Origin of the sequence: Siphonobacter sp. BAB-5385 (genome assembly GCF_002261125.1) — a bacterium.
GTDB lineage: Bacteria > Bacteroidota > Bacteroidia > Cytophagales > Spirosomataceae > Siphonobacter.
In genome coordinates this window covers 57,672-113,243 of sequence record NZ_NMPS01000089.1, presented here as the reverse complement: position 1 = coordinate 113,243, position 55,572 = coordinate 57,672, and the positions used below count along the sequence as shown (strand labels likewise).

The window sequence follows — 55,572 nt, the reverse complement described above, 5'->3', positions numbered from 1 at the left end:
ATGGGTCCTGGGTTCGAATCCCAGCGGAATCACGAAAGGCACACGCAAGTGTGCCTTTTTTGTTTGATTTCTGTCGATGGAGTATAAACGCTACCTGTGGTCTTATTTCAATAAAAAAGAGAACGCTCCTCATGAGCGTTCTCTTTTTTATTGAAATAGTCTTTCCCGGTCAAACAATCACCGTTTTAAAACCGGGGGAATGCGTACTTACTTTTAGCAGGAGTAAATACAGACAGGCCGGATAAATATGATGGAACAGCCGTTCAATAGATTGACTGAGGTGCCATTCCAGGTCATTCGGCGTAGTAAGGTAAATCACAAAATAACCTGAAAGCAGTAAACCTACAACCAGCATTGGCAGGGACTTCACAAAGGCGATTTTCTTTACGAGCAGCAACGTCAGTAAAACCAGTACTACTGAATAATACGTAAAACCGGTTCTAAAGAAATAGGTAATGATCAACCCGTAGCGATCCGGATTGACAATTAAATCAAGCAGATCGGTACCTCGACCCGCGTGAATCAGGTCATTGGCGGGAGCGTATACCACCTTAAAGTGGACCAGGATAAGAAACGGGAGCAACGCACCCGCCGCGTAGTGCAGGATCGTTCTGAAGTTTCGGAAATGAAAGCAAAGCACCGCAAACGAAAACGTTAGGAAAAACAGAGCTCCTTCATTTTTTACCCAGGTTGTACTACCGGCGATGAAGCCAGTAGAAAAAACAGTCGCCGGTCGATGCCCTGTTGGGTTTCCTTGTACATCACAAACGCGATGAGAATGAAAAAGGCCAGCAGGGTATCGGAATACTGCGAGCGGGCAATCTCGATGAATTTAGTATCCAGGGCAAACACACAAAGAGCGACAACCGCCGGAAACACATAGTTGAAGCGGGTCAGTCCGAGAAACACCGTTACCGGAATGGCAAAGTAGACCAGATGAGCCAAAATCATCGGAGCCAGCGGCGTTGCCGTCTCCACACCTCTCCACATATACGCTACCAGCGATGGCAGCATCAGCGGGTAATCCGGATGCGTTTTGACTAACTTGTTGGTGAATAAATTAGTCCAGTATTCGGGATAGAAAAGGTATTTGGCATGAAGGTTCCAGATGGCCCACGCGTCCCAATCGCCCCATCGATAGATTTGCTTGTTGAACGGTAGCGTGGCCGCCAACAGCCCGACGAGCAGAAGAAGCACCCGGCCCGGCCGTTCAAATGTCGGTAACGACCAGGAGCGATCGTGGTGGCGGACTGCGTATAAGGCCAGGGCTATTCCAGGAACAACGACGAGTCCGGCTAATACGAGCGGGTAAGGAATGGAAGCGACTAAACTCAGGTAATAGGAATAACCGACCAGGGCAAGCAGTAAGGCAAAGGCAAAGGAATAGCTTAAACCTCCCCGGGATCGGTCTCCTTTATGCAAAAAAGAGCTGACCTCAATAAAAGCAATGACGGTGGCAGCAATACAGGCAAAGATTAACATATTAACGTTTCAGGTGTACTACACGATAGGTTAACTCTTGATTGCCCCCACTGACGATACGTTCGTAGTTATCCAGAGCGAGGGGAGGAAGTCCGGGTTCTTCAAGGATGAGCATGGTATCCCTTTCGGCCAGCTCGACTACCATAGGGGCTAACACCAGCGTTGATTTAAAATAAAGCATGTCAACCCGGTCGGGAGCAACATTCGCTTTCATACCAAGCTAGCACCGGGGGGTAACTTTTTTTTGACGTCAGCGAGTAGCTCTTCGAGATGATCCGGTTCGGTATAAGCTCCCGGCGATGCCAGGTCGCGATACTTGTTAATGGTAAGCCAGATGATGGATACCAGTAAAACGGTACTGGCCAGATAAAGAAACCTCATGGAAAGATGTAATGCAGCGTACGCTGGGTTCGTTGAACGAATAGGTCTTGAAAGCAAAGAAAGCTGAATTCACGTATAAAAATCGGCCGCTTATAAATTATTGGCTGAATATTCTTTTTCCGAGAAACTACTGATACCAGATTATCGTTTGAAAAGATAGATTTGTGCGTACTCTTTCAAACGATCTTTATGGCTACTTCTCCCGATAAAATCAAAGACGCTTACATGATGCATCTGCTCGAAGAGGGGCAGCAACCGGCGTCGATCTATGCCTTTGCCAAGAAGCTGAAGGTAAAAGAAACCGAGTTCTACGAATACTATAATTCATTTGAACAGATTGAAAGCGGCGTTTGGGTAGGCTTTTTTGAGCAGACGCTCGTCCGCCTGAAAAGTGACGAGGTTTTTCACACGTATTCTGTTCGGGAAAAGTTGCTGGCGTTTTACTACACCTGGATCGAAGTACTGACCAGCAACCGCAGCTTTGTACTTCGCAGCCTGAAAGATTTCCGTATGCAGCGATCCCTGCGTACGCCCGCGGCTCTGGAAGAATTTAAATATCAGTTTGAAAAATTCATCAAAGACCTGATGGCTGAAGGGCGGGAGAGCCAGGAAGTGAAGTCCCGGCAGCTGGTCGAAACTAAATATCCTACTGCATTTTGGTACCAAACGATGTGGCTACTCGATTTCTGGAGTAAAGACACGTCGAAAGGTTTTGAGAAAACGGATACTGCCATCGAGAAGGCCGTCAACACGGCATTTGATCTGATTGGCGTATCGGCTCTGGATTCCGTACTGGATCTGGCCAAGTTTCTTTATCAAAATCGTTAACCAGGCCCACGTTTTATGAAATCCCAACAATCGATTCCAACCTCCAAAGTAGCCCGTGCGACGCAATTCGTAAAAACAGGAGTCAAAATTGGAGGAAATTACCTGAAGCATAATGTAAAGAAGCTGGTGAACCCGGATCTGAGTCGGGATGAGCTACACGAGGATAACGCCGTTGACATTTACGAGTCCCTGAGCCAGTTAAAGGGCTCGGCTTTGAAAGTGGCCCAAATGCTGTCCATGGATCGGAATCTGTTGCCCCGGCAGTATTCCGAACGCTTTCAACTGTCGCAGTACTCGGCTCCTCCGTTATCGGCTCCGCTGGTGGTGAAAACCTTCCAAAAGTTTTTCGGTAAATCGCCTTCGGCCTTGTACGACACTTTTAATGTGGAAGCGACTGCTGCGGCTTCCATTGGTCAGGTACACCGGGCGACGAAAGACGGGAAGAACCTAGCGGTAAAGGTGCAGTATCCCGGTGTGGCAGATAGTATCAGTTCCGATCTGAAGATGGTAAAGCCCATGGCGAAAACCCTTTTCGGATTGAATGAAAAGGATGTGGACCGCTACACGGCGGAGGTAGAGCTGCGTTTGCTGGAAGAAACCGATTACGAACTGGAGCTACGCCGGGGGGGTGAAATTACTCAGGCCTGTGCTCACATTGAGGGCCTGGTATTTCCGACCTACTATCCGGAACTTTCAGCTCGTCGGATTCTGACGATGGACTGGCTGGAGGGCAAACACCTCAGCGATTTTCTGGCAACCAACCCCAGTCAGGAGGTACGCAACCGGATTGGACAGACGCTATGGGATTTTTACGACTACCAGATTCACACGCTTCGGCAGGTACACGCCGATCCGCATCCGGGTAATTTTCTGCTGCGGCCGGACGGCACGACGGGCGTAATCGATTTCGGCTGTATCAAAGACATTCCGACCTTTTATTACGACAACTATTTCGCCCTGATCAACCCCGATACGGTGGCGGATCGCGAGCGGACGGAACAAATTTTCTATAATCTGGAATTCCTGTATCCGTCCGATTCAGACCACGAAAAGCAGTTATTCTCGGGTCTGTTCATCCAAATGATTCACCTGCTGGGACGACCCTTCAAGGAGGAAACCTTTGATTTTGGCAACGATGCGTATTTCCAGGAGGTGTATGCCTTTGCCGATCAGTTACAGCGAATCGAAGAGATCCGAAAGTCTAAAGTAGCCCGGGGGAGTCAGCATGGTTTGTACGTGAATCGTACCTACTTTGGTCTGTATTCGATTCTGAACGAATTAAAAGCCGTCGTAACGACCAATCGCCCGGACTGGTTACGGCCTGGCCAGGGTTAAACAAACGCTTTGATACGAAAAGGCCCGAGGGATTCGAATGCCTCGGGCCTTTTCCTTATTTAACGAACGCGAAAGGAATGCGTACCCGAACGTCGTCCCACATCAGATGAAGATCGGCACCGGCTTCGGTTTCCTCGAAGCGAAAGGTAAGGGCTTCGTAAACCTGATCGTTTTTCTGAGCGGGAACGTCCACGCGTAAGTAATCGTTTTCGGCTTTATAGTTGAAAGCACCCCACTGACCCAGTTCCGAATTAAGAACAATCGTCCAGGAGTCCGGGTTCGGAATCGTGAAAAGGGTATAGGTACCCGGTCGAACCGATCGTCCGGCCAATTTCACCTCTTTTGTAATGGTTAGTTCCGTAGCTTCGTTCGCTCCGGTCCGCCAGATTTTTCCATAGGGTTCCAGTTTCCCAAAAATTTCCCGTCCCTTTCGCATGGGTTGTCCGTACGTAAGCTTGAGGTAACAGGTTTCGGTTTTATATTGGGCTAAAGCCAGCGGACTGGGCCGTAGCTGCGGCTGGATAATTTCAGCGGCGGTACTCTTGGCGGTGGAATCCGTTTGGGCCTGTACGGAGAGAGCCATTAAACAGCCCATGCCAACGAAATGAAATAATTTCATAGTTTAAGTAAGCGTACGTCGTTTTATTGTCGGAACTTTCGGCAAAAATAAACGATGGAAAGGGCCAGTGTGAGATACGCTGCTGCCAAATTTATTAAACCAGTAAGGTAGATCGCTGAGAATCAATCGGCTGATACCTACGAAGATTGGAATCCTTTGAAACCCCATTTTGACGATATTTTTATGGATCTGGCCGTGAACTTGGCCAAGCGGTCCCACTGCATTAAAGCTCAGGTCGGAGCGGTCCTTACCAAAGACACGCGAATTATTTCCATCGGTTACAATGGACCGCCAGCGGGTACGCACAATTGTGATGAAGAATTTCCGGAAGTGGGTTGTCCCCGTGATTCGAAAGGCAGCTGTTCATTAGCCCTGCACGCCGAGCAAAACGCCATTCTGTACGCGGCTAAACTCGGAGCCAGCATCGAAGGAGCAACGATCTACGTAACGCTTTCGCCCTGTATCGCCTGTGCCCGGATTATTTACTCGATGGGGATTCGCCGCGTGGTTTTCAAAGATTCGTACGCAAAGTACAAAGGCATCGGCGTGGATGAGGGAGTAGAGTTCCTGCGGAAGTTTGGGGTGCAGGTTGAAGAGTACGGTAGGCCTGTAAACAAAGAAAGATTATGAATCAAATCATAATCTTTCTTTGACGGACTTTCTTAGTGATGGATGCCACCGTCACCGTGAACGTGTCCGTGGCTCAGTTCGGTAGGCGTAGCTTCCCGAACGTCGAGGATTTTACCCGTGAAGTGAAGTTGCATTTCAGCCAGTGGGTGATTAAAGTCCATCCATACGGCATCATTGCTAACTTCCACGATACGACCATTCATTTGCTGGCCTTCATCGTTCGTCATCGGTAATACATTGCCTACCTGAATCAGTTCCTGATCGATTTCCCCGTTCACCCGGAAAACATCCAGCGGAAGATCGACAACGGCTTCCGGATCGCGTTGTCCGTATCCTTCGTCGGGTGAAATAGAGAAGTCAAAGGTATCGCCTGGCTTAAGTCCTTCCAAACTGTCTTCAAACCGTTCTGGATAGCCACTCATTCCATGTATATAGCCCATCGGTTCGTCTTCTCCAATGGCTTCTACCAATTCAAATTCCTCTTCATCGGGACCTTTGATGGATAAGTCGTACGTAAGAAGAACTACCTTGTTTTTTGTGATTTCCATGAGCGTTGTTTTTTTGCAAACGTACCGTAAATACGCCGGGTAATTAAAAAGAACCGACAAAAAGATTTTTATATCAGGCCGTTTTGAGTGAACCTTGTATCACAAATAACCATTCCAAAGAAACGCCTATAACCCCTGATTCATGAATTTTCTGGCACATACGGTACTTTCCGGATCTAATTCCGACGTGCAGGTGGGCAATTTGCTGGGTGAGTTTGTGAAGGGACGACTGGAAAACTACCATCCGCCGGGCATTACCACGGACATGCTCGTGGGCGTGCGGCTGCACCGTATTATTGATGATTTTACGGATCACCATCCCATAACCCGTCGGAGCAAAAGTCGCCTGGTCGAGGAGTACGGCTTGTTGTCGGGTATTCTGGTCGATATGTTTTATGACTATGTACTGGCCCGCGAATGGGCGACGTATTCGGCCCTCCCGCTTCCGCTCTTTGCCCAGCAGTTTTACGAAGCAGTCGAGCGACAGCGGCCCTTTCTGCCAGCCTCTATGCAGAGTACGGTTCAATCCCTGATTTCCCGCGACTGGTTCACCAACTACGCCACCTTGGAGGGTATCGAATGGTCGTTGCGGGGAATTGGCCGTCGCTTTCCTCCAGCTGCTGGTATTGAGCGAAGCATTACGCAACTGGAACGGGAATACGCGTTTTTTAAAGCCGATTTCGAAGAGTTCTGGCCCGACTTAAGTCAGCGGTGCTTCGATTATCTATCTTCCATTAATTGATTAGCAGGTATGCCTCAGACTTTTGAAGCCGTCTGGAAAGAATTAAAAAAGAACCAGTTCGCACCCTTGTACCTACTGGCGGGCGATGAACCTTACTATACGGATCAGCTTGCTTCGTACCTGGAGGAAAATGCTCTGCCAGCCTCGGCCCGGGATTTCAACCAGTTTGTGTTGTATGGAAAAGACACCAATGTAGGTACCCTGCTCAGCTACGCCAAGCGTTTCCCCATGCTTTCCGACCGCCAGCTGATTCTGGTGAAGGAAGCCCAGGATATGCAGGGCCTCGATGCGAAGGATACGGTCCGTTTTCTGGAAGATTACATTGTTAACCCACTTTCTTCTACCATTCTGGTGCTCTGTTTTAAGTCGAACGTGGATGAACGGAAGACCTGGGTAAAAGCCTGGGATAAAAAAGGTGTATACGTTCCTTCCAAGAAGCTGTATGACAATAAAGTGCCCGACTGGATTGCTTCTTATTGTCATGAAAAAGGCGTAAAGATATCCCCCAAGGCGTTACAAATGTTATCTGAATTCATTGGAAACGATTTAAAGCGAATTGCCAATGAATTGGATAAAATCATTCTGAACCTGCGAGCCGATGAATCCATTCAGGCTGAAACGGTCGAACGCTTCGTGGGCATCAGTCGGGAATTTAACAATTTTGAATTACAGAAAGCCCTATTGAACCGGGATGTGGCTCGGTCTAATCTCATTGCCTACCACTTTTCCCGTAACCCCAAAGACAATCCCATACAGCCTACGCTGATTATCCTTTATAACTTTTTTAGCAAACTTTTACTGACCCACGCAACGCCCGACAAAAGCGAACGTAATCTGGCGAGTACACTGGGTGTGAATCCATTTTTTGCGAAAGATTACGTAACGGCCAGTCGCAATTTCTCACTCGATAAAACGGTAAGCGTGATTAAATATTTGAGACAGGCCGATGCCCAGTCCAAAGGGGTAGAAGTAGGAGCAGTAAGTGAAGAAATAATTCTTAAAGACTTGATATTTAAAATCTTACACTAAACTAACTCAATTGTGCTGGATTAGCATCAAAAAGGAAGGGCTACCCAGGAATGGGTAGCTTTTTCTTTCAGCGGACAATATGACAGATTACCTTTTTTAGGTAGTGTTTAAAAAAAATAATCGTTCATTCTCAGAAGTTTAACCAATATATGGGCCTGATTCAGGGCTGAAAATAATTAATAAAACTGTGCCTAGCCGATACGTGTGTAAAAGTGCGGTTTGGTATACTCGATCCCGTTTTGGAACTATAAAAGAGCTTTTAGTACGTTGATTTAGCAGCCCATATATGGGGCGGATTTGTCTGGTCTGGGTACGGCTGGTGTAGGAAAGCCGTAAGGAACACGAAAGGTTGCTGAAGAAGAAGGGTGGGGCGTCCAGCGACTGGAGTCAACCTTGTGAAAAGAAAAAACCGGAACAGTTTTCACTGCTCCGGTTTTGTAGCGGGGACGAGAATCGAACTCGTGACCTCCGGGTTATGAATCCGACGCTCTAACCATCTGAGCTACCCCGCCGTTTTTTTGTGGTGCAAAAGTATACGTATTTCGGCCAAAATCCATACCTTGTGAAAAAAAAACTTAATTTTTTCAGGCCGTGTCGGCAACGCACTTGATACTGGACTGATTTTGAGTAAATTGACGGGATACGTCTTTGACAAAAAAATTATGACGAAGCATAAATTTGTTACCGAGTACGAGTTGCGGGCTTCTCCTAAAATGCTCTTTCCCTACGTTAGTACGGCTTCGGGTCTCCAGCAATGGTTTGCTAACAAAGTGAACGTGGGATCAAACCAGTCCATGATTTTTGAGTGGGATGGCGAAAATCACCCGGCTAAGATCGTTTCCATGCGTCAGAACAAAAGCATCAAATATGATTTCATGCCTGATGCCAATGAAGAGGAGCACAATTACATGGAGTTTCGGCTGGATCAGAGCGATCTGACGAATTCGACGTTTTTGAAGATCACCGATTACTCAGACAATACGGACGAAGAAGACTTGCGGGCACTTTGGGATGGACTCATCGATACGCTGCGGGAAGTCGTTGGGGGATGATTGTTAGGAATTGTTAAATCAGAACCAGTAAAGAAATGAATGCGTTTGTTTCGGGTTATACTTGTGTCTGATTGACGGAGTTGCCATGAGAAAATTAGATAAATTAGTATTAAAGGCTTTCTGGGGACCCTTTCTGGTCACCTTCGCGGTAACGGAGTTTATTTTCCTGACCCGCTTTATCCTCCTCTATTTTGATGAAATTGCCGGGCGTGATGTAGGCTTTGACGTGTACGGAAGACTCTTCTTTTACTTCGGTCTGATGGTCGTGCCGGTTTCCATGCCGCTGGCCGTATTGCTTTCCTCGCTGATGTGTTTCGGAAACCTGGGGGAGTTTTCCGAGCTGACCGCCGTCAAAAGTGCTGGTATTTCCGTGGGCCGGGTAATTCGGCCCATCTCCGTAGTGATTGTCTTCATTACCGGCTTCATTCTATGGTTTAATAATACGATTCAGCCCTGGGCTAACTTAAAAGGATACAGTTTGCTGTGGGATATTAAAACCACGAAAGCTACGCTGAGCTTTAAGGAGGGGGTTTTTAATAATGATCTGCCGGGGTACAGTATAAAAATATCCAAGAAGTACGCCGATGGTTCACTCAAGAACGTACTCATCTACGACCACGCGGAAAATAGTGGCAATCGCCATGTAACCGTGGCCGATTCAGCCCGGACGTATACCATTTTGGGGGGAACGTATCTGGTCTTTGAACTATTCAAAGGGGTTGATTACGTAGAGGACGTAGATAAATCTTCGGGGGATGGAAATACGAGTGACTTCGCTAAGAACTCGTTTAGCCATACCAAGAAGTTCATTAATATGCGGTCCTTCAAAATGACCCCCACTGACGAAGATCAGTTCAAGAACCACGCCATTATGAAATCTATTCGGCAGTTGTCGGATGATGGCGATTCGTTACGGCGGAATTATCAGTTAGCCGTAAAGAGTATGGTGACGATGGCATCGCAGTACTATTCCTATCATTTTCAGACGCTGGGGGAAGGGGCTAAAAAAATGCCTACGACCTGGGTAGATTCATTAATCACCGCTCGCGAGAAATTACCGGCGACGTTACAGAATAGCGATCTAACGGCTTCCGCTTTGAGTTCGGCTAAATCACGTTTGACGTCTATTGAGACGGACGACTTGCTGATGTATGACCGGCGGAAAACGATGTACAAAAATGATCTGGAATGGAATCACAAATTCACGACGGCCATTTCCTGTCTGGTGATGTTCCTCATTGGGGCACCGCTGGGAGCGATCATTAAAAAAGGGGGGTTCGGATTACCCGTATTGGTGGCGATCATCTTCTTTATCTTGATGTACGTACTCACCATTCAGGGGGATAAGTACGCCAAGGAGGGCACCATGTGGGTACCCCTGGCCGCCTGGATGTCGAATCTGGTTCTCTTAGGTTTTGGAATCTACTTCCTGACTAAAGCTTTGAACGATTCCAGACTCTTTGAAGCTGACGTATATCGTATAACTCTAAACCGTTTAAAAGAGCGATTTATGGCCTGGCGAGAAAAGACGCCCTTATTTAAGAAAAAAAGCGAAGCAATGTAAGCGTTTGCAGCATTATTTTCGTACCTTTGCGTTTCACAACTAAAATTAGCTGCAATACATGTATCTGACTGCCGACAAGAAAAAAGCAATTTTTGAATCGCAGGGGCATGCCAAGTCAGCAACCGACACTGGTTCGGCTGAATCGCAAATTGCTCTGTTTACGTATCGGATTAGCTCATTAACTGAGCACCTGAAAGTACACAAAAAAGACTACGCTACGCGTGCAGGTCTGTTGAAATTGGTAGGTAAGCGTCGTCGTCTGCTCGACTATCTACACAAAAAAGATATTACCCGTTACCGGGCAATTCTTGCTGAATTAGGTCTCCGTAAATAATCGGTTGATACGCAAGTCAGGGAATTCCGTTTAGTGGATTCCCTGACTTGTTTTATGTTTGTCCTGAAAATTTTTCTTCGACAAATTGATTACTTCTTCGCGTTTTTGTACTCTTATAGAATAGTTGAGGTAACTGAATGCAACTACGGGGAGTTTCCCCGGCTAACCTCTTGAAAGCGGTTCCTCCTCAGGATGAGCTACACAGCGGTCCCTCACTTGGTGGAGAGCGGTCTCAAAAGCGGTCAAAATGACAAACTATGAACGTTGTAACCAAAAAACTCAGTCTTCCCGATGGTCGAATCATTACCATCGAGACTGGCAAACTGGCTAAACAAGCCGATGGATCAGTAGTAGTCCGTATGGGCGACACGATGTTACTGGCCACGGCCGTAGCCGCACCGGAAGCCCGTCCGGGTACTGATTTCTTACCTCTTTCGGTAGATTACCAGGAAAAATTTGCTTCTGCGGGTAAAATCCCCGGAAGTTTCCAACGCCGGGAAGGCCGTCTTTCCGATTACGAAATTTTAATAAGCCGATTGGTAGACCGGGCCTTACGTCCGACGTTCCCCGGTGATTTTCACGCGGATGTACAAGTCAACGTGATCATGATCTCGGCTGATCCTGAAGTACAACCCGACGCATTGGCGGGTCTGGCCGCTTCTGCTGCTTTGATGGTATCCGACATTCCTTTCAATGGTCCCATCTCTGAAGTACGCGTAGCCAAAATCGATGGCCTGTATCTGATCAATCCGCCGACCTCCATGTTGAGCCGGGCTGAACTGGATCTGATCGTTGCGGGTAATAGCACGGACATTCTGATGGTAGAGGGTGAAAGCAATGAGGTGTCCGAAGATGATATGCTGACGGCATTGAAGACGGCCCATGATGCCATCAAACTTCAGTGTGCGGCTCAGAAAGAACTGGAAGCAGAAGTAGGAAAAACGGTCAAGCGAGAATACAGTCATGAAACCCATGACCTCGAATTGAAGAAGTTTTTATACGATAATTATTACGAGAAGGTTTATGCCGTAGCCGCACAGGGTAACGCCAATAAATCAATCCGTAAAGAAGGATTCAAGGCCGTTCGCAAAGAATACCTGGAGACTTTACCCGAAGATCATACCGTAGACCTGGGGCTCGTTGGCACGTATTTCCACGATATTGAAAAAGACGCGGCTCGTAACCTGGTATTAAACGAGCGTCGTCGTCTGGATGGTCGGGCTCTGGATGAAGTTCGTCCCATCTGGTGCGAAGTCGATTACTTACCCCGTGCCCACGGATCAGCCGTGTTCACGCGTGGGGAAACGCAGTCAATCACGACCGCAACCCTGGGAACGAAACTGGATGAACAGATTGTGGATCAGGCCTTAGTTTCTGGTTACAGCAAATTCCTGTTGCACTATAACTTCCCCGGTTTTTCTACGGGTGAAGTAAAACCCAACCGTGGACCCGGACGCCGGGAAGTAGGTCACGGTAACCTGGCGATGCGTGCCCTGAAAAAGGTAATGCCCGCTGACGCGGACAACCCTTACACGATTCGGGTCGTTTCTGACATTCTGGAATCCAATGGTTCGTCGTCGATGGCAACCGTTTGTGCGGGTACGCTGGCTCTGATGGATGCCGGAGTAAAAATCAAGGCTCCCGTATCCGGTATTGCCATGGGTCTGATTTCCGATCCTGAGACGGGTAAGTACGCCGTTCTTTCCGATATCCTTGGCGATGAAGATCACCTGGGGGATATGGACTTTAAAGTAACGGGAACGGAAAACGGAATCACGGCTTGCCAGATGGATATGAAAATCGACGGCCTTTCGTACGAAGTGGTTGCCGAAGCTTTGAATCAGGCCAAGCGGGGTCGTCTTCATATTCTGAACGAAATGAAGAAAGCCCTTACCGAAGTTCGTCCCGATTTCAAACCTCACGCTCCACGGGCGGTTATTCTGGAAATTCCTCAGGAGTTTATCGGTGCCGTGATTGGACCCGGTGGTAAAGTAGTACAGGAAATTCAGAAGACGACGGGTGCAACGATTGCCATCGAAGAAAAAGATAGCAAAGGCTACGTCAGCATTTTCGCCACGAACAAAGAAGCGATGGATGCGGCCGTAGGTCGGGTGAAAGGTATCGTAACGATTCCTGAAGTAGGTGAAGTGTACACCGGTAAGGTGAAAACGGTGACAGACTTCGGAGCATTCGTTGAATTCCTGCCCGGACGTGATGGTCTGCTGCACATCTCGGAAATCTCCTGGGATCGTCTGCCCGCTATGAAAGGCGTACTCGAAGTAGGCGAAGAAGTACAGGTGAAATTAATTGAAGTAGATCAGAAAACCGGAAAATTCCGTTTATCCCGGCGGGTGCTGTTGCCCAAACCGGAAGGATATGTGGAACGGCCTGAGCGACCCGAACGTCCTGAAAGAGGAGATCGTCCGGAACGTGGGGACCGGGGAAATTCCGAGAATCGCCGCCCCCGTAACTAATTTACGTTACAAAAGATAACGATTCCTGAATTTTTTTCATGTTTTCATGTTACATAATCATCAGCAACCCATAAGCAAATTCTGATGCCAGATGAGACAGCTAAAAATTTCTAAGCAGATCACTAACCGGGAAAGCCAATCGCTTGATAAGTATCTTCAAGAAATTGGTAAAGTGGATTTGCTCACCCCGGACGAGGAGGTAGAACTGGCTCGAAGAATTCGTGAAGGTGACCAATTAGCTTTAGAGCGACTGACCAAAGCAAACTTGCGTTTCGTGGTGTCGGTAGCTAAGCAATACCAGAACCAGGGACTTTCCCTGGGCGATTTGATCAACGAAGGAAACCTGGGTTTGATTAAAGCCGCTCAGCGTTTTGACGAAACGCGTGGTTTTAAATTCATTTCGTACGCCGTATGGTGGATTCGCCAGTCGATTCTGCAGGCTTTGGCCGAACAATCACGGATTGTACGTTTGCCTTTAAACCGGGTAGGTTCTCTGAACAAAATTTCCAAGACGTTCTCCGAACTCGAACAACGTTTCGAACGGGAACCTTCACCGGAAGAACTGGCCGAAGTACTGGAAATTTCAGCGGGTGAAGTGGTCGATACCCTGAAGATATCGGGTCGTCACGTATCCATGGATGCTCCTTTCGTACAGGGTGAAGAGAACTCTCTGCTTGACGTACTGGAAAATGACGGCGAAGACAAACCAGATTCTGGTTTGGTGAATGAGTCCTTACGGAAGGAAGTACAACGGGCCCTGTCAACGCTGACCCAACGTGAAGCTGACGTGATCACCCTGTACTTTGGTTTGGACGGAAATCACGCCATGACTCTGGAAGAGATTGGAGAAAAATTCAATCTGACTCGGGAACGGGTTCGCCAGATCAAGGAAAAGGCCATTCGTCGCTTACGCCATACTTCTCGTAGCAAAGCCTTAAAAACGTACTTGGGTTAATTTCCTAATGTAGTACGGATACAAAAAAAGCCTCCACTCTGGAGTTTTTTGTATCCGTTGTTATCTATCCAATCAATCCTGTTTTCCTATAACTTTGCTGGCGTATGATCTTGCAACCCTTATTGGATCTGGCCGAACTTTGTGTACGCCGTGGGATTCATCACGCCGTCATTGCTCCTGGTTCCCGCTCCGCCGCCCTTACGCTGGCTTTCGCCCGTCACCCGCATATTCAAACCAAGGTTATACCCGACGAACGGGCTGCCGGATACATTGCCCTGGGTATGGCCCAGCAACTGGGCCAGCCCGTCGCACTGATTTGTACTTCGGGTACGGCCGCTCTTAATTTTGCTCCCGCTGTTACGGAAGCTTATTTTCTTGGTGTACCTCTGTTGGTACTCACTGCCGACCGTCCCCCCGAATGGATTCACCAGCAGGATGGACAAATGATTCATCAGGATGCGGTATATGGCAAACACATCAAAGAGTCGTATTCCTTGCCCGCCGATTACGGGCATGTGGATAGTCGCTGGTTTATCGAGCGTACGGTAAATCAACTCATTAATAGTGCCCAGGAACAACCCCGGGGACCCGTACATCTGAACGTACCCATCCGGGAGCCCTTCTATCCGAAGCCCGACGAAACTTTTACCTACGGATCGCCGCGTACCATTACCCGGGTTGTTGAGCAGCGAACTCTACCGCAGGAAACCTGGGAAGAATTGATCGGGTTACTCGAAGATACCGACCGCGTACTGATTCTGGCGGGACAACAGGTAATCAGTGAATCTTTATTGGAAATTCTGGATCAGCTAAAAAATGAATTTGCCTTCCCAGTAGTAGGGGAGGTGCTATCCAATTTGTCGGGTCATTCCTTCCTCACGCACCCGGATATTTTTCTGGGTAGTACGCAACCGCAGGATGAACGGTGTCCGGAAGTACTGATTACGTTTGGAGATTCCTTCGTGTCCAAAAATCTGAAGTTATTCTTTCGGAAGTATAAGCCCCGGTACCACTATCATATCTCCTTTCGTCGGGAGCTGATTGATCCGTTTCAAACGTTGACTCAGCAACTGGCGATCGAGCCGGAAGTCTTCTTTCACACATTGTTGGAAACGCTGGACTTACGAGCCTTTCGACAGGGGGACGAAGACCGGGACACTACCTTTCTACAAAGCTGGGAAGTGGCCGAACAAAAGGCAGTTTCCGGAATTCGGCACTTTCTGCAAACCCGTGAAGCCTTCGGCGAATTTCAGGCCGTTGCTCAGGTCCTTGAACAAATTCCGGAATCGAGTCAGTTACATCTGGCCAACAGTATGTCGGTTCGGTACGCCAACTATATTGGCCTGCCCCAGCGAGTAACCGTTTTTTCCAACCGCGGGACGAGCGGAATTGACGGATGTATGAGTACGGCCGTAGGGGCAGCCCTTACTACTGATCAATTGGTTTTTCTTCTCATCGGGGATGTCGCGTTTTTCTACGACCGCAACGCCCTTTGGCATCCGCATGTGCCGAGTAACCTGCGAATCATTTTGATCAACAATTCGGGGGGAAGTATTTTCCGGATGATTGACGGACCACGTCAGCAACCCGAACTCGAAACGTATTTTGAAACGAAGCACCATACCACCGCTGAACGCACAGCACAGGATGCGGGCCTGGAGTACTATGCCATTGCCAACGAACCGGAACTGGTAAAAGCCTTACCTTCCTTTCTAAACGAGGATAAAAAAGCTAAGTTACTGGAAATCAGCAGTGACCCTGTTGCGAATCAAAAAACCTTTGACCAGTTTAAGGAGCTAATGAAAGCGATGTAAGTGGTTTAGTAATGATTTGATTATAAGTAGTTTATGAAGATACGTAAGTGATGTTTTAGTAGTCATACGGCCGTCTGAGATTTTGATAGAAAGAAACTGCCCGGGTATTGATGCGGAATACCGAATTCTCAGCGTGGACAGAAATCCATCAGGAACAGCCTTTCGCTGCCTCGATGGATTTCTTTTCCTTTAACGTGGCCCCTTTCTTCCAGTACATGCAGGCTTCCTGGTTTTTTCCGCTGGCCTGGGACGTATTCCCCAGGTAGAAGTACAGGTTTTCAACGGACGGATCCATCCGTTCTGCTTTCTTCAACGCATCCATCGCCTGAGGGAATTGCTGTTTTTTGAAATAAAACAGTCCGAGGTTCCGATACGCCCAGGCGTTATTATCGTCCAACCGGAGGGAACGATCGAGTTCTGCTTTTGCTTCATCGAGCCGATTGAGTTCAAGTAAGGCATAGGCCCGGTTGTTAACGGAGTAGGCGAGGAGCTTGCCTTCCGTAAGCTTCACAGCCCGGTCCGCCCATTCGAGTCCCTTCTTCGGATCACCTAACATCGTGGTCACCATAGATAAGTTATTAACGGTACTCGGCTCATTCGGTCTGTATTTCAGCACGTTCTCAAAATCCTGCCGGGCTTTTTCGTATTCTTTGCGTAATACGTACACCCATCCCCGAAAAGCATACGTGGTATAGTCAGAAGGACGAAGCTGCTCTGCTTTTTGGAAAGAAGCCATAGCTAAATCCTCCTGACCGGTCATGTACTGGGCGTTTCCCAGGAATGCCCAGGCTGTAGAAGAATCGGGAATGAATTTTACGGCTTCTTCCAGGTCTCGTAAGGCATTCGCATAATTGCCCTGCATGGAGAATAGGTTCCCACGGTTCTGGTACGTACTGCCTAATTTAGGGTTGATCTTCAGGGAGTTATTCAGATCATTCAGGGCTTTTTCGTAGTTACCCTGTTGAATGTATACCAAACCGCGGTTGGTTAAAGCCTCCGGAAACTCGGGTTTTTTCTGGATGGCTTCCGTATAAAACCGTCCGGCCTGGTCGTAATCCTGCCGCAGGAGCTGATCATTCCCGCGTAAAAAAAACTGGTAAGCCTCCTGATCACGTTGTTTTCCGCAGGCCGCCATCAAAAAAAGTAGGAATATTGAAAGGAGTGTTCGCATCTTCGTAGAAAGAAAGCCTTGAGTCTTTATTAATTCGTAAACTGTACGCTTATGCATTTTATCAGTGAAGTTCAACATCCGTCCTGTAAAATCAGTCTGTATTCCTGGAACAATCGCTATATCATCAAGATAGAGGCGGGGGCTCTGGAGCAGACCTACAAGATTAATGAATACGACATTTCGAGTGAGGAAGACTTAAAAGAATTGTTGACGGGTCCGTTTATCGACAAGGTAATGGCTCGTTTTGAATCCATGGCTCGGGACTGGGAAGAAGCCTTGGAAGAAATCGAAGATTAAGAGTAAAAAACCTAGACAAGCCTGTTTACAACGGATAAACGACCTCTTTTTGTATTTAGTATTATACTAACTAATGAATACTAAACGTTTTTAGTAGGATTATTCGTTGTAGACAGGCCTTTTTCTTAGGCAGTTTCGGAGCCCAGCCATACCCATTTACTGAACAATTCTACTTGCTCCGGACTTGGGTTTTCGTTGCGAACAATGACTAGTTTTTGCAGGGAATTTGACTGCAGTTCCACTTCGAAAATCCGAACGATACCCGCCCGCCGAACTTCGATGAGTACTTCTTCACCCGGCTGTTTAGTGGCTAAAAATCGTGGCAAATCCGTAACAGGTTGCCCATCGATACTGATCAGTTCGTCGAAGGCATTCAGGCCTGCCTGATAGGCGGGTGAACCTTTCAGTACGTGCTGAATGCTCGGACGGCCGGAAGCCAGATGAATACCCAGATACGCTTGCTGAGCATCCAGTTCATTTTCTACATGACAACCTACGTATTGCAGGTATCGGTCAATGTTCAGCGGAGCCGTACCCCAGATGTAGTCCTGGAAAAAAGACTCCATGCTCTGGCCTGCGACTTGTTCAATGGTCGTCTGAATTTCCTGCTCGGTAAAGCCTCGATTGGCTTCCAGGTAGTACGTTTGGTATAACGAACGCAGGACGTCATCCAGCGAACGTTCACCCGCCGTGGCGTGCAGAATCTCCAGGTTCAGTAAAGTGGTTACGGCAGCTCCTTTGGTATAATAAGAGCTCTGGCTATTGATCGAATTTTCGTTGGGTCGATAGTACTTGATCCAGGCATCCCAGCTTGCTTCCGCCAGCGACTGTATCCGTGTACCGGGCGTGTTCACCACGTAGGTAAAGTCGTTGGCTACATCGCTCAGGTATTTGTCTACGGAACTCAAGCCCGCCCGCCGAAGAATGTGATTGTCATACATACTGGTGAAGCCTTCGGCAACCCAGAGCTGGTGCGTATAGTTTTCGTTCTCGTAGTCGAAAGGCCCCAGCTCAATGGGCCGAATCCGTTTGACGTTCCAGAGATGAAAATACTCGTGAGCCACCAGTCCCAGAAAGTTCGCATACAACGATTCCTGGGCGTACGTATTCCGGTTCGTCTGAAGGGTGGTACAGTGCAGGTGTTCCAGTCCGCCGCTGCCACCGGTTGTATGGTGTACGATGAATAGATACCGCTGGCAGGGGTGCGTACCTACAACCGTCAGAGCGGCTTCGCAGATCCGTTTGTAATCGGCTTTCAGTTGTTCTTCATCCACGGGAGCGTGCGTACCCACTAAGGCAATCTCATGAGGAATGCCACAGGCCTCGAAATGAAGTACCTGATGCGTACCGATCTCGATGGGGGAGTCTACCAGCAGATCATAATTCTCGGCCCGGTACGTAAAGGATTTTCCGGGTAGGGCAGGCAGAGCTACCGACACGCGGGTCCAGTCCCGGTACGGCTCAACGACCAGATCAGCGGGCTGATGCTTGAATTCGTCGGCATACAGGAAGGTAGCGGCTCCGGTAGCGTAGCCGTGTTGATCGTCCAGAAAATTCGTCCGTACCGTTAATTCATTGGCGTACAGGGCGTACGTAAGGGTAAGGTCATGGGTATCGTCGGGCAGGGAAACCCGCCAGACATTCTTTCGTATTTTACGAACGTCGGTTTTTACTCCATTCGCGTGTGCTTCGAGGCGGTCTAGATTCTTGGCGTATTCCCGCACCAGATAGGAACCGGGTGTCCATACTGGCAACTTAATATCAATGTACCCCTGCTTCTGAATGGTTGGATGAACGAATTCCGAAACGTGCATGGCTACCTGAAAATAATGCGTAGCAGGTTCCGGCATGCGGAGGGTATACTCTATATGATTTTGACTCATGGAATCAGGCACAGAAACGAAACCGCAGAGAAAGAACACGACACAGACGAAAAGTCGTTGAATCATATCGGTTTTGTATTTCTTTGCGTTTAAACCGTGAAAATAGTCCAACTCTTTGAACACTCCGCCGTTTTATTTGTCTTTTTTTGTAGGTTTTTCATCCGTTCCGCTGAATCTCGGGTAGAATCCGCTGATTTCGGTTTGACAGTGAATGAATTAAACCGGGTTTTTCCGTATATGTTCTCGTAAGTAAAGTTCCGGATGTTAATCAATCAGCCTATTTCTATGCGTACACGTCGCTTGTCCCTGGTGGGATCGTGCCTACTATCGCTGTATTCGGGTCAGGCTTTGTGGGCCCAGAATACACTCAATTACACCACACCCGATGTACATTATCGATCTGGTATCGAGTTTGTCGAAAAGAAAAACTACGCCTCCGCCCGTCAGGAGTTTCAGCGTTTCCTCGAAACCAACAAAGGCCTGCTGACGAGCAATGACCTTAATGCCGTCAATGCGGAGTACTACATTGCCATGTCGGCCCTGTATCTGAATCAGGCCGAAGCCGAAATTCTGGCCGAGCGATTCATCAAAAACCACGGGGACCATCCGGCGGCCCGTCAGCTTTACGCTGATTTGGGCAATTTTTATTACAACAGTGGCGATTATGCGAAAGCCATTCCGTACCTGGAGAAAGCCAGTGGTACCGAAGCCGCTTTTAAACTGGGGATGGCTCAGTACTATAACCAGAACTACGAAGCGGCTCTGAAAGCCTTCGATCCGGTGAAGGTGGGGGGAAGTGAATACGCGTCGGCGGCCAGCTATTACTCCGGCGTCATTGCCTACAACAAGGGCAATTATCCGGCGGCCATTTCCGATTTTCGCCGCATTGAAAACTCCAAGGACTTTGGTAATGAAGTACCCGGCTGGATTGCCCATTCGTACTATCGGCAGGGCCAATACGATCCTCTGCTGAGCTACGCCGAGCCCATTTTACGGAAAGGTAACAAATCGGGCAAGCGACTCGACGAGTTGTCGTTACTGGTTGCCGATGTCTACTTCCAGAAAGGAAACTACGCCAAAGCAGCCGAGTACTATAAAATGCACACGAATTTCCGGGGTGGTAAATTGCCCGTTCCGGCGGCGTATCGGTATGGGTATTCCCTGTATCGCCAAAACGATTTCAACGGAGCCATCGCTGCCTTGAAACCGCTGGCCGCTTCAAAAGATACCGTGGGTCAGTATTCATCGTATTACATGGGTATCAGCTATCTGAATACGGAAAACCTGCAGTACTCGTTGGCGGCTCTGGATCAGGCCCGCAAATTGAGCTTCAATACATCCGTACAGGAAGATGCGGCCTTCAACCATGCCAAGGTACAGCTGGATCTGGGTAATGGAAATGAGTCGGTCAAGGAATTCGATCAGTTCATCAAAACGTATCCCAACAGTGCCTATCTCAACGAAAGCAAAGAACTACGGGGGGAAGGCTTACTGCTTTCCAATAACTACGCTCTGATTCTGGATTATCTGGACAAGGAGCGTAACCTGACGGTCAAACAACGCAATCAGTACCAGCAGGCGGCCTACAACCTGGGCATTAATGCCTTTAATGCGGAACGTTTTGATCAGGCCATCGTCTCGTTTGATAAATCACTGAAGTATACCGACAATCGGGATCTGTCCGTTGCCGCCCGTTTCTGGAAGGCGGAAGCCATATCCGCCCAGCAGAAGTTCGCCGAGGTGATTCCGCAGTATACCCAGCTCATTGCGAGTTCGGATAACTCGACCATTGTTCCTGATTTCCGAATCCGGAGTCGGTACGGTTTAGGTTATGCCTATTACAATACGCGGGAATACGACAAGGCCTCTACGCAGTTTAAAGCCTATACTGACGCCGTTCGGGGACTGCCCGCTGAGGATCGTCGGAACTACGAAGATGCGATGATTCGGCTGGCCGATACGTATCTGGTGGCTAAACGCTACGATGAGGCGACCCGGATTTATGATCAGGTCGTTGTGACCGGAAAGTCGGATAAAGACAATGCCTTGTACAATAAAGGGATTTCGCTTCTGTACACCGATAAATACGCGGAGGCCCGTACGACCCTCAACCAGTTACTGAATCAGTATCCCAATTCCGCTTACGTGGATGATGCGATGTTCCAGCTGGGAATGGTAGAACTCAACCAGCAGAACTACACGGGTGCCGTAAGTCAGTTCACCCGCCTGATTCAGCGTCAGCCCCAGAGTCCCATTCTGCACGCCGGCTATCTGCAACGGGCGATTGCCTACAGTAACCTGAAGAAGTACGACGAAGCCATTGCCGATTATCAGGTGATTCTAACTAAATATGCTACTTCTAAAAGTGCCGAGTCGGCTTTACTAGGCGTACAGGATGCCTTGAATTCGGTGGGTCGTCCGGAAGAGTTCAGCTCCATCATCAAGGGCTACGAGCAAAGCAATCCTTCGGATGGATCGTTGGAGAAGATCAAGTACGACGCGGCCAAGAACATGTACTTCAGCGAGAAATACGCTCAGGCCATTACCGCCATTCAGGAATTTCTGCAAAAGTATCCCAACAGTAGCTCGGCTCCCGAAGCTCTGTATTACCTGGCGGATTCGTACTATCGCACCGAAGACCGTACCAGTGCTCTGCAGTACTTCTACCGCGTTATCCGGGATAATAAGACGCAGTTTGTCGGACGGGCAGCTCAACGGGCGGCTGAGCTGGAATACCAGAACGAAAATTACCGGGGAGCCGTCAGTAACTACCAAACCCTGTTACGCAGCTCCACCAACAAAAAGGATCAGGTGGCCGCTCAGCTGGGTTTGATGGATGCGTATTACAAACTCGCCAAGTACGACTCTTCTTCCGTATACGCCAAAGACGTGATCAACGGAGGAAACGCCGTGATGGGTGCTCAGAACCGGGCTCAGCTGTTTTCGGGTAAGATTGCCCTGGCCCGGAATGATTCGAAGAAGGCCATCGAAGAATTTGAGAAAACGGCTAAACTCGCCAAGGATTCCTACGGGGCCGAAGCGATTTACAACGTAGCCCTGATTCTGTACAAGGAAAAGAAATGTAAAGAATCCCGTGATAAGATTATCAATGAGCTGAAAGAGCAGTTTACCGATCAGCAGTGGATTGACCGGGGTTTCCTGTTGCTATCGGATGTGTACGTCTGTCTGAACGAAGCATTCCAGGCCAAAGCTCTGCTCAATACGATCATCGAAGGAGCCGAGGATAAAACCATCGTGGAGGAAGCTCGCAAAAAACTGGCTGCTCTGAAATAAAACCTATCACTGAAGATCTTTGTATCGAACTATGAGTCATCACATCACAATTCGCCATTTTATCCACTCGCTGGGACTGGTGAGTTTACTGAGCGTTGCGGCGGTTGCTCAGAATAGAGGAAAAGTTACGCCAGCGGAAGGCGAAATTCAATCGGGGGAAATTGATATTGTCCGCGAGCGGAAAATCTCGTTGACGACCCAAAACCGGAACTTCGAGAAAATTCCCGCTAGTCAGGCCGCCCGTCCCAACCGTCAACCCCTGAAGTACCAGTTCACCGATCAGAAATTGATGGTGGCTCCGCAGAAGTTCAATCCCGTCGTGACGGAACTGCCCAAATCGCAGAATGATGAAGCTTTGTATAATTCCGAAGTGAAAATTGGAGCCGGGAACTACGGACGCTTCTACGCGGAGGCCAATGTGAATTCCCGGAATGACCTGCCGTATGGCATTAACATCAAGGCTCGTCATAACTCCACGGCTACTGGTCCCGTAGATGGTCGTAACTCCGGTACGAGTCAACAACTCATTCAGGTGGGGGGTAAGTACGCCACGAATAGCTTCAAACTCGACGGTAGTATTGGGTACGATCGCAATCAGTTTTACTTCTACGGTTATCATCGGACCCCGGAAACGCCCACGCGGGAAAACATCCGGCAAACGCTCAATAACTTCAACGTAGGAATCGGAATCGAAAATACGAAGAAGGACGCCGTGATTGATTATTCGATCAAGACCCGCCTACGGACGCTGAGTACCTTCACCCAGGCGAATGAATACGATTGGGGTACTAATCTGAAGGCTACCTTTCCCATCAACGCTCAGTTCTTCGCTCACCTGGCCGGTGATGCCTACGTAACCCAGCGGAATGATTCATTAACCAATAGTCGGAACTTATTCCGCATCAAACCGACATTCCAGTACCGTACCGATCGTTTTAGCGTACTGGCGGGAATCAACGTTGTACACGAAACGGACAACCTGAACGAGCTGACCAAACCCACGCATGCCTATCCCGTGCTGGAACTGGATCTGATGCCCGTCGAGGATATTCACATTTTTGCGGGTTATCAGGGAGACGTACACCGGAATACGCTGGCCAGCCTGACTGACGAAAATCAATTCCTGGCTCCTAATGTTCGACTGCTGAATACGGAGAAAGTACACGACATTTACCTGGGTACGAAGGGACTCATTGCGGGCGGTTTTAGCTACGAGGCGAAGGTGTCTTTCGGTCGCTACCGGAATCTGTATGTCTTTAATAACTCGGGTCGTGATACCTCCCGTTTCGAAGTTCTCTACGATCAGCCCCTGGACCGAGGGATGTCTAATGTCATCAATGTATCCGGGCAACTGAACTACCAGCACGAAGACTGGTGGCGGTCCTTCCTCAAGTTCGATGTATACGGGTACGAACTCAAGCAACTGGAAACGGCCTGGCACCGTCCGAACTTCACGGCTACCTGGAGCAATACGCTTACCTTTAATAAGAAGCTGATTGTAGCGACGGATTTTTACGTGATCTCGGGTCTGCAGGGACGTAATCCCGTTTCGCAGCAGGTTCGTAAACTACCGGCCATTTTTGACCTGAACCTGCGGACGACCTATTTGATCACCGATCGGATCTCGGGCTTTGTGGGTATCAATAACATTCTTGGTAAAAACTACGAACGCTATCAGTACTACAAACAGCAGGGGGTGAACTTCCTGGCGGGCGTATCATACCAGTTTTAGTGAAAGATAAACGGGTTTATTTTTTATAAATTTTAAGTCCGCTCCTTGAGCGGACTTTTTTTGTAATCCGCTGAAAATGCGTACCCTTAGCCCGGATTACTTCAATGGTTAGTGGAGTAAAAAAGGCCTTTATGAGCCCGGAAGGGAAATTATTTCAAAAATGCGGTTTGATTTTTGTGGTAGTGTAGCCTACCTTTAAACCTTGAAATGACCTGCCTGACCGCAGTCCTTTCAAAATCAGCTATTCACGGTTTCAACCTCGCATAATCGCATGGCTACTATTCCTGAACACGTCAAAAAACTGCTTTTCGAACAAGATTGCGTCGTTATCCCGGAATTCGGGGGCTTTATCGGCAATTTTGATTCTGCGACGTTTTTACCCAGTGGCTCAGTCTTACCACCGCGGAAACGGCTCGTGTTCAACGAGATGTTACAGTTTGACGATGGTTTACTGACCAATTATGTAGCTACTGTTGAAAATCGGTCTCGCGAAGAGGTCAAGGTAAAAGTGCGGGCATTCGTGGATCAGGTACGTTCGCAGATTCGCCAGCAACAGCAGTATCAATTTGATCAGCTGGGGGTGTTTACGCAGAACGTGGAAGGTAAGCTGGTGTTTGAGCCCGCTGGAAAGATCAATTTCCACGGAGAAAGCTTTGGATTAGGCGAATTTACGCCGGCGTACAAGCGAACGGCCAAAGCTGCGGTAACTTCTTCGACGGCTCCAGCGATCCTGGAACCCGAAGTAGAGGAATTACCCGCCCCGCTACCGGTAAGCACTACGCCCGTGAAACGATTAAGCCGTTGGGCGGCGGCGGCCGTTGTTGTCATGGCGGTGACGCTGGTAGGAGCCTGGATGACGGGTCAGCATAAAACGACACTGAGTAGTATGAACCCCGTATCGGCCCTTGATTTCTCCTGGTTGAATGCGAAAAAGGCGGAGAGCGTAGCGGTCGTACTGCCCAAACAGCCGGCTCAACCCATCGCAGTAGCTCAACCCGTGGTGAAGCCCCAACCCGTAGTAGCTGCTCCCGTTGCAGAAGAGGAAGTAAAAGTAGCCAAGAAAAATACCATGAAGTTCCTGGTGGTTCCATCCCGGGTGAAAACACTCGAAGGAGCAGAAGTGGCCAAAGGATACTATATCGTAGCCGGAAGCTTTGGTGGAGTGAAGTCAGCTACGGTGATGAAGAAACAACTGGAAGGCGATGGGTTCCGCGTACAGATGTTCCGTCCCCGCAAAGGTCTGGTGAAAGTAGTCGTTGGCGATCAGTTACCCACCGCGGCGGCAGCTCAGGAAAAGGCCCGTAACATTGGAAATCATTTTCATAACAATCTCTGGATTCTGAAATCGTTGGCTGACTAAGCCTCGAAAATCGATCCACGACTAAAACCAAACTCTGCCGGGTTTGGTTTTTTGTTGGTACAGGATACAGGTCTGTAACATTTTGATCAAATTCGCGTTCTTAAAAAAATAGTTGAATCGGTATGAATACAACGGCCCAAATCGAACAGGAAGAACGGAAAAATCGCTCGGTGGCTCTGGGAGTCACGACGGTCATTTACGTTCTTTTGTTTTTGCTGTTATGGTTCGTGGGGATGTGGAAATTGACGCCTCCACCCGAACCGATGGTCGGCATTGAGCTAGCGAACCTGGGCAACGGGGTACTGGGCAGTGGCGATATACAAACGCACAACAAACCCAGTCGTCTACCCAATCGGGAGGAATCAAAGCCAGCCAAGGAAGAGGTACGCGAAGAACGTACGGTACGCAAACCCGAAGTAAAGGAGGTCGTACCCGTTAAGAAACCTGTGGTAAAAGCTCCGGAAGCCCCCTTAAAGACGGCTAAAACGGAAAGTCCGGTGAAGGTGGCTCCCAAGCCCGAACCAAAAGAAACGAAGCCCGTAGAAACGAAAGTAAGTGCTCCGGCCAAACCCGCTGAAAAACCTGTCGAACAACCCAAAGTGGATACGAAGGGATTGTACGGGAAAGCGAAATCAAACGGCACGAATGGGACGAGTGACAATCCGGGGGGCAACAATAATGGCCCGGCGGGTAATAAAGGCGTAGGCGATTACGGCAGTCCAGACGGTAAAGTAGATGGCCGGGGTCTCTACGGCAAAGGAACTGGGGGCGGGGGTGGCAATGGCTCCTCCCTAAGTTTGACGGGCTGGACCTGGAGCCGTCGTCCGAGTCCGCAGGGCCTGACTTCGGATGGAAAAGTAGTCTTCCGCATCAAGATTGATGAAAACGGGAACCTGATTTCCAAATCGGTCGTGGAAAGTACGCTTAGTCCGGCCGACGTACGAAAATGCGAACGAGAAATCGAACGCCTGGACTTTGTACCGACCAACGCTTCCGGCAGTCGGGCCGCTCAGTCTTCAGGAACGATTACCTTTGTCGTGCGTTCACAATAGAAAATCAATTCATTCATAGTACTAGTAAAATGCGTGCAGTCTGTACGCATTTTTTTAACGATGACTTATCAGGAAACCCTCGCGTATCTGTATCAGCAGTTGCCCGTCTTTCACCTGGCAGGTAAGCAGGCGTATAAACCCGGTCTGCTTACGACCGAAATCTTACTGGAACATTTAGGGAACCCCCATCGGAAGTTTAAGACTATTCACGTGGCGGGGACCAATGGAAAGGGGAGTTCCTCGCACATGCTTTCGGCCATTTTGCAGGAAGCGGGTTACAAGACGGGATTGTATACTTCGCCCCATTTAAAAGATTACACCGAACGGTTCAAGATTAATGGCGTGGCCATTGACCCCGAGCGGGTCGTTGCTTTTGTGGAGGAGAACCGAATGTTTATTCAATCGGTAACACCATCCTTCTTTGAATTAAGTGTTGCTTTAGCTTTTTACGAATTTGCCCGGCAGGAAGTAGACGTTGCAGTGATTGAAGTAGGTATGGGGGGGCGACTGGATTCTACGAATGTAATCGTACCGGAGGTAGCTTTAATTACGAATATTGGCTGGGACCATGCCGACGTTCTGGGGGATACCCTGCCTAAAATTGCCGCGGAGAAAGCGGGTATTATGAAGGCAGGGGTACCCGTTGTCATTAGTGAACGACAACCCGAAATAGACGAAGTATTCCAGACTCAAGCCGATACTCTGCGGGCTCCTTTGACGTTTGCTTCGGATCGATATACCGTACAAACCGAAGAAATAAAGGAAGGAAAGAAAGTGCTTACCATCGAATCAATGAAAGCGGTTCAAATTGTAGCACTGGATCTTTTGGGAAGTTACCAGGCTAAGAATGTTCTGGGGGTACTGGAAACGACGCGTGTGCTGACTCAATCAGGGTATGTGATCACACCGGAAAATATGAAGAAAGCTTTGGGTTGCGTAGTACCCTTGACGGGTTTGAAAGGACGCTGGCAGCAGCTCTCTACACAGCCCTTAACTTATGCGGATACGGGCCATAATGAACCCGGTATTCGGGAGGTGTTTAAAACGATTGCTTCCATCAATTATGAGCATTTGTGGTTTGTACTGGGCTTTGTAGCGGATAAAGACTTGTCAAAAATTCTTCCCTTATATCCAACGCAGGCCCGATACGTATTCTGTCAGGCCTCAACGCCCCGGGCTTTGCCAGCGGAAGCATTGAAGGAACTAGCCGCTAAGCACGGTTTACGTGGAGAAACCATACCTGATGTAAATGAAGCACTGGCTTACGTTCGTACTCACGCAGAGGTTAGGGATTTAATTGTGGTGGGCGGAAGTACGTTTGTGGTGGCAGATCTCAATGAATTGTAATAAAAAAACCTACGTCGAAAGACGTAGGTTTTTTTATTTAAAACCGAATGCTATCAGTAATTAAGCACCAATTTTAGCTACCAGGTCAGCAATACGGCTGGAGTAACCAGCTTCGTTATCATACCAACCTACGATTTTCACGAGTGTACCTTGGCTAGAAGTTAATTCTGAGTCGAAGATACAAGAGTGAGAATCGCCTACGATATCGGCAGATACGATAGGATCTGTTGCATAGAACAGGTATCCTTTCATGGGGCCTTCAGCAGCAGCTTTCATCGCAGCATTGATTTCTTCAGCTGTAGCTTCTTTCTTCAATACGAGCGTAAGATCGGTTACAGAGCCGGTAGGAGTAGGTACGCGGAGTGCAGAACCATCCAGTTTACCTTTCAGGTTAGGTAACACCAGTCCAATTGCTTTGGCAGCACCTGTAGAAGTCGGGATGATCGAAAGAGCAGCGGCACGAGCACGGCGTAAATCGCTGTGAGGGGCATCCTGAAGGTTCTGATCAGCCGTATACGCGTGTACCGTAGTCATGTAACCTTTTTCGATACCAAAGGTGTCGTCGATTACTTTCGCCATCGGGGCCAAGCAGTTCGTCGTACATGAAGCGTTAGAGATGATTTTGTCATCCGCGTTCAGTGTATCGTCGTTAACACCCAATACGACCGTCTTTACGTTTCCTTTGGCAGGAGCAGAAATTACTACTTTCTTAGCTCCGGCCGTCAGGTGCTGACCAGCACCTGCTTCATCTACAAAGCGACCCGTTGATTCGATAACTACGTCAATATTGAGATCTCCCCAGGGAAGTAATTTTGGGTCACGTTCAGCGTAAGCGTGAATTTTGTTACCGTTAACGGTGAGGCTCTCTGAATCTGATTCAACGGTTCCGGCGAATTTACCGTGCACTGAATCGTATTTAAGGAGGTGAGCTAAGGTTGCGTTATCTGTTAAATCATTGATAGCAACAATTTCAACGTTTTCTTTTTCCAATAAACGACGGAAGGAGAGTCTTCCGATGCGTCCGAACCCGTTGATTGCGACACGTACTTTGGCCATGTTGAAAATAGATTATGGTTTTCGTTGCAATATTAAAGAAATTAATTGATTTGGTGGAATTTCAATATTTAGTAATACAAAAGAGCCTATTTTAGTAACAGCAGTATCTATTTTTAGTATATTCTAATTTTTAGCAATAAGATATTTAGTAATTAGCATTTTTAGTAAATGGACTGGTTTTATACTAACTAAAGTAGCGACGTTGTTTGTACGTTCTAGATTAGAATGAAGGAAGAAACGATTCTATCTGATTTGAACTAGCCGTATAATCCAATGAGGAATCTATTTAAGGAAGAATAGGTATACTATTATAAGGCAAAATAAAAAAACAGCCTCTATACACTACTACCTATAGCTTCTGAGCCTATCAAATAAATTGCTTTGGGCACAAGTTCATTTAAACCATTCTCTAGTACTCAGCAGGCATGAATTGGTCTGGTATTATATTTTTATTAATTAGAGTAGGCGAGACTCAATCCTCGTTTATTGATCGATATTACGTGTATCTTCAAGGATTATCTTACGTTGCACTGATAATCAAAATCCTTTCTTACCAAGGAAAATAATATTCTAAATTGCACTATATAACATCCATAAGAAAATCTAATATACTACTTAATACTCTAACAATCTGTTGATTAAGTATAATGATCTTTATAAAATATTCAACCATTGTATGGCCTTTTATTGTACTTTACAAAGTGACAAAATGACGTTACTTCATTTCGACCTTTCGTCTTACCTTTACGGTAAATATATATTTACACCATGAATGAATTGCAAACTACGATCGAACAAATCTGGGACGATCGTCAATTGTTAAGTACCGCTTCTGCTAAAGACGCCATTCAGCAAGTCGTAGAACAAGTTGATAAGGGTACGCTTCGAGTTGCCCAACCACTTACTAATGGAGAGTGGCAAGTTAACGAATGGGTAAAAAAGGCAATCGTCTTATATTTCCCCCTTCAATCTATGGAAGTACAGGAAGTAGGTATCTTCCAGTATCACGACAAGATGAAATTGAAAACTGGCTACGATCAATTGGGTGTACGGGTGGTACCGCCTGCCGTTGCTCGTTACGGTTCTTTCATTTCTAAAGGTGTTATCTTAATGCCTTCCTATATTAACATTGGTGCCTATGTAGATAGTGGTACGATGGTCGACACCTGGGCTACGGTTGGTAGCTGTGCCCAGATTGGAAAAGACGTGCATTTAAGCGGAGGTGTTGGCATCGGTGGCGTACTCGAACCACCCCAGGCAGCACCTGTAATAATTGAAGACGGGGCTTTCATTGGTTCCCGTTGTATTGTAGTAGAAGGTGCCCATATTGGTAAAAAAGCCGTATTAGGAGCTGGTGTAGTGATTACTGGTAGCTCGAAAATCATTGACGTTACAGGCGAATCACCGGTTGAGTACATCGGAAGAGTTCCTGAAAACTCCGTCGTGATTCCAGGTAGCTATACCAAACAATTCCCGGCGGGCGAATACCAGGTTCCGTGTGCACTCATTATTGGAAAACGTAAAGAAAGTACGGATCTGAAAACATCCCTAAATCAGGCTCTACGTGAAAACAACGTAGCGGTATAAGTATCGCGTTACATCTAATGAATGAATAGAGGAGGGTAGATGCCCTCCTTTTTTATTAAGCTACTTCTCTTACAATGGTGTTACATTTATAAATCATATTATTTACAATAATAAATTACATTGATAATCAATTAGTTGCAATCGTAAAAATACACACAAAAGTAAATTTACATTAGTTTCTACTTATTTACATTTATAAATTTACAACTGTTTATACTGTGATTTGGATAATTCACAAAAGTAAAATACCTTTGATCCAGTAATAAGTCACAATTGTTACTCTTATGACTGACAAAGAGAAGATCCTTCATCTACTGGAATCCAAAAATTTAACCGCTGCTCAATTTGCCGATACGATCGGAATTCCCCGATCTAGTATTTCTCATATTCTTTCTGAGCGTAACCGACTCAGTATGGATATTGCCCGAAAGGTTGTCAAGCAGTATCCTGAAATTACGTATGAATGGCTTTGCGATGATTCGCCGGAGCAACGAAATATACCCCAAACGCCGGCTTCCTTTATTACTGAATTTCCGGCCGCAGCAAAGCTCCCAGAATCCGCTAAACGAAATGCATTCGTAGGAAAGCCGGATCTAGCTCATTCTCGCGTGGACGACAATCATGCCTTTGATACCAAACATGTCGTCAAAATGATTGTATTTTATTCTGACCAGACCTGGCAGGAAATTATGTAGGCATATCCGGATTCTTTAACTATTCACTAATGTATGCTCATTAAAAATGAATATTCATTCAATATAGGTTCATTTATTAAAGTATACAATTCTGAGTGCCGAAGCGAGCGGACTTGAGATGTCAGCTACTTGATGAGCTTATTCGTTATTCGCTGTATTTCCTAGAAGGTCTTCGATCACGGGTTATTGGACTCCGTGTGTAGTTAACTTCATAAAGTGACGCCTCCAAAGGGGTTGAGGTATGATTGCCTCATGATGAATTCCAACGCGAGCAATAACCCACACGAGCTCATTCATTCTGTCTAAGACCCGAACGGTGGGCTCATGAGATCTTCCTAATTATCCTTTATTGATTAGGTAGTCCCGCTGGATTGATCTCATTAACGACCAGCCATACCTTGGAAGGGCCAAGAACGATCCTATGTAAAGGAAATGCAGTAGGAACTCGTAACTGGCTGATGGGTTTCAATCATTAAAACGCTAGTATTTAGTTATACCTAGTTCCAATCCATTGGGCTTAGAATCAATGGATAAAGGTATAAACAGACTTTCCAAGGCCTATCAAAAGAATACAGGGATCATTGAGGAACCTCTATGTAAATGCCTATTTATCAATGCATTACTTCTGATAAAAAATGACTGTTCCACGTGAATCGTAACTCGTTAATAGCTAATAAGTTAGCTATCGTCACGCCGTGGAACGGAGTAGGTTAAAGAAGCTGGGGGCTGGGAAAGCTGGGAAAAGGGCGGGAGGGAAGCGTATATTTGATGCATCAAGCAGGACATTTGATCAGTAAATAAAGGCTCTGCTTCCTCTTAATAAAACGCTTATTAAACATAAAGTAGGTTATTATACAACATGGATCAACTTAATTCTCTTCAACAAGTAGCTGAATTTCATCGTACTTTTCATGCTCCAGTACTAGATGATCCACAGATCCCCTCCGAACAAAGATCAAAACTTCGGTACGCCTTATTAGCGGAGGAACTCAAAGAATTTTGGGAAGCCGTAGAGGCGAATGACCTCGTGGGCGTAGCCGATGCTTTGTGTGATTTACAGTACGTGCTTTCGGGAGCGGTACTGGAATTTGGTCTGGGAGAGAAGTTTGTAGAGCTTTTCAACGAGGTACACCGCTCCAACATGAGCAAGGCCTGCTCTACTGAAGCCGAGGCTCAGGCTACCGTTGCGTTCTACCTGGCCAAAGACGGTACAGAAGCCGCCTATCATGAAGATAATGGTAAATGGCTCGTCTACCGTAAATCGGATCACAAGACGCTTAAATCCGTTAATTACTCGCCGGCTGACCTGGAATCCATTTTACAGGAAGGATAAGTCTCTTCACCTGTAGACTGGTGATGTATGTCATCACCAGTCTACAGAATACAGATCCAGCAATAAATGATTCAGCTGCGATCTTTAAGCGTAGCCGCCTGATAGTTGAATGAAATCTATTTCCGAAAGCAACCACATACCGCAGCCGGTTTAATCATTACGTTAAATAGCCGATGCATTTCGAATCCTACGTAGGAGTCGTGCGGTAAATTTCTTCAGCTCGGTACATTCATTAAAACTCAGTCTTTCTGATCGATTCCTTTTTCAACCTTTTTCTTATCGCTAGGTCAGGATTCTGAACGATACCAGCCTTTATTTTTTATACGAATAGAACTCCATGAAATAGCCCAACATACCCTTATTATCAACTAGTTACATTTGTTTCATAATTTATATTATGTTAAGTAATAAAAAAGAACATATACCCTATAGCTTCTTAGACCTCCCATATTTAAGTATGACTTATAAAAAAGCTCTGCGAGAATTTCGCAGAGCTTTTTTTATTAATAACGTACGCGTTGAAACAATTACTGCAGAGCGGCAATTTTCTCGTCGTAGTTCGTACCCTTATCCAATTGCTTCAGGATGTTGTACGTTTGCAGCAAGTTGGTTTTTAACGCTTCTTCCTGCTTCACAGCCCAGGCTTTTTCGAAGTATGGTAACGCTTGTTTGAATTTAGCTACCGTTTCTTCTTCTACAGCCTTACCTTCTTTATTATAAGAAGCCATATCCATAGCATCGACTTTGCTCTTCACCTGCACACCTTCGTTAAAGTAATACACGCCCATGTTGTAATTGGCGTCGAAGTTGTTAGGCTCAATTTGCAAAGCTTTTTCGTAACCTGCTTTCGCCTGTCCTTTTTGCTCGTCCAGCTTCTTGGTCAGTTCAGCTACTTTGCCCTGTGCTTCGGCAACTTTACCGGCATTAGCCTGATCAGAGACTGTCTTTGCCTGGGTAGCTGACGCCAGACTCTTCTGAGCATCGGTTAATTTTGTTTTCACCTCACCCAGCTGACGTTTCAATTCTTTATCCGTTGGCTTCTTCTTAAGAGCTGCCGACAAACGCGTTACTTCATCCTGATACAGTTTCACGTCAGCTTCCGCCGTTTTAACAGCTTTTGCAGCGTCACCACCTTTACGGGTTTCGGAAGCATACTTCTTGAGTTCCTCCTGCGTCGTCTGTGCGGCATTGTCGTACAGAATAGCCAGGTTCACCACGTTTTGTACGTTGTTGGGATCCTTGTCCGCCAGAGATTTCAAGTCATTGATCGCTTCATCCGTACGTCCGGAACTCAGATAGATGTTGATTTTCTCATTTTTCAAATCCTTGCTCTCCGGATTAGCAGCGATGCCCTGGTTGAGTACCTTGATGGCCTCATTGTCATTTTTCTCCGTACGGTGAATGTTTGACAGCGTGTAGAAGATCACCGGATCTTTACCGCCTAATTCAAGGTACTTTCCGAAACCTTCTTTCGCCGTTGCATTGTCACCCGTTTGCTGAGCTACGATACCCGTGAACATCGCGGCGGTACTGTCCTTCGGATCAACTTCCATCGCCGTTTTCAACAGCTTCAGAGCATCGGGGAAGTTTTTGTTCTGGTACTTGGCGTTCCCCTGGCCGATCAAACCATAGTACAACCGAACTTTCTCTTTTGCATCAGGAGCCATGACGATTGCTTTCTGAGCATCTTTCGCCGTGCTTCCCTGTTTACCTTCTTTCGTATCCAGTTCGATTGCTTTTTTGTAAGCTTCGTAAGCAGCCAGAGAAGACATCGAATCAAGACCTGCCAAATTTTTATCCGTAGACAGTGCTTCGTATACCTGACCTTTTACCAACCAGGTTTTAGGCTTGGCACCTGACTTAGGGTCCTGAACCGCTTTATCTATCTCCTCCTTTGCTTTGTCGAGCTTACCGCTTTCCATTGCCGATAATGCACTGTTCTGGCCGTAAGCGGTTGCTGATAACAGGCCTAAAAAGGCCGGAAGAATGAGTTTATTCATTGTACTACTAATTTTGGTTTAGTTGCTTTTCTGTGCGAAGTAAAGGATTTTCTCGCTTTCAAGAAAACGTACACAGGAATAGATTTGGTGTACACTTCCCGAAATGAGCAAGGGTATACCCGTATAAAAAAACCTTGGAGACTAATCCCCAAGGTTCAAAAAATCATGCCTCCATCGTTTCTTCAGGCGGCGTTGTGGGCTGTTCCCCCTCCTGCTCTACCCCTTCGATGAGTTCTTCATTTTCGATTTTGGTAATCGACGAAATCTCATCTCCGTTGCGTAGGTTAATCAGGCGGACGCCCTGCGTATTGCGGCCCATGACCCGGAGATCAGCCACCGCAAAGCGAATAGCCAGACCCGAACGGTTTATGATCATCAAATCATCCCGGTCACTTACTTGCTTGATGGCGACCAGCTTACCGGTCTTGTCGGTTACTTTCAGGGTAGTTACGCCCTTGGCTCCCCGGTTGGTCAGACGGTACTCTTCGATATCCGAGCGTTTGCCGTAGCCTTGTTCAGAAACCACCAGCAGCTGGGCCGTAGTGGGATCGACTACACACACCATGCCAATTACTTTTTCATCGTCGGCCAGTTCAACGCCTTTTACGCCGGTAGCCGTACGTCCCATTGGACGAACTTTTTCCTCATTGAAGCGTACCGCACGTCCGGCATCAACGGCGATAATAATTTCGTTGTTCCCGTTAGTCAGAGCTACATCGAGCAGACGATCACCCTCGTTAATGTTCACGGCGATGATTCCGTTCTGACGGGGCCGTGAATAAGCTTCCAGCGAAGTTTTCTTCACCGTACCCTGTTCCGTACACATCACAATGAAGTTATTGTTGATGTAATCCGGATCCGTCAGCGTTTTCACGTTGATGACCGCCCGAATCTTATCACCCGCTTCAATGTTGAGCAAGTTCTGAATGGGACGTCCTTTGGCTACTTTGTTTCCTTCGGGAACGTTGAATACGCGTAACCAGAAGCATTTACCCGTGTCGGTAAAGAACAGCAGGTAATTGTGCATGGTCGCCGTAAAGAGGTGCTCGGTGAAATCGTCGTCCTTGGTTTTGACACCGCGGGCTCCGACGCCCCCGCGACTTTGCGTCCGATACTCCACCAGTGGTGTACGCTTGATATAGCCTTGCGAAGAAATGGTAATGAGCATTTCTTCATCGGCAATCATGTCTTCAATGGACAGTTCGTCGTCCGCGTGCGAGATCTGCGTCCGACGTTCATCGCCGTAGCGGGCCCGTAGCTCGGTCAGATCGTCTTTGATGACCTGGTACTGACGTTCGGGGCGAGCCAGGATGTCTTCCATATCAGCGATGAAACGCATCAGCTCGTTGTATTCTTCCTGAATCTTATCGCGTTCCAGACCCGTCAGACGTTGCAGACGCATATCCAGAATAGCCCGGGCCTGTGCTTCACTCAGAACGAGGTTATTTGCTCCCTCATTTTTGAAGGTATCAACGATCTGCAGACTACGATCCGGATTATTCAGGAACGCCTCGCGTTGAGCGGTCGTCATGAAGGATCCGTTCATCAATCCAGCTTTCGCTACTTCCGGATCGCGTGAACTACGAATCAGGGCAATAACGGCATCGAGGTGATCCAGAGCAACCAGCAGACCTTCCAGAATGTGAGCCCGCTTGCGAGCTTCCTTCAGATCGTAACGCGTCCGGCGAACGATTACATCCAGACGGTGTTCGACGTAGTGTCGAATCATGTCTTTCAGGTTGAGCGTCATCGGACGACCCTTCACCAGAGCCACGTTGTTGACACTGAACGCCGTTTGCAGGGGTGTATGCTTGTACAGGTTATTCAGTACCACATTGGGTACGGCATCCCGTTTCAGCTCAATCACCAGACGAATCCCTTCGCGGTTGGAGCTTTCGTCGCGAATGGCCGAAATTCCTTCCAGCTTTTTATCTTCAACCAGTTCGGCAATTTTTTCCTGAAGAACGGCTTTATTGACCTGGTACGGCATATCCGTCACCACGATCTGATCTTTACCCGTCTTGGTTTGCTCGAACGTAGCATTGGCCCGAATGACGATACGTCCCCGGCCCGTTTCAAAGGCATTCTTGATTCCACTTAAACCGTAGATGGTACCACCCGTTGGAAAATCGGGGCCTTTGATGTGGTGCATCAGTTCGGCAATGGTAATCTCCGGATTATCGACGTAGGCAGCAATCCCATCCACTACTTCCGTCAGGTTGTGCGGAGCCATGTTCGTAGCCATACCGACCGCAATCCCGGCTGAACCATTCAGTAACAGGTTCGGGATTTTAGCGGGCATTACCGTAGGTTCCTGCAACGAATCATCGAAGTTGTTCTGAAAGTCAACCGTTTCTTTACCCAAATCGGCTAGCATTTCTTCGGCGATCCGTTTCAGACGGGCTTCCGTATAACGCATAGCCGCCGGTGAATCGCCGTCAATCGAACCAAAGTTACCCTGGCCGTCCACCAACGGATATCGCAAGGACCAGTCCTGGGCCATACGTACCATGGTATCGTAGACCGATGAATCCCCGTGCGGGTGGTATTTGCCTAAAACTTCTCCAACAATACGGGCTGATTTCTTATGTGCTCGATTGTAATTAACGCCCAACTCGTCCATCCCAAAAAGCACGCGGCGGTGTACGGGCTTCAAGCCGTCCCGCACGTCGGGCAAGGCACGCGATACGATAACCGACATCGAATAATCGATGTAGGCTCCCCGCATTTCGTCCTCGATGTTAATGGGAATAATGTTACCTGAGTTACTGTTTTCGGGCAGATGGTCTTCTGTAGTTTCAGCCATTTTAAATCAATTGCAGAATTTCCCGATCAAATGAGGGATTCTATGTAAGAAGTACCAAAAATACTGATTTTTTGCCGTTTTTTCAAAGATTTACCCAACAAATCAGGCCCGCTGAGACGTTATTATTTGTATTTTTTAAAGAATACACCAACGGTAAAACAAAGGGCCTGATTCGGCCTTTTTTCCACGCTCACGGGCCTTCTATTGCCGCTTATACTTTTTCCCAGGGAAGTAGTTTTTTAAACTTCTTCTTGGTTTTAGGATCTTTATTCTCCCGGTACAGTGATTTTTCTTCAGCTTCGCCCCGGGCGTTTTTCAACTTCCACCCAAAGCTGTGCGTCGGCGAAGCGAAGATGGAACTACCCCGGTAAATCCTTCCTTCGTGGCGGTGCTCCATTTTTACGTGACAACTTTTCATGGGACACTTGGGTGCCCAGCACGAACTGAGTAGTCCCATGAGTCCGATGAGCAAGACCCAGCTAACATACGATTTCATACAGTACAAGTTATAATCCTAGCAACGAGCAAAGAAAAGGCAGACGTATACCAAACGGGACTTTCTTCGCAAATCCCCCTTTTTGATTCCCTGTTGCACGATTCCCGCTCCTACTTTTACGGCAAAGTAATAAAAAGATTATACGTAACTTCCCTAAACAGCTTTCGAATGGCTCATACGCACGACCATAGCCATAGTCACGCCCCCACGGAAATCAACCGGGCGTTCATCTGGGGTATTGGACTCAATACCGCCTTTGTACTGGTGGAAGTCCTGGCAGGTTTGTATACCGATTCATTGGCCCTGCTCACGGATGCAGGTCACAACTTAAGCGACGTAGCGAGTCTGTTACTGGCGATGCTGGCCTTTCGGCTAGCCAAGGCCCAGCCGACGTCCCGGTTTACGTACGGCTTTCAGAAGAGTACCATTCTGGTATCACTGGGAAATGCCGTGCTCCTGCTCGTAGTAATGGGCGGTATTGGCTACGAAGCCATTCAGCGTTTTTCCAGTCCCCAACCCGTACCCGGGGATACGATTGCTCTGGTCGCCGGAGTTGGCATTGTGATCAATACGCTAACGGCTCTGTTATTTTTTCGCCAGAAAGACCACGATCTGAATGTGAAGGGAGCTTATTTACACCTGATGGCTGATGCACTGGTTTCAGCCGTTGTAGTCGTCGCGGGGGTACTGATGCCCCGACTGGGCTGGTACTGGCTGGATCCGGTGCTTGGTCTGGTCGTAGCCGTGGTGGTCGTAGCGAGTACCTGGTCTCTCTTACGGGATAGCCTGGTGTTGTCGCTGGATGGGGTGCCTACTAACGTGAACCCCGAAACCATTCGAAACCAAATGTTAAAAAACCCCGCGGTTCTCGATGTCCACCACCTACACATCTGGGCCATGAGTACGACCGAAAACGCCTTGACGGCCCACGTGGTTGTAGCTACCGAACTGAGCGGTACTGAACTGTACCAGGTCAAACAGGAGCTGCGGCATTCGCTGGAACACCTGTCCATCCAACATGCTACGCTCGAAACGGAAAGCCCGGACGATCCCTGCCTGGATACCCACCATCACTGATACCACAGACAACAAAAAAAGGTTACGTTTCGCAACGTAACCTTTAAAAGAGCCCCCTATCGGGATCGAACCAATGACCTACTGATTACAAGTCAGTTGCTCTACCAGCTGAGCTAAGGAGGCCTCTTTAGTTTGTTTGTCGGTGTTGTTTTCCTTCAAACGTGCCGCAAAACTAAAGCAATTTTCAACCCTTGTCAACCTTGCAGCTATATTTTTTTGAGCTGTTTTGTAAGTAGCTGATCTCCAAAGATCTTTTCACAAAAAAAAGCCTCACGTATCGGTGAGGCTTTTTTTGTTTTACTAGTCTTCGGCTTCGCGAACGACCCGCAACTGATGCTGGAGTTGTTCGAGATCCTTACGCGAACGATCAATCCGTTTTTCAAAATCTAGTTTGATCTTATCGGCATTTTTAGAGTTGGCAAAAAAGGCCAGGTTATTTTCCATCTGGGCGATTTCGTCTTCCAGCGTACGGATTTTACGGCGAATATCGTTTTCCCGTCCGCGTAAATCACCCAAGCCACCCCGACCGCGGTCCTGCTTGATGAGCTCAACTTCGCTTTCCAGCACGAGTTGTTCTTTTTCGTGAGCACTCAGTTTACCCATTGCTGCTACGTAACTATTTACAGCTTTGATGTACCGTTGCTGAATGTTCTGCATCTCTTTACGAGGCACAAACCCAATCGCGGCCCAGCGAGCTTTAAACGCGTTGAGCTTTTCCAGATCGGTTTCACCGGATTTGGCCTGCGTTTCAATTTCCTCGCAAAGAGCTTTTTTCTGCTCCAGGTTCGATTCGTATTCTTTTTCGATACCGGCGTTTTTGTTACGCTTCCGCTCGAAGAAGGCATCACAGGCTTTTTTGAAGCGGTCGAAAATTTTGTCCCGCATTTTTTCGGGTACATGACCAATGGACTTCCAGCGACGCTGTAACTCAATGATCGTATTCGTAGCTTCAGCCGAATCGTCTCCGCTTTCGAGCAGTCCTTCTGCCTGTTCGCACAAAGCCGTTTTCTGCCGCAGGTTTTCATCGCGTTTAGCTTCGAGCTGACGGAAGAATTCGCCTTTGTTACGGAAGAATGTTTTAATATCAGCCCAGAATTTCTGGCTCATCTCCCGTCCTTTGTCCCGTGGCATTGGCCCTTTAACCGCATTCCACTGATCCTGAACGGCTAGCAATGCTTTCGTTTTATCATTCCATTCGTTAATCGAATTGGAATGGAAACTGGTAAAGGTTTCGGCCAGAGAAGCAATTTCCTGCTTGAGCTTATAGATTTCTTCGGCCTGTACTTTGTTCGTTTCGTTTTGCTCGCGTTTCTTACCGTATAAAACATCCAGAGCCGCCTTGAAACGACGCCAGAGTTCTTCGTTTACTTCCTTAGGTGCGGGACCGATGTGCTTGAACTCCTCGAACTGTTCGTTAGCTTCGTCGAGCATCTTACCGGAAACTTCCTCACCACCCTGTACGGAAGCGACGGTTTTTTCTACACGTTCAATCAGCTCGATTTTGGATTGCATATTTCGCTTGCGATCCAGTTCCTTCAGCTCAAAGTAGATATTCCGATTATTAAAATACCGGTCTACCAGAGCGTGGTAGGTTTGCCAGAGTGTATTGTTATGAGCCGAGGCAATGTTGCCGGCACCTTTCCAGTCCGTTTGAATCTGTTTGAAGGTTTCCCAGCTTTTCTCCCCTGCTCCGCTTTTTTCTTCATTTTCAACCAGATCCCGCAGCTTGTTGAGCAACTCGGTTTTCTTGGCAAAATTATCTTCACGGGCTTTCTCGGCCTGCTGATACTGACGCGAACGTTCGCTACGAATCTGACCATAGAGCTGATCAAACTTTTGCGTTAAGTCATCCGCTTTATAAGCAAAGCCTTCCTCCTCACCTCCTTCTTCGATGAATCGCTGAAGTGCTTCCTGCCGTTCGGTCACCTTGAAATGATCGAATACCGGACGGATTTCCCGCAACATGGCGTCGGTCACCTTGAGGTCGGCCGTGCCAGCTTTCACGGCCGTCAGGGTCGTTTCCACCAGATTTACCAGGTCCTGCTTCGACCAATGCGTGTAGTCGGTTTGGGTTTCAAGCATTTCTTCCGATTCTTCCGTAGTGTCATCGGGGCGTTCGTCGGGCGTTTCTACGATTTCAGATTCGTTCGTACCGTACGTAGGCGTAGAAGGTTCCGCAACCTCGGGAGCCGCCTCGGCTACTACTTCCGGCGTAGAATCCAAATCGGGAATCACGCTTTCAGAGGCAGGTACGTCAGAAGCTGAAGCCTCAACGCCAAAATCAGGAACGTCCTGGGTTTCTTCCGTCGGTGCTTCAGTAGTGGGTTGTTCGCTCGTACCCGCGGGTTGCGTCGTTTCCTCTGCAGATTGGCCTTGCGGTGCATTCATTTCCGTAGGTTGCTCTTCAGGGGTCAGTTGGTTGTCGTCAATCATTATTGAAATCCTTTACCCATTGATTGGAATGGCAAAAATAGAATAATTTCTCCAGTGCCTGCGTCGCTTCGTCGATTCCGCAGGTTTTGAAACATTTTTTTTGATAAAAATCAGGGAAACCCCGCTCAATTCTATGGATTAAGCATTTGTTTTGCCCGTCTTACCAACGATTTAAACCAATGGCTTCATCCCTGCTGGACTTATCTGCTCTTCGAGAAAACTATACCAGGGGTATTCTGGACCAGAATACGGTACACGCTAATCCCCTCGAACAGTTCCGTCAGTGGTTTACCGAAGCCGCTTCTTCACAGCTTCCCGAACCTAACGCCATGCATCTGGCCACGGTTGCAGCGGATGGTCAGCCCTCGGGCCGTATCGTGTTGCTGAAAACCGTAGACGAACGAGGCTTTGTCTGGTATACCAATTACGAAAGCAAAAAAGGTCAGGAACTGGCCTCTTCTGCCCGGGCGGCCCTCACGTTTTTCTGGGTTGAACTCGAACGGCAGGTACGCGTGGAAGGGATCGTTGAGAAAGTCTCCCCTGAAGAATCAGACGCTTATTTTGCGGTTCGTCCCCGAGGCAGTCAGATTGGAGCCTGGGCTTCGCCGCAAAGTAATATCATTGATAGTCGGGCAATCCTGGAAGCTCGCGAACAAGAAATGATGGATCGCTTTGCCAACCAGCCCATTCCTCGTCCCCCGCATTGGGGCGGTTACCGACTTTTACCCCGCCGGCTGGAATTCTGGCAGGGCCGGGCTTCCCGCCTCCACGACCGCATTCAGTACGAATGGACGGAAGACGAACGCTGGGCAATCGAACGCTTAGCTCCTTAAGTTCAACTTACTTAAATGATTCATAAATCTGGATCATTTGACGAGCCGTGCGTTCCCAGGTAAAAGGATGCACGGCTTTTTTCCATCCTCAACTAGCTGATGGCGAAGCTTTTCGTCGGATAACAATGCGGTTAATGCCTGAGCAATGGAGTCAGGAGCCTGTGGCTGAATGTATCGAGCCGCCGATCCCACTACTTCCCGTAACGAAGGCAAATCAGAACATACCAAGGGGACACCTGCCGCCAGAGCTTCCAAAGCGGGGGCACTAAAACTTTCTCGTAACGACGGATAGACCATCACGGAGGCTAATTGATACAGGGCTGGTACATCCTCATGAGCTACGTTTTCGAGTGCTAGTATTCGTGAACGCAATCGAACGTGTAAACCTAAAGCGGCATTAAGTAAGGATTCTGGGGTATCCAATAATACAAGCGATACCTCTGGAAATGCTTCTGCTAGTTGTGAAAAGGCATCTATTAAACCCGTCAGATTTTTTTTAGGATCCGTACTTCCTAATCCTAATACGTACGATTGGGGTAAGCGATAGCGGGTTTGGACGTACTGCTGTCGTTCGGGTACTACCGTTTGAAAGGTTTCATTTACGCCGTTGTACACCACCTGTATGCACTCAGCCTTTACTTTAGGAAATTTCTGCAAAATCCGCTGTTTCTCGTCTTCCGACACCGTTATGACACGTTCGGCCTGATCGACTACCCGCGGCACAATCCATCGCCGGTAGCGATTACTCAACTGCTGAAAGCGGGTTTCCGTCTTTCGACGATCTTCCATGAAATTAATATGGTGCAGATTGAGAATAAGTGGTACCTCCCTACGTACGGGAGCGGTATTGGCCGTACTGTGCAGGACGTGAATCTGAAACCGACGCATGTAACGCGGCAATTGTACTTGCTCCCAATGCAGATAGTTATACCCGGGGATTTCTACCACGTGGAAGTTGGGAGCCTCGGCCAAGCAATCCCGGTCGGCATCGGGCCGGGCAAAAATAAAGTACTCATTACGCCGGTCGATCTTTTGTAACGCGTGAATTAAATCCAGGGCTACAAAGTCAGAACCGTGCTTTTGGGGGTCAAATAAGCGTTGGGCCTCGATACCAATTTTCATAGTCCCACTACCGGAGCATAGGTTAACGTTGTGAAGGAGCATCAAAGCTAATCATAAGCTTTTGGGAATTTTTTACTATTTTTATATGTTTATACATATATTGTAAAAACATATGATTTGCCTCTCAGTAATTATTTATTAATGACCTTAACGTCAGGCCATTACATTACATTTAACCCCTATACTCCTAACCGATATGGATTTACACGCTCTTAAAAATCTAACGGATTCTTATTCATCCACTCAATCCATGCCCGTACTGTTCATAGGACATGGGTCACCGATGAATGGTATAGAACACAATCTGTTCAGCCAAAGCTGGCGGGAACTGGGCCAGCAATTGCCCCACCCGACGGCCGTACTGGTTATTTCGGCTCACTGGCTTACGCGGGGTACACACGTGACGGCTATGGAAGCCCCGCCGACCATTCATGATTTCAGAGGCTTCCCCCAGGAGCTTTTTGACGTGCAGTATCCTGCTCCGGGCAGCTTACCCATAGCCCTGGAAACCCAGCGTCTCATCACGAGTACCCACGTAGGATTGGATCACGACTGGGGCCTGGATCATGGTTCCTGGACCGTCGTTCGTCACATGTATCCCGACGCCGACATTCCGGTACTGCAACTCAGCATCGATTATAATCAGCCCGCTAGTTATCACTACGCCTTAGCTAAGGAATTAGCTGCCTTACGTAAAAAGGGGGTTTTGATTTTGGGTAGCGGTAATATGGTGCACAACCTGCGAATGGTTGCCTGGGAACACCTTAATAAACCCGAATACGGCTACGATTGGTCCATTGCCATGAATGAAGCGTTTAAAAAACACATTACTTCCGGCAATCATGAAGTGCTAATTCAGTACGAAAAGCTAGGAGCGGCTGCTCAGCTAGCCATCCCAACGCCGGACCATTACTATCCCCTACTGTACACCCTTGGGCTGCAAACATCAGCCGATGAGGTCCATTTTTTCAATGACAAAGTCGTTGGCGGCTCACTGACCATGACCTCGGTCCTGCTCACTTAGTCTTTCAAAAGCATTTTATTCAACTTTAGAATGCTTTTTAACGTTTCAATAGCGTTATAATGTTACATACAACATTAATGGTTAGCTTTACTTCTGATCCATACAGTCAAAACGCCGGTGGCTTACAGTATGATCTCTGTAAACCACCGGCGTCTATGAAGTCTTATTAACTTCTACGCTTAAATCAGCGAGGACAGATTTTTTGCACCGATCTGGCGGTAATTAGTATACCCTTCCCCAAATTCTACGCCAATCTGATGTCCCAGCTCTCGCCAGCGGGCCACCAGAAAATCCATAAATTCTTTGCTGGAGATATACGAAGACGGTTCGTCGCTGTCTGGATTGAAGAATTGGCTGCGATAGGCCTTAATACTCTCTACTTTCTGTTGCCAGTAATCCGAAATATCGACGACGACATCTGGCTTAATATACCGATCCTGGATATAGTGAAAAACCTGTCTCGCTCGCCACGGAGCCTGGGGCGTACCATCCGGTTCGAACGTTTCGATGCGACGCAGACCACTCAGGAAATGAGCGGTTTCGGCCACAGCTGCCGCTTTTCCATGGTCGGGATGCCGATCATCGATGGCATTTGCAATCAAAATTTCGGGTTGATATCGGCGAATGACTTCCACGACTTTCAACTGATGAGCCTCGTCATTGACGAAAAAGCCATCCCGAAATCCCAGGTTCTCACGAGCCGAAAGGCCCAGCATTCTAGCCGCATCGGCTGCTTCTTGCAATCGAATTTCAGGGGTTCCCCGCGTACCGAGTTCTCCCTGGGTGAAATCGACAATCCCTACCTTTTTGCCATTAGCCACTTCCATAGCCATCAAACCGCCGCAGGACATTTCTGCGTCGTCGGGGTGAGCGGCCAGCACCAATAGATCTAATTTCATCAGCGTATACGCAATTTTTGCCCGATTTGCAGTCGGGTCGTTCGTAATCCATTTAATTCTTTAATGCGAGCAATGGTGATGCCTGAACGTCGGGAGATTTCGTCCAGTGTATCCCCTTTTCGCACGGTATACCAATCCGTTTCCCGATATTCCACTTCTTCCTCTTCGTTATCGCCTTCCGCCTGCACTTCATCAAACTTACGACCCGTGACGTAAGCAAATACCCGGGGCGTCAGAATATACTGATTGAAGCGAATGATGTTTTCTGGAAACGCAAAGATTTCCAGCGGATTAAACGGATGGCCTTCGTACCGTAGCTCAAAGTGCAAATGGGAACCTGTACTCCGCCCGGTATTGCCTCCTAAACCAATAATCTCTCCTGCCTTTACGAGTTGTTTGGGCTGAACCAGCTGCCTGGATAAATGGCCATACACGGTCTCTAAACCGTTATAATGCCGTACTACTACATAGCGACCAAATCCCCTACTATCGTAACTTACTACCCGTACCTGGCCGTCGAAGGCCGTTTTACGGGGTCCCCGGTTTGCAGGTTCAGGTCAATGCCCTTATGCCAGCGAATTCGTCTCCAACCGAAGGCCGATGTGGGTCGACCCGTTTCCATGGGAGCTGACCAATACTGCTGACGAGTGGAGTCATACAACTGAATGGAAATAGCGGCATCAAAGTTCCGAATATCGTACCCGTACGGATTGACGTGGTGTTCATCCCACACGCGATACCGCTCACTGACCTTCGCCCAGCTTTCCGAATCATGCGGCCGAATTTCCTGAATCGTCTCCACCACTAACTGATCATTCTGTAATTGAGCGGCCACCATGGTATCGACCGCACTCCTAACCAGCGGGTTTAGTACTTTCTGAGGTTCAAAGGGTTGTTGCGAATGAAGCAGGGGAACGGGTTCCATTCGGGCGGGAAGGCTGGAAACGGAAGGGTTAACTTTAGCTTTAATAGATGGAGTTTTTTTGAAAACTCCCTTTTCCTGGGCGGAAACCGTCAATGCAGCAGTCCAACACAAGAAAAAAAGAACGCTTTTGATTGTATTTTGAAAAAACATCTGAACCTCTCAACAGGCGGCCCCGGAGCCGCGAATGCTACCATAATTCATAAATTCAACTATCCGGAAGGGGGAAATACTAAAAAACCGCAGGCACGCGTGCCTGCGGTTGCTGGCGAAAACCAATGGGCTTACTTAACCCGTAATTTCTTACCAATGCTCAGGTTGCTATTCCGTAATCCATTCAGTCGTTTCAACTGGGATACGGAAACGCCTGAGCGGTGAGCAATGTCATACAGCGTATCGCCTTTACGTACGCGGTACCAGCGAATCTGACGGTGCTGTTTGGATTTCTCACCGGTGTTGTACTCGTACTGAACCCGATTTCCACCGCCTCGCAGATAATCCCACGCTTTAGAAGTCAGCAGGTACCGGTCGGACTTAATTACGTTTCCGGAAATTTATAAACCTCCAAGGGATTAAAAGGATTCCCTTCGTATCGTAATTCGTAGTGGAGGTGCGGTCCGGTACTCCGGCCTGTGCTGCCCCCTAGTCCAATCTTTTCACCCGCTTTTACAAATTGGCCTGATTGTACTAACTGGGAAGATAAGTGACCATATAACGTTTCTAAACCGTTATAATGCCGAATAACAACATAGCGACCGTAACCACCGCCGTCAAAATTGACAACCCGTACCTGTCCATCAAAAGCGGCAAATACATCATCACCCGTATCCAGATCCAGGTCTGCTCCGGTGTGCCAGCGTCCCCAGCGACGACCAAACTGCGAAGTCAGAATCCCTTTCGTCAGCGGTGCCGCCCAGAATTGCCCCCTGGCATCGTCATACAACTGAAGCTCAACGGGCTCGTCGAAATCAAGTGGGTTGATATTGTAGGGATCAATCGTGTTGGGATCCCAGATGGAGAAGTAGCGGTGAGTAGTCACCCATACGCCCGCAGAATCATCGTAAACCTGATCTTCCGTTTCCGTAGGAATTTTCTCGGTCTTATCGTCGATCCGTGTGGTGTCCATGTTGCTGACCACCGGATTAACGGGCTTTTTAGGTTCGAGTTGTTCCGAAAAACGTAAGTTCGATGTGGTTTGCTGCGGAAGCTCAAACTCGTTACCGGTTTTCTTGCTATCCGTCTTGGGCTTGATGCTGGGAGCTTTTTTAAACAGTCCTTTTTCTCGTTGGGCAACGCTTTCTGTCGATGCAAAAACACAAATGCCACAAAAGAAAAGAGCGGTTACTAGTTTCATCATGTGTTTAGGTACGCCTAAAGGGAAGCCATCAGGGCGTCTCTGACGGCTTCGTATGTCGATCTCCAAAAGAAGCGGAGCTTTTCAGGAGAGTTCTTGGCTCCGAAAGCCCCGCTAATGCTACCCAAAGGCAGCTGGAGTTACGTAAGATTAATTTTAAAGGGCTGCTGAACCTACCGCTACGGCCGTTTCAACTTCAGCCAGCCAGCGTTCGGCGTCCAGAGCGGCCATACAGCCCGTACCAGCGGCGGTAATGGCCTGGCGGTACACATTGTCCTGGGCATCGCCACAGGCAAATACACCCGCTACGTTGGTACGGCTACTACCGGGAACGGTTTTGATGTAACCCGTAGTATCCATGTCGATGAAATCTTTGAAAATATCGGTATTGGGTTTATGACCGATGGCTACGAAGAAGCCCGTCACGCATAAATCCTGTACTTCACCCGTTACAATGTTTTTCACACGGGCACCGGTAAGACCCGTTTCGTCACCTAACAATTCTTCGGTTTCGGTATTCCAGAGAATTTCGATGTTAGCAATAGTCTTTACCCGGTTCTGCATGATTTGCGAGGCCCGTAACTCATCCCGGCGAACCAGCAGGTACACTTTCTTGCATAATTTAGCCAGATAGCTTGCCTCTTCCACAGCGGTATCGCCACCGCCTACAACCACAACGTCCTGACCTCGGTAGAAGAAACCATCACATACGGCACAGGCCGATACCCCGCGACCATTGTAGATGTCTTCACCCGGCAGACCCAGCCATTTGGCCGAAGCTCCCGTGGAAATAATGACAGCATCGGCACAGATTTCGTGCGTATCGTCTATCCAGACTTTTTTACTGGCTGTATCCGAAAAATCTACCTTCGTGGCTAAACCATAGCGAATTTCCGTTCCAAAACGACGAGCCTGTTTTTCCAGGTCCTGCATCATTTCGGGTCCGGTTACGCCTTCGGGATAGCCCGGAAAGTTATCCACTTCGGTTGTCGTCGTTAATTGACCGCCCGGTTGAGCACCCGTATATAAAACTGGCTGAAGACCTGCCCGTGAAGCGTAGATAGCGGCTGTGTAGCCAGCAGGGCCTGAACCAATGATTAAGCAATGAATATGTTCAGCTGACATAAAATGATGGGAGTAATACCTTAGTTGCAACTCGGTTGCTTTCACAAAAATTGCCAATTCGAGCCGGAAAGGCAAGATTTTTTTAAGACTTGCTGAAAATCAAGGTTGTCGGTTTTCAGGATTGGGCTCGCAGGGGTAACATATTTTCCCTGAAAAAAGGTTTTCCTGCTTCCAACAATCTTTCCGCTCCGGGCATTCTCTAGAGAATCTTAACTTCAATCCGCCGGTTCTGAGCCCGATTTTCCTCGCTGGTATTCGGCACTACGGGTCGGGTCTCTCCCAGCCCAACGGCCTTGACCCGGGTGGCCGTAATCCCGTGAGCGGCCAGATATTCCATCACAGAGCGGGCTCGCTTGAGGGAGAGTTCCAAATTGTTTTTGTCTTCGCCTACGTCATCCGTATGGCCCGAGATTTCGACGGATACGGAAGGATTTTCTTTGAGCAACCGGACCAGTTTTTCCAGTTCCGCCTGCGACTTTTCCTGCAAATCCCAACGACCGGATTCGAAGAAAACATTTTTTAGTACTTCATGCTGATCCTTTCGGATGCTTTCCAGAGCCATGTTCAGGACCTTGTCCGTACTTTTCCCCGAAAAATCGAAAGACAAACTTTTGTAGAGATACCCCGGACGATTGACAAAAACGGCGTATTCATTGCCATCCGTCAATACTACCGCATATTCGCCCGTTTTGGCATCGCTCCGTAGCAGGGCTTCGGTAGCATTGGTTTTCAGATTGATGACTTCCAGATTAGCCGCCAGCGGTTTTTGATTGGCAGCATCTACAATAGTACCCTTCAGTACATTGGCTCGTTTGAAACGGGAAGCCAGTGCTTCCGGCACATCCAGCTCCCAAAGTCGCGATTGATGACGATCGGCCCGAATTCGTTCTTCCTGGGAATAATAGCCTTTGCGGCCATCGGCCGTGATGTACAGAGCGACCTGATCTTCGTGGGTATTAATGGGATAACCTAAATTTTCGGGTTTCGAGAAACGCGTTCCGTCAAATTCGCTCAGCCATAGATCAAAGCCACCGAGGCCCGTATACCCGTCGGAAGCAAAGAAGAGACTACGGCCGTTGGCGTGCAGAAAAGGAGAAACCTCATCTTCGGTGGTATTGATGACCGCCCCGGCATTAACGCAGGGTAACCAGCGACCCAGTGAATCCTTGCGGCTCATCCAGATGTCGCGTTTACCAACACCGCCCGGACGATCCGAGACGAAGAATAAGACCCTGCCGTCGGGTGAAAGCGTAGGTTGCGATTCCCAGGCTCCGGAATTGATTTCCGGTCCCAAGTTTTCGGGTTCGCTCCACTCCTGCCCGTTTCGGTAGCTGATGTACAAATCACAGTTCCCAAATCCGTGGCGTAAGCGGCTTTGACACACCGTAAAAACCAGCGTACGCCCATCCGCAGAAATACTGGAAGTACCTTCGTTCTCCGTCGTATTGATGGCTCCGGGTAGAAGGCGGGGTTTCGTCCAGCCGGCCTCTTCCGTGTACACGGAGGTGTACAGGTTTTCGTCGCCGTTTTCCTGTTCAATGCCGGTAAAAAACAGCGTTTGCCGATCCGCCGTCAGGACGGGAAAATACTGCGACTCGAAACGGTTGACCGCATCGGGCAGGCGTTTGACCTGAACCGTCAACGGACGTTTGATGGCTTCTTCCGAAAACCGGCATACCTCCAGCATGCGGGTAGCCCGCTTCAACGCAATTTTCTGGGCGTTTGTCGGTTTCGTCAGGGCTTGCTGACCCGTAATGTACTTTTGAAGCAAGGGAGCAGCCTGCGTATACTGCCCCCGACGCAAATAATGACTGCCCAGCCAGAGATACGCCGGCTGTACTTCCGGCGATTCGGGTTTGAGCGTAATGGCTTTTTCGTACTGTACGGCCGCCTGATCCAGGTTTCGGTCGTATTCGGCTAGTTGAGCGAGCCGGAAGTACGCCTCCCCGTAGGATTCGTCGCGTTCCACAGCTCGCTGAAATTCTTTTCGGGCACCGGGTAAATCCCGGTTAGCCAGTGCTTTCTGTCCTTTTTCGTACGCGTCCTGAGCCCGCCGATCCTGGGCCTGAAGTTCCGGAGTCATCAGCCATAACCCCTGCAACAGGCCGAGCAAGAGACTTACTCGACGTAGCATGCGTTTCGTTTCCTGGGGAATACTGGTCCGGCTGGACTCCTGACTTCGATGGATGGCGTTCATGGATTACGGAATATTCATGTACTTATGCGTTTGTAACGAAACCCGCCACTTCGGATTGTCTTTGACGTAGTCAATGATTTGGGGCAGCATTACGTCACGTTTGCTCCATTCGGGTTGCAGCAGTAGCTGAGCATCCGTTTGGAGACGGGAAGCATGTTCCTCGGCAAATTCAAAATCCGATTTGTTATAGATAATTACTTTTAGCTCGTCAGCCCGCTCGTAAATATCGGAATGCGGTTCCTTGAATTTTTTCGGAGAAAAACAGATCCAGTCCCAGGAACCCGTCACGGCATACACGCCGGAGGTTTCGATATTGGTCTGGAATCCGGCGATTTGGAGAGCAGCGGTCAAGTCCGTCAAGTCATGCATGAGCGGTTCACCGCCGGTAATCACGGCCATCCGTCCGGGGTACTGAAGGGCACCCGCCACAATGAAGTCAATACCAAAGGAAGGATGCAGGCTGGCATCCCAACTTTCTTTCACATCACACCAGTGGCAACCCACTTCACAACCGCCCAGACGAATAAAATAAGCGGCTTTTCCCGCATGAAAGCCTTCGCCCTGCAGCGTGTAAAAGGATTCCATTACGGGTAGTGTCGTAGCAGGGGTAAGCACTTGGGGCATAGTCATCATTGATTCTTTTCACAAAGATACCGTAACGGCGGTTGTCTATCCTAAAGTTCAGTAGACAGAAGGCTTTCTTCAGGAAGATTGCATCTGTTTTCGATTCCAGAACAGGATAAACGAACTAATGAACACCAGAAAACCACCCACCAGCGTAAATAAACTGCGTTCAATGGCCACGGTAAACGAATGCGTGGTTTGCTGACCAATCAGCAGGATGATATAAATCGTCAGGAAAATACAGGCGACCGGATAGTTGTGTTTGACGATCAACAGGAACGTAAACATGCATAGAATCAGTAAGGGCATACCCAGAACAGGTTCGGGATGCAGCACCAGAATAAAACTCCCGATGATGCTTCCAATGAAGGTTCCCAGGATTCGTCCCCCCACCCGTTTCAGCGTATCGCTGTGATTGTCCTGCAAGACAATGACAATCGTTAGGGGAATCCAGTACGCGTGAAAGGAACGCGTATAACTAATGAGCCAAACGCTCAGCACCAGTAGAAAGGATAACCGGAACGTGTACCGCCACAAATCCGGTTTCAGTGAAGCCACCGACAGATCCAGCTTATGCGTACGCTTGCGAGCCCGGCGACTACGCAGCCGCATCAGTGGCGATCGGGTTTCAAAGGCCGCAGGCCACACCCGCCACATCAGGGCCTGCAACAGAATCGCGAGTACCCCGCTGATCAACACGGCCGCTATGGCTATTTCGTCGGCTTTGACGGCTAGTGAAAAGAAGTACAGAGCCGCGGCGGGGGCATTGATGCTTCGCCAGTCGTCCGGGAAAAAATGCCGCCAGTAGCTCAGGGCCACCGACAGCAGAATAACCCCCAGCACGACATTCACCCAATGGTATGTACCAATGATCCCCCAGAGGGTTGTTCCCAAAAGAATCAGCAGCACGTAGCTCAAAATCTGTAAGCGTTCTTTATAGGTACCCTTCGGACGCACATTCATCAGACACTGCATCACCATGACGATGAATCCGGCAAAAGGACCGAAAAACGGAATCTGGGCGAGCATTAAACCCACAAATACGCCAAGGGTGGGCAGAGCCGCACTTTCGACGTCCTGATGGGTGATTTTTTTAAGAAGATTTTGTTTCGGTTGACTCGGGGTACTCATGGTTGATGGAATCAAGCAGGGTTCGCAGTGCTGACTTCCGGCAGAGGGCTCGTATGCGATTCTTTTTAGCCTTTATGAACCCAGCCCGCCAGACAATCAGAGGATACGCTGACTCTCTAATGAAATCATACCAATACCTTAGGTACGGAAAAATAGGGATTTCTGCGTAAACTTCCGTCCCCTTTAACAGAGGCATTCTCTTATTCAACGTTTTCTAATCCATCTATGCGTACCCTTCTTAGTTGCGGTTTCTGGCTGTTCTGTCTAACGGTTCAGGCTCAGTCGTATCTCTTTGCTTACTTTACCGACAATGGTCAGGATGGCCTACACTGGGCCAGTAGTACCGATGGCCTGCACTGGAAATCGCTCCGTAACGGAGCCTCGTACCTGACGCCCGAAGTCGGAAAAGATAAACTCATGCGGGATCCCTGCGTCATTCAGGGGCCGGACCAAACCTTTCACATGGTCTGGACCTCCGGCTGGAATGACCAGATCATCGGTTATGCCTCCTCAAAAGATTTAAAAAACTGGTCCGCTCAACAGGCCATTCCGGTCATGACGCACGAACCTACGGCCAAGAACAGCTGGGCTCCAGAAGTATTCTACGACGATCAGGCCAAGCAGTTTATCATCTACTGGGCCACGACCATCCCCGGGCGGCATTCGGATGTGGCCGAGTCGGAACGGGAAAAGGGCCTCAACCACCGGATTTACTACGTCACCACCCGCGATTTCAAAACGTTCAGTGATACGAAGCTTTTCTTCAATCCGACTTTTAGCGTCATTGATGCCACGCTTTTAAAGAAAGGCAAGTGGTATTACATGTTCCTGAAAAACGAAAACCCGAAACCCGCCGAGAAGAATATCCGCATCACTAAATCGCGTAACGCCGTCGGGCCGTACCCAACCGAAGTTTCGGCTCCGATTACGGGCCAGTACTGGGCGGAAGGCCCGACGGCGGTGCAAATCGGTGATTACGTGTACGTGTATTTCGACAAGTATACCGAACATAAGTACGGGGCCATTCGCTCCAAAGACATGGAACACTGGGAAGACGTATCCGATCAGGTCGAATTTCCGAAGGGAACCCGGCATGGTACAGTGTTGAAGGTTAGTTCTGCATTGGTGAAGTCTTTGGAATAACGTATTGATTGTCTAAACAAAAAAGACCTCGGCGTCGAGGTCTTTTTTGTGCGGTATATTTTCCATCAGGCGTTAATACCTAATCGCATGAAGATGGGAAACTCGATTTCCTGTACCTGATCAACGTCCCACAACGGACTAATCTGATCGATGAGTTCAGGAACCGGATCTTCGCCATTGGCTTCCTTGTACGCCTGTACACTCGACCAGGAGCTAAAGTAACCGGACAGTTCTTCTAAACTCCACTGTTTGATCATAGAGAAAACGGGTACCTGCACTTCCTGATACGGAAAAGGAATCTTCGTGTATTTTTCCTGAATATGATGCCGCTCGGGAGCCCAGTACGGTCCCACCACCGTCGTATAGAAATCAAGAATGAGGGGATCGATCTCCGGACTAATCTCCAATAATTCGTAGCCCCAGACGGCCAGTACGCCTCCGGGTTTAAGTACTCGTTTTACCTCGGAGTGAAAAGTTTCAAAATTGAACCAGTGTAAAGCCTGCCCTACGGTAACCAGATCGAAGGACTGAGCGGGGAAGTTCGTCTCTTCCGCCCGGCTAACCTGGTAATGTACGCGTTGAGCGGGCTCGGCCTGAGCTAGTTGCTGTTCACTGATATCGGTAGCTTCGACGCGTTCAAAGTATTCAGCCAGAGCGACGGCTACCTGTCCGTTGCCCGTAGCACAATCCCAGGCGGCTTCCCGGCCCGGTACATACTTGAGAATAAATTCGTATAGTTCAGTAGGATACGTAGGACGGTATTTCGCGTAAGCATCCGATTGTTTGGAAAAGAGGTCTTTCATACGGATTGGTGGTTGGAATAAAACGGGGTGACGCGTTGGATCATCACCCCGTTCCTAAATACAATCAAAATTATTGAGCCTGAGCCACGGCAATCGCTACCATGTTAACGATCTCACGAACCGTACTTCCTAACTGTAGGACGTGTACGGGTTTCTTCAGACCCAGGAGTACGGGACCGATGTATTCGAGTTCGCCGACTTCTTTCAATAAGTTGTAAGCAATGTTCGCCGCCGAGAGGTTCGGGAAAATAAGCACGTTTGCTCCTTCTTCGGCTAAATCAGAGAAGGGATACTGTTGCTTCACCAATTCTGTATTAAAGGCCAGGTGAGCCTGCATTTCCCCTTCTACCACCCAGTCAGGATGTTTACCGCGTAGAATGGCCGTCGCCTGCCGCATTTTCTCAGCGTCTTCCCCATCAGCGGTACCGTAGTTGGAATACGTCAATAACGCGATGCGGGGCTTAATACCCAGACTTTCCACGGAGATCGCCGTTAGTTCAGCAATCTCTACCAGTTCAGTTACCGAAGGATTAAAGTTTACCGTCGTATCAGAAAGGAACAGAGGGCCCTTTTTGGTAAGCAGGATGTACATACCTGATACCTTCTTGATGCCTTCCTGCCGTCCAATCACCTGAAGAGCCGGGCGAACGGTATCCGGATAGTTCCGCGTCAAACCCGAAATCAGACAATCGGCCTTACCCGTTTCCACCATCATGGCTCCGAAATACGTCCGACGCAGCATGATCTGTTCGGCATCGGCGGGACTTACGCCCCGGCGTTTCCGTTTTTCGTAGTAGGCATTCGCAAACTCACGGGCCAGCGGCTGCACGTCGTCGGCTTTCGGATCAATGATCTGCACACCTTCCAGCTCCAGTCGGTCTTCTTTGATCATTTTTTCGATCCGGGTCCGGTTTCCTAACAGAATCGGTTCGCAAATGCCATCGTCGTAGACCTGCTGTACGGCTTTGAGTACCGTCTGACTTTCGGCA

At 48.3% G+C, this 55,572-nt stretch carries 50 protein-coding genes, 2 tRNA genes and 1 pseudogene (1 of these 53 cut by a window edge); 25 read left to right on the top strand and 28 right to left on the bottom strand.

Going from position 1 to position 55,572, the window contains the following annotated elements; translation table 11 throughout:
- Nucleotides 1-169: 169 nt before the first annotated feature.
- Genes BWI93_RS09120 through BWI93_RS27730 form a run of 4 tightly spaced genes read right to left on the bottom strand, consistent with a single transcriptional unit; the run spans nucleotide 170 to nucleotide 1,863 of the window.
- Complete coding sequence (locus tag BWI93_RS09120) at nucleotides 170-640, bottom strand: hypothetical protein (RefSeq protein ID WP_141217404.1); 471 nt, start codon at nucleotides 638-640, stop codon at nucleotides 170-172.
- A 41-nt stretch (nucleotides 641-681) separates the two neighbouring features.
- Nucleotides 682-1,482: a hypothetical protein gene (locus BWI93_RS09115; RefSeq protein WP_094810418.1), complete on the bottom strand. Its 801-nt coding sequence runs from the start codon at nucleotides 1,480-1,482 to the stop codon at nucleotides 682-684.
- A 1-nt stretch (nucleotide 1,483) separates the two neighbouring features.
- Nucleotides 1,484-1,696, bottom strand: a complete 213-nt coding sequence (locus BWI93_RS09110; RefSeq protein ID WP_094810416.1) for a hypothetical protein — start codon at nucleotides 1,694-1,696, stop codon at nucleotides 1,484-1,486.
- A complete protein-coding gene (locus BWI93_RS27730) occupies nucleotides 1,693-1,863 on the bottom strand; it encodes a hypothetical protein (protein WP_176454180.1) in 171 nt (56 codons plus the stop codon). Before BWI93_RS27730 ends, BWI93_RS09110 begins: the two co-directional genes overlap by 4 nt.
- A gap of 189 nt (nucleotides 1,864-2,052) precedes the next feature.
- Between BWI93_RS27730 and BWI93_RS09105 the strand changes: the two genes are divergently transcribed.
- On the top strand, nucleotides 2,053-2,691 hold the full coding sequence (locus BWI93_RS09105; protein WP_094810414.1) for a TetR family transcriptional regulator C-terminal domain-containing protein: 639 nt from the start codon (nucleotides 2,053-2,055) through the stop codon (nucleotides 2,689-2,691).
- 15 nt (nucleotides 2,692-2,706) lie between these two features.
- On the top strand, nucleotides 2,707-4,026 hold the full coding sequence (locus BWI93_RS09100) for an AarF/ABC1/UbiB kinase family protein (protein WP_094810412.1): 1,320 nt from the start codon (nucleotides 2,707-2,709) through the stop codon (nucleotides 4,024-4,026).
- A 55-nt stretch (nucleotides 4,027-4,081) separates the two neighbouring features.
- On the opposite strand, the gene BWI93_RS09095 is transcribed toward BWI93_RS09100, so the two are convergent.
- Nucleotides 4,082-4,645 carry a DUF2911 domain-containing protein gene (locus tag BWI93_RS09095; protein WP_233207718.1) on the bottom strand — a complete coding sequence of 188 codons (564 nt, stop codon included), beginning with the start codon at nucleotides 4,643-4,645 and terminating at the stop codon, nucleotides 4,082-4,084.
- A 183-nt stretch (nucleotides 4,646-4,828) separates the two neighbouring features.
- Between BWI93_RS09095 and BWI93_RS09090 the strand changes: the two genes are divergently transcribed.
- Nucleotides 4,829-5,275 (top strand): dCMP deaminase family protein, encoded by a 447-nt coding sequence (locus BWI93_RS09090; RefSeq protein WP_094810410.1) that lies wholly within the window; start codon nucleotides 4,829-4,831, stop codon nucleotides 5,273-5,275.
- A 32-nt stretch (nucleotides 5,276-5,307) separates the two neighbouring features.
- Here the strand turns inward: BWI93_RS09090 and BWI93_RS09085 are convergent, their stop codons facing one another.
- Nucleotides 5,308-5,823, bottom strand: coding sequence for a peptidylprolyl isomerase (locus BWI93_RS09085; RefSeq protein WP_094810436.1), 516 nt, complete (start codon nucleotides 5,821-5,823; stop codon nucleotides 5,308-5,310).
- 142 nt (nucleotides 5,824-5,965) lie between these two features.
- Here BWI93_RS09085 and BWI93_RS09080 point away from each other — a divergent pair, with 142 nt between their 5' ends.
- Complete coding sequence (locus BWI93_RS09080; RefSeq protein WP_094810408.1) at nucleotides 5,966-6,565, top strand: ACP phosphodiesterase; 600 nt, start codon at nucleotides 5,966-5,968, stop codon at nucleotides 6,563-6,565.
- A 9-nt stretch (nucleotides 6,566-6,574) separates the two neighbouring features.
- Nucleotides 6,575-7,594: a DNA polymerase III subunit delta gene (gene holA, locus BWI93_RS09075; RefSeq protein WP_094810406.1), complete on the top strand. Its 1,020-nt coding sequence runs from the start codon at nucleotides 6,575-6,577 to the stop codon at nucleotides 7,592-7,594.
- A 438-nt stretch (nucleotides 7,595-8,032) separates the two neighbouring features.
- On the opposite strand, the gene BWI93_RS09070 is transcribed toward holA, so the two are convergent.
- A tRNA-Met gene (locus tag BWI93_RS09070) sits at nucleotides 8,033-8,106 on the bottom strand.
- Between the two features lie 150 nt (nucleotides 8,107-8,256).
- Here BWI93_RS09070 and BWI93_RS09065 point away from each other — a divergent pair.
- The 6 genes from BWI93_RS09065 to menD all read left to right on the top strand — a co-directional run bounded on the left by BWI93_RS09065 (nucleotide 8,257) and on the right by menD (nucleotide 15,787).
- A complete protein-coding gene (locus tag BWI93_RS09065) occupies nucleotides 8,257-8,646 on the top strand; it encodes an START-like domain-containing protein (RefSeq protein ID WP_094810434.1) in 390 nt (129 codons plus the stop codon).
- An 85-nt stretch (nucleotides 8,647-8,731) separates the two neighbouring features.
- Nucleotides 8,732-10,210 carry an LptF/LptG family permease gene (locus tag BWI93_RS09060; protein ID WP_094810404.1) on the top strand — a complete coding sequence of 493 codons (1,479 nt, stop codon included), beginning with the start codon at nucleotides 8,732-8,734 and terminating at the stop codon, nucleotides 10,208-10,210.
- A 58-nt stretch (nucleotides 10,211-10,268) separates the two neighbouring features.
- A complete protein-coding gene (gene rpsO, locus BWI93_RS09055) occupies nucleotides 10,269-10,544 on the top strand; it encodes a 30S ribosomal protein S15 (RefSeq protein WP_094810402.1) in 276 nt (91 codons plus the stop codon).
- A 257-nt stretch (nucleotides 10,545-10,801) separates the two neighbouring features.
- The gene (pnp, locus tag BWI93_RS09050) at nucleotides 10,802-13,018 is read left to right on the top strand and encodes a polyribonucleotide nucleotidyltransferase (RefSeq protein ID WP_094810400.1); all 2,217 of its coding nucleotides are present in this window, start codon (nucleotides 10,802-10,804) and stop codon (nucleotides 13,016-13,018) included.
- A gap of 91 nt (nucleotides 13,019-13,109) precedes the next feature.
- Nucleotides 13,110-13,973 (top strand): RNA polymerase sigma factor RpoD/SigA, encoded by an 864-nt coding sequence (locus tag BWI93_RS09045; protein WP_094810398.1) that lies wholly within the window; start codon nucleotides 13,110-13,112, stop codon nucleotides 13,971-13,973.
- Nucleotides 13,974-14,077: 104 nt separating this feature from the next.
- Entirely contained in the window at nucleotides 14,078-15,787 is a 1,710-nt protein-coding gene (gene menD / locus BWI93_RS09040) for a 2-succinyl-5-enolpyruvyl-6-hydroxy-3-cyclohexene-1-carboxylic-acid synthase (RefSeq protein WP_094810396.1), read from the top strand.
- Between the two features lie 148 nt (nucleotides 15,788-15,935).
- Here menD and BWI93_RS09035 read toward each other — a convergent pair whose 3' ends face one another.
- The gene (locus BWI93_RS09035) at nucleotides 15,936-16,922 is read right to left on the bottom strand and encodes a tetratricopeptide repeat protein (protein WP_176454179.1); all 987 of its coding nucleotides are present in this window, start codon (nucleotides 16,920-16,922) and stop codon (nucleotides 15,936-15,938) included.
- Nucleotides 16,923-17,009: 87 nt separating this feature from the next.
- On the opposite strand from BWI93_RS09035, the gene BWI93_RS09030 reads away from it, so the two are divergent.
- Nucleotides 17,010-17,255, top strand: a complete 246-nt coding sequence (locus BWI93_RS09030) for a hypothetical protein (protein ID WP_094810392.1) — start codon at nucleotides 17,010-17,012, stop codon at nucleotides 17,253-17,255.
- Between the two features lie 125 nt (nucleotides 17,256-17,380).
- Here the strand turns inward: BWI93_RS09030 and BWI93_RS09025 are convergent, their stop codons facing one another.
- Nucleotides 17,381-19,138: a M61 family metallopeptidase gene (locus BWI93_RS09025; protein ID WP_176454178.1), complete on the bottom strand. Its 1,758-nt coding sequence runs from the start codon at nucleotides 19,136-19,138 to the stop codon at nucleotides 17,381-17,383.
- 285 nt (nucleotides 19,139-19,423) lie between these two features.
- Here BWI93_RS09025 and BWI93_RS09020 point away from each other — a divergent pair, with 285 nt between their 5' ends.
- The 5 genes from BWI93_RS09020 to BWI93_RS09000 all read left to right on the top strand — a co-directional run bounded on the left by BWI93_RS09020 (nucleotide 19,424) and on the right by BWI93_RS09000 (nucleotide 27,923).
- Entirely contained in the window at nucleotides 19,424-22,432 is a 3,009-nt protein-coding gene (locus tag BWI93_RS09020) for a tetratricopeptide repeat protein (RefSeq protein ID WP_158242657.1), read from the top strand.
- A 31-nt stretch (nucleotides 22,433-22,463) separates the two neighbouring features.
- On the top strand, nucleotides 22,464-24,164 hold the full coding sequence (locus tag BWI93_RS09015) for a hypothetical protein (RefSeq protein WP_094810386.1): 1,701 nt from the start codon (nucleotides 22,464-22,466) through the stop codon (nucleotides 24,162-24,164).
- Between the two features lie 271 nt (nucleotides 24,165-24,435).
- Nucleotides 24,436-25,524, top strand: coding sequence for an SPOR domain-containing protein (locus tag BWI93_RS09010; RefSeq protein ID WP_094810384.1), 1,089 nt, complete (start codon nucleotides 24,436-24,438; stop codon nucleotides 25,522-25,524).
- 122 nt (nucleotides 25,525-25,646) lie between these two features.
- Nucleotides 25,647-26,576, top strand: a complete 930-nt coding sequence (locus BWI93_RS09005) for a hypothetical protein (protein WP_094810382.1) — start codon at nucleotides 25,647-25,649, stop codon at nucleotides 26,574-26,576.
- 60 nt (nucleotides 26,577-26,636) lie between these two features.
- Nucleotides 26,637-27,923, top strand: a complete 1,287-nt coding sequence (locus tag BWI93_RS09000) for a folylpolyglutamate synthase/dihydrofolate synthase family protein (RefSeq protein ID WP_094810380.1) — start codon at nucleotides 26,637-26,639, stop codon at nucleotides 27,921-27,923.
- 60 nt (nucleotides 27,924-27,983) lie between these two features.
- On the opposite strand, the gene gap is transcribed toward BWI93_RS09000, so the two are convergent.
- Nucleotides 27,984-28,979, bottom strand: a complete 996-nt coding sequence (gene gap, locus BWI93_RS08995) for a type I glyceraldehyde-3-phosphate dehydrogenase (RefSeq protein ID WP_094810378.1) — start codon at nucleotides 28,977-28,979, stop codon at nucleotides 27,984-27,986.
- Nucleotides 28,980-29,747: 768 nt separating this feature from the next.
- Here gap and BWI93_RS08990 point away from each other — a divergent pair.
- The 3 genes from BWI93_RS08990 (at nucleotide 29,748) to BWI93_RS08980 (ending at nucleotide 32,594) form a co-directional block, all read left to right on the top strand.
- On the top strand, nucleotides 29,748-30,566 hold the full coding sequence (locus tag BWI93_RS08990; protein ID WP_094810376.1) for a 2,3,4,5-tetrahydropyridine-2,6-dicarboxylate N-succinyltransferase: 819 nt from the start codon (nucleotides 29,748-29,750) through the stop codon (nucleotides 30,564-30,566).
- A gap of 284 nt (nucleotides 30,567-30,850) precedes the next feature.
- Nucleotides 30,851-31,261 carry a helix-turn-helix transcriptional regulator gene (locus BWI93_RS08985; protein WP_094810374.1) on the top strand — a complete coding sequence of 137 codons (411 nt, stop codon included), beginning with the start codon at nucleotides 30,851-30,853 and terminating at the stop codon, nucleotides 31,259-31,261.
- An 859-nt stretch (nucleotides 31,262-32,120) separates the two neighbouring features.
- Nucleotides 32,121-32,594: a nucleoside triphosphate pyrophosphohydrolase family protein gene (locus BWI93_RS08980; protein ID WP_094810372.1), complete on the top strand. Its 474-nt coding sequence runs from the start codon at nucleotides 32,121-32,123 to the stop codon at nucleotides 32,592-32,594.
- 527 nt (nucleotides 32,595-33,121) lie between these two features.
- On the opposite strand, the gene BWI93_RS08975 is transcribed toward BWI93_RS08980, so the two are convergent.
- From BWI93_RS08975 to BWI93_RS08965, 3 genes are all read right to left on the bottom strand, one after another.
- Nucleotides 33,122-34,594 carry a lipopolysaccharide assembly protein LapB gene (locus BWI93_RS08975; protein WP_094810370.1) on the bottom strand — a complete coding sequence of 491 codons (1,473 nt, stop codon included), beginning with the start codon at nucleotides 34,592-34,594 and terminating at the stop codon, nucleotides 33,122-33,124.
- Between the two features lie 163 nt (nucleotides 34,595-34,757).
- On the bottom strand, nucleotides 34,758-37,400 hold the full coding sequence (gene gyrA / locus BWI93_RS08970; RefSeq protein ID WP_094810368.1) for a DNA gyrase subunit A: 2,643 nt from the start codon (nucleotides 37,398-37,400) through the stop codon (nucleotides 34,758-34,760).
- A gap of 211 nt (nucleotides 37,401-37,611) precedes the next feature.
- Nucleotides 37,612-37,896, bottom strand: a complete 285-nt coding sequence (locus BWI93_RS08965) for a hypothetical protein (protein ID WP_141217402.1) — start codon at nucleotides 37,894-37,896, stop codon at nucleotides 37,612-37,614.
- 168 nt (nucleotides 37,897-38,064) lie between these two features.
- Between BWI93_RS08965 and BWI93_RS08960 the strand changes: the two genes are divergently transcribed.
- A complete protein-coding gene (locus tag BWI93_RS08960; protein ID WP_094810364.1) occupies nucleotides 38,065-38,973 on the top strand; it encodes a cation diffusion facilitator family transporter in 909 nt (302 codons plus the stop codon).
- Nucleotides 38,974-39,023: 50 nt separating this feature from the next.
- Here the strand turns inward: BWI93_RS08960 and BWI93_RS08955 are convergent.
- Together BWI93_RS08955 and BWI93_RS08950 are read right to left on the bottom strand one after the other, a co-directional pair.
- Nucleotides 39,024-39,096 (bottom strand) — tRNA-Thr (locus BWI93_RS08955).
- A 177-nt stretch (nucleotides 39,097-39,273) separates the two neighbouring features.
- Complete coding sequence (locus tag BWI93_RS08950) at nucleotides 39,274-41,406, bottom strand: DUF349 domain-containing protein (protein WP_094810362.1); 2,133 nt, start codon at nucleotides 41,404-41,406, stop codon at nucleotides 39,274-39,276.
- 179 nt (nucleotides 41,407-41,585) lie between these two features.
- Here BWI93_RS08950 and pdxH point away from each other — a divergent pair, with 179 nt between their 5' ends.
- On the top strand, nucleotides 41,586-42,239 hold the full coding sequence (gene pdxH / locus BWI93_RS08945; RefSeq protein WP_094810360.1) for a pyridoxamine 5'-phosphate oxidase: 654 nt from the start codon (nucleotides 41,586-41,588) through the stop codon (nucleotides 42,237-42,239).
- A 33-nt stretch (nucleotides 42,240-42,272) separates the two neighbouring features.
- Here pdxH and BWI93_RS08940 read toward each other — a convergent pair whose 3' ends face one another.
- A complete protein-coding gene (locus tag BWI93_RS08940) occupies nucleotides 42,273-43,361 on the bottom strand; it encodes a glycosyltransferase family 1 protein (protein ID WP_176454177.1) in 1,089 nt (362 codons plus the stop codon).
- A gap of 196 nt (nucleotides 43,362-43,557) precedes the next feature.
- Here BWI93_RS08940 and ygiD point away from each other — a divergent pair, with 196 nt between their 5' ends.
- Complete coding sequence (gene ygiD / locus BWI93_RS08935) at nucleotides 43,558-44,385, top strand: 4,5-DOPA dioxygenase extradiol (protein WP_094810356.1); 828 nt, start codon at nucleotides 43,558-43,560, stop codon at nucleotides 44,383-44,385.
- A gap of 179 nt (nucleotides 44,386-44,564) precedes the next feature.
- Here ygiD and bshB1 read toward each other — a convergent pair whose 3' ends face one another.
- The 4 genes and pseudogenes from bshB1 to BWI93_RS08920 form a co-directional block, all read right to left on the bottom strand.
- Entirely contained in the window at nucleotides 44,565-45,284 is a 720-nt protein-coding gene (gene bshB1, locus BWI93_RS08930) for a bacillithiol biosynthesis deacetylase BshB1 (protein WP_094810354.1), read from the bottom strand.
- A complete protein-coding gene (locus BWI93_RS28685; RefSeq protein WP_255157783.1) occupies nucleotides 45,284-45,409 on the bottom strand; it encodes a LysM peptidoglycan-binding domain-containing protein in 126 nt (41 codons plus the stop codon). Before BWI93_RS28685 ends, bshB1 begins: the two co-directional genes overlap by 1 nt.
- A gap of 222 nt (nucleotides 45,410-45,631) precedes the next feature.
- Nucleotides 45,632-45,751: pseudogene (locus BWI93_RS28680) on the bottom strand (M23 family metallopeptidase); the annotation flags it as partial.
- A 32-nt stretch (nucleotides 45,752-45,783) separates the two neighbouring features.
- Complete coding sequence (locus BWI93_RS08920; RefSeq protein ID WP_094810350.1) at nucleotides 45,784-46,209, bottom strand: hypothetical protein; 426 nt, start codon at nucleotides 46,207-46,209, stop codon at nucleotides 45,784-45,786.
- Here BWI93_RS08920 and BWI93_RS29505 point away from each other — a divergent pair.
- Nucleotides 46,186-46,584, top strand: a complete 399-nt coding sequence (locus BWI93_RS29505) for a hypothetical protein (protein WP_094810348.1) — start codon at nucleotides 46,186-46,188, stop codon at nucleotides 46,582-46,584. The genes BWI93_RS08920 and BWI93_RS29505 overlap by 24 nt on opposite strands.
- Here the strand turns inward: BWI93_RS29505 and BWI93_RS29500 are convergent.
- From BWI93_RS29500 to BWI93_RS08885, 6 genes are all read right to left on the bottom strand, one after another.
- A complete protein-coding gene (locus tag BWI93_RS29500; RefSeq protein WP_369679128.1) occupies nucleotides 46,491-46,700 on the bottom strand; it encodes a LysM peptidoglycan-binding domain-containing protein in 210 nt (69 codons plus the stop codon). The two genes, BWI93_RS29505 and BWI93_RS29500, sit on opposite strands and share 94 nt — an antisense overlap.
- Before the next feature lie 44 nt (nucleotides 46,701-46,744).
- Nucleotides 46,745-47,563 (bottom strand): M23 family metallopeptidase, encoded by an 819-nt coding sequence (locus tag BWI93_RS29275; protein WP_094810346.1) that lies wholly within the window; start codon nucleotides 47,561-47,563, stop codon nucleotides 46,745-46,747.
- A 153-nt stretch (nucleotides 47,564-47,716) separates the two neighbouring features.
- Nucleotides 47,717-48,685: a thioredoxin-disulfide reductase gene (gene trxB, locus BWI93_RS08900; protein ID WP_094810344.1), complete on the bottom strand. Its 969-nt coding sequence runs from the start codon at nucleotides 48,683-48,685 to the stop codon at nucleotides 47,717-47,719.
- A gap of 199 nt (nucleotides 48,686-48,884) precedes the next feature.
- A complete protein-coding gene (locus tag BWI93_RS08895; protein ID WP_255157780.1) occupies nucleotides 48,885-50,882 on the bottom strand; it encodes an OmpA family protein in 1,998 nt (665 codons plus the stop codon).
- A gap of 3 nt (nucleotides 50,883-50,885) precedes the next feature.
- Nucleotides 50,886-51,506, bottom strand: a complete 621-nt coding sequence (locus tag BWI93_RS08890; protein WP_255157779.1) for a 7-carboxy-7-deazaguanine synthase QueE — start codon at nucleotides 51,504-51,506, stop codon at nucleotides 50,886-50,888.
- Between the two features lie 78 nt (nucleotides 51,507-51,584).
- Nucleotides 51,585-52,637 carry an FUSC family protein gene (locus tag BWI93_RS08885; protein WP_094810342.1) on the bottom strand — a complete coding sequence of 351 codons (1,053 nt, stop codon included), beginning with the start codon at nucleotides 52,635-52,637 and terminating at the stop codon, nucleotides 51,585-51,587.
- 225 nt (nucleotides 52,638-52,862) lie between these two features.
- Between BWI93_RS08885 and BWI93_RS08880 the strand changes: the two genes are divergently transcribed.
- Nucleotides 52,863-53,780 carry a glycoside hydrolase family 43 protein gene (locus BWI93_RS08880; protein ID WP_094810340.1) on the top strand — a complete coding sequence of 306 codons (918 nt, stop codon included), beginning with the start codon at nucleotides 52,863-52,865 and terminating at the stop codon, nucleotides 53,778-53,780.
- Between the two features lie 65 nt (nucleotides 53,781-53,845).
- Here BWI93_RS08880 and BWI93_RS08875 read toward each other — a convergent pair whose 3' ends face one another.
- Nucleotides 53,846-54,583 carry a class I SAM-dependent methyltransferase gene (locus tag BWI93_RS08875; RefSeq protein WP_094810338.1) on the bottom strand — a complete coding sequence of 246 codons (738 nt, stop codon included), beginning with the start codon at nucleotides 54,581-54,583 and terminating at the stop codon, nucleotides 53,846-53,848.
- Between the two features lie 70 nt (nucleotides 54,584-54,653).
- On the bottom strand, nucleotides 54,654-55,572 hold the 3' end of the coding sequence (locus BWI93_RS08870) for an NADP-dependent malic enzyme (protein ID WP_094810336.1). 1,346 nt of this gene lie beyond the right edge of the window; 919 of the gene's 2,265 nt are visible here — the last part of the coding sequence; its start codon lies beyond the right edge, outside the window; the stop codon is at nucleotides 54,654-54,656.

Bases quoted from the DNA above. Each gene is read 5' to 3' on its own strand.
- BWI93_RS29275 (WP_094810346.1), bottom strand. From the start codon at position 47,563: ATGATGAAACTAGTAACCGCTCTTTTCTTTTGTGGCATTTGTGTTTTT.
- ygiD (WP_094810356.1), top strand. From the start codon at position 43,558: ATGGATTTACACGCTCTTAAAAATCTAACGGATTCTTATTCATCCACT.
- holA (WP_094810406.1), top strand. From the start codon at position 6,575: ATGCCTCAGACTTTTGAAGCCGTCTGGAAAGAATTAAAAAAGAACCAG.
- BWI93_RS09005 (WP_094810382.1), top strand. From the start codon at position 25,647: ATGAATACAACGGCCCAAATCGAACAGGAAGAACGGAAAAATCGCTCG.
- BWI93_RS09025 (WP_176454178.1), bottom strand. From the start codon at position 19,138: ATGAGTCAAAATCATATAGAGTATACCCTCCGCATGCCGGAACCTGCT.
- menD (WP_094810396.1), top strand. From the start codon at position 14,078: ATGATCTTGCAACCCTTATTGGATCTGGCCGAACTTTGTGTACGCCGT.
- BWI93_RS27730 (WP_176454180.1), bottom strand. From the start codon at position 1,863: ATGAGGTTTCTTTATCTGGCCAGTACCGTTTTACTGGTATCCATCATC.
- BWI93_RS09010 (WP_094810384.1), top strand. From the start codon at position 24,436: ATGGCTACTATTCCTGAACACGTCAAAAAACTGCTTTTCGAACAAGAT.
- bshB1 (WP_094810354.1), bottom strand. From the start codon at position 45,284: ATGAAATTAGATCTATTGGTGCTGGCCGCTCACCCCGACGACGCAGAA.
- BWI93_RS09020 (WP_158242657.1), top strand. From the start codon at position 19,424: ATGCGTACACGTCGCTTGTCCCTGGTGGGATCGTGCCTACTATCGCTG.
- pdxH (WP_094810360.1), top strand. From the start codon at position 41,586: ATGGCTTCATCCCTGCTGGACTTATCTGCTCTTCGAGAAAACTATACC.
- BWI93_RS08940 (WP_176454177.1), bottom strand. From the start codon at position 43,361: ATGAAAATTGGTATCGAGGCCCAACGCTTATTTGACCCCCAAAAGCAC.
- BWI93_RS08920 (WP_094810350.1), bottom strand. From the start codon at position 46,209: ATGGAACCCGTTCCCCTGCTTCATTCGCAACAACCCTTTGAACCTCAG.
- BWI93_RS09100 (WP_094810412.1), top strand. From the start codon at position 2,707: ATGAAATCCCAACAATCGATTCCAACCTCCAAAGTAGCCCGTGCGACG.
- BWI93_RS08975 (WP_094810370.1), bottom strand. From the start codon at position 34,594: ATGAATAAACTCATTCTTCCGGCCTTTTTAGGCCTGTTATCAGCAACC.
- BWI93_RS08960 (WP_094810364.1), top strand. From the start codon at position 38,065: ATGGCTCATACGCACGACCATAGCCATAGTCACGCCCCCACGGAAATC.
- BWI93_RS08875 (WP_094810338.1), bottom strand. From the start codon at position 54,583: ATGAAAGACCTCTTTTCCAAACAATCGGATGCTTACGCGAAATACCGT.
- BWI93_RS08980 (WP_094810372.1), top strand. From the start codon at position 32,121: ATGGATCAACTTAATTCTCTTCAACAAGTAGCTGAATTTCATCGTACT.
- BWI93_RS09105 (WP_094810414.1), top strand. From the start codon at position 2,053: ATGGCTACTTCTCCCGATAAAATCAAAGACGCTTACATGATGCATCTG.
- BWI93_RS08985 (WP_094810374.1), top strand. From the start codon at position 30,851: ATGACTGACAAAGAGAAGATCCTTCATCTACTGGAATCCAAAAATTTA.
- BWI93_RS09030 (WP_094810392.1), top strand. From the start codon at position 17,010: ATGCATTTTATCAGTGAAGTTCAACATCCGTCCTGTAAAATCAGTCTG.
- BWI93_RS09045 (WP_094810398.1), top strand. From the start codon at position 13,110: ATGAGACAGCTAAAAATTTCTAAGCAGATCACTAACCGGGAAAGCCAA.
- BWI93_RS09060 (WP_094810404.1), top strand. From the start codon at position 8,732: ATGAGAAAATTAGATAAATTAGTATTAAAGGCTTTCTGGGGACCCTTT.
- BWI93_RS08965 (WP_141217402.1), bottom strand. From the start codon at position 37,896: ATGAAATCGTATGTTAGCTGGGTCTTGCTCATCGGACTCATGGGACTA.
- BWI93_RS09090 (WP_094810410.1), top strand. From the start codon at position 4,829: ATGGATCTGGCCGTGAACTTGGCCAAGCGGTCCCACTGCATTAAAGCT.
- BWI93_RS08950 (WP_094810362.1), bottom strand. From the start codon at position 41,406: ATGATTGACGACAACCAACTGACCCCTGAAGAGCAACCTACGGAAATG.
- BWI93_RS09110 (WP_094810416.1), bottom strand. From the start codon at position 1,696: ATGAAAGCGAATGTTGCTCCCGACCGGGTTGACATGCTTTATTTTAAA.
- BWI93_RS08885 (WP_094810342.1), bottom strand. From the start codon at position 52,637: ATGAGTACCCCGAGTCAACCGAAACAAAATCTTCTTAAAAAAATCACC.
- BWI93_RS09015 (WP_094810386.1), top strand. From the start codon at position 22,464: ATGAGTCATCACATCACAATTCGCCATTTTATCCACTCGCTGGGACTG.
- BWI93_RS09095 (WP_233207718.1), bottom strand. From the start codon at position 4,645: ATGAAATTATTTCATTTCGTTGGCATGGGCTGTTTAATGGCTCTCTCC.
- BWI93_RS09085 (WP_094810436.1), bottom strand. From the start codon at position 5,823: ATGGAAATCACAAAAAACAAGGTAGTTCTTCTTACGTACGACTTATCC.
- BWI93_RS09035 (WP_176454179.1), bottom strand. From the start codon at position 16,922: ATGGCGGCCTGCGGAAAACAACGTGATCAGGAGGCTTACCAGTTTTTT.
- BWI93_RS09000 (WP_094810380.1), top strand. From the start codon at position 26,637: ATGACTTATCAGGAAACCCTCGCGTATCTGTATCAGCAGTTGCCCGTC.
- BWI93_RS09115 (WP_094810418.1), bottom strand. From the start codon at position 1,482: ATGTTAATCTTTGCCTGTATTGCTGCCACCGTCATTGCTTTTATTGAG.
- BWI93_RS08990 (WP_094810376.1), top strand. From the start codon at position 29,748: ATGAATGAATTGCAAACTACGATCGAACAAATCTGGGACGATCGTCAA.
- BWI93_RS08890 (WP_255157779.1), bottom strand. From the start codon at position 51,506: ATGCCCCAAGTGCTTACCCCTGCTACGACACTACCCGTAATGGAATCC.
- trxB (WP_094810344.1), bottom strand. From the start codon at position 48,685: ATGTCAGCTGAACATATTCATTGCTTAATCATTGGTTCAGGCCCTGCT.
- rpsO (WP_094810402.1), top strand. From the start codon at position 10,269: ATGTATCTGACTGCCGACAAGAAAAAAGCAATTTTTGAATCGCAGGGG.
- BWI93_RS09065 (WP_094810434.1), top strand. From the start codon at position 8,257: ATGACGAAGCATAAATTTGTTACCGAGTACGAGTTGCGGGCTTCTCCT.
- BWI93_RS29505 (WP_094810348.1), top strand. From the start codon at position 46,186: ATGAAGCAGGGGAACGGGTTCCATTCGGGCGGGAAGGCTGGAAACGGA.
- pnp (WP_094810400.1), top strand. From the start codon at position 10,802: ATGAACGTTGTAACCAAAAAACTCAGTCTTCCCGATGGTCGAATCATT.
- gap (WP_094810378.1), bottom strand. From the start codon at position 28,979: ATGGCCAAAGTACGTGTCGCAATCAACGGGTTCGGACGCATCGGAAGA.
- BWI93_RS09080 (WP_094810408.1), top strand. From the start codon at position 5,966: ATGAATTTTCTGGCACATACGGTACTTTCCGGATCTAATTCCGACGTG.
- BWI93_RS08895 (WP_255157780.1), bottom strand. From the start codon at position 50,882: ATGAACGCCATCCATCGAAGTCAGGAGTCCAGCCGGACCAGTATTCCC.
- gyrA (WP_094810368.1), bottom strand. From the start codon at position 37,400: ATGGCTGAAACTACAGAAGACCATCTGCCCGAAAACAGTAACTCAGGT.
- BWI93_RS08880 (WP_094810340.1), top strand. From the start codon at position 52,863: ATGCGTACCCTTCTTAGTTGCGGTTTCTGGCTGTTCTGTCTAACGGTT.